Raw genomic sequence first — 55,888 nt, 5'->3', positions numbered from 1 at the left:
CCTGTGTCATCGAACTGTGCGAGGGCCAGCACGCGGACACGGCCATGGAGCAACGGGCCTGCGCCGAGGTCCGCCTCGACGAGGCGCTCGCCATGGCCGAGGCCAAGACCGGAGCCCTGCTGGGCTGCGCCTGCGCCCTCGGCGCGCTGTACGCCGGCGCGACGGCGGAGGAGGTGGCGGCGATGGACGCCTTCGGCCGCGAGGCCGGGCTCGCCTTCCAGCTCATCGACGACGTCATCGGCATATGGGGAGATCCGATGCGCACCGGAAAGCCGGCCGGCGCGGACCTCGCCGCCCGCAAGAAGTCGCTGCCGGTCGTCGCCGCCCTCACCTCCGGCACCCCGGCGGCGGCCGAGCTGGCCCGGCTGTACGAGGTGCCGTACGGCCGGAGCGGTCTGGCGGCGGAGGAGGAGACCGCGCGCACCGCGCTGGCCGTGGAACAGGCGGGCGGCCGTGACTGGGCGCAGGTCCAGGCCGCCGACCGGATGGCCCGCGCGATGCAGGAGCTGGCCCGGGTGGTGCCCGAACCGGAGTCGGCGGGCGGCCTGCTGGCGCTCGCCGAGTTCGTCACCCGGCGCAGCACCTGAAGACCCCGGACCGGTGGCCGTGCGGCTCCTGACCCCGCACGGCCACCGGATCCGGCCTCATGGGTCCCGCACATCCCCACGGTGTGCGGGGCCCGTGCCTCACCCCCCGGCGCGGTGCGCAATCCCGTCAATCTTCCGCGGCCCCCACCGCGGTGCCGTCAACCCCCCTACGATCAAGGCCGGTTGAGGCGAAGGGGCGGGGACATGGGCGTGGCGATCCGGACGGCGACCGAGGCGGACCGCGAGACGGTGGTGCGGTTGCTGGACGAGGCGTTCCAGGACGACCCGGTCAGCGGCTGGGTCTTCCCCGGCGCCGAGTACCGGCGGGCCACCCACCACCGGCTGATGGCCGCCTTCACCGACATCGTCCTCGCCGCCGGGCGGATCGACCTCGCGGAGGACGGCTCGGGCTGCGCGCTGTGGATGCCCACGCCCGCCGGAGAGCACGACGCCGACGACGACGGGCCCGCCCAGGTGCGGGAGGCGGTCGACCCGGCGAACGAGCGGGTGGAGCTGATCGGCCGGCTCACCGCCCGGATCCACCCCGCCGACCGGGCCCACGAATACCTCTGGATGATCGGCGTCTCACCCGGCCGGCAGGGGGAGGGCGTCGGCACCGCCCTCATCGGCACCGTGCTCGACCGCTGCGACGGCCAGGGTGTCCCCGCCTACCTGGAGGCCAGCAGCGCCCGCAGCCGCGCCCTGTACGAGCGGCTCGGTTTCGAGCTCCTCGGCAGCCCCCTCGACCTGCCGGAGGGCCCGCAGATGTTCCCGATGTGGCGCGAACCCCGCGGCGACGGCCGGGGCCGGTCCTAGACAGGGCCCACGGCGAGGGCGCGCCCGCGTCCGGTGACGGAGCGCTGGTCCGCCCCTACGCACGGAAGCGCCGACCGGCCTACCCTGAGTTCATGGACAGCGAAGGACACGCCTGTCCCGCCTGCGGACAGTCCGTCGAAACGGTCGTCCGGCGTCATAAGACGCTGGGCGCGTGGGTACCGCGCTGGGTGGCCGGTCCCTGCCGCAACGCCACCTGCGAGGCGTTCGTCGTGCAGGGCACCGACGAAGTCCCCCAGGAGCGGCACAAGACCCACAAGCACCTTCACCACCACCAGCGGCTCAGCGAGATCGGAGGGGCCCACGAGGCCCCGCCGCAGCCGGACCGCCCGGAGGAGCCGGAGGAACCCGCCGCGAGCGGCACCTGAGCGCGCGGAAACTCCTCCGGGAACCGCGGCCCCGCCGTGTCGAGAACCCGGGACCGGCTCCGACGTCCCCGGTGAGAGCCGCCCCGACGGGCGGCGCGAACGGGGCGCGGGCCGCCTACGAGTCGGCGGCCGCGCTCACCATGAGCCTGCCCGAGCAGCGGTATCTGCGGGGGCGCGCGGCGCGGCTGACGCCGTAACGTGCACCCATGAGCGAGCCGATCCTGCACCTCACCGAACGCGCCCTGTGGGAAGACGCCCGGGCCAAGGGCACGTACGAGATGTCGACCCGCGGCCGGACCCTCCGCCAGGAGGGGTTCGTCCACTGCTCGACACGGGCCCAGCTCCCGCGCACGGCCGCCGCCTTCTACGCGGACCTGGACGACCTCGTGGTCCTGGTCGTGGACCCCGCCCGCCTCGACGTACCGGTCCGCCACGAGGCCGCGGAGCCCGGCGGCGAGGAGTTCCCGCATGTGTACGGGCCGATCCCGCTGGACGCGGTCGTCGCGGTGGAGCCGTGGGCGGCACCCTAGGCGGCCACCCTAGGAGCCTGGGGTCGGCAGTCCGCCCGTGACGGGGTCGCGGCCCGTCAGGCAGTACAGGCCGCCGGCCGGGTCGCGCAGGACCCGCCAGTGCGCCCCGCGGTGCACGAGGGTGGCGCCGAGCCGCTCGTGCTCGGCCAGGCTCGCGTCGAGGTCCGCGCAGGCCAGGTCGAGGTGGGCGGAGACGGGACGCTCCTCGCCGAGCCGCTGGAGCAGTACGCGCACCGGCAGCCCGGCCGGCGGCCTGACCACGTGGAACTCCGGGAGCGAACCCGGCAGCGCCTCCCACTCGGGCAACAGGGCCGTCCAGAAGGCGACTTCGGCGTCGTAGCGCGAGGGAGGGACGTCGAGGCAGATCTGGTCGAGGCGGGTGCCGCGCACCACGGGCGGCCGCCGGGCCTCTCCCCGCCAGGGCACCGCGCAGAACAACTGCCCGGCCGGAGAACGCAGTACGGCCCAGCCGTCGTGCTCGGCGACCGGGTCCGCCCCGGCCCGCAGCGCGTCCTTCACGAAGCCCGTGACGTCCTCGACCGCGAAGTCCGGATGGGCGCCGCCCGCCCCCTCCGCGACCCCCTGGACCTTGACGCAGGGGTCGCCGGACTCCGGCAGCAGCGTCACGAACTCGCCCTGGTCGCCCCGGGTTTCGGAGAGCCCGGTCCCGGTCGCGGCGGTCCAGAAGTCGCAGGCCGGCCCGAAGCGCGCGGCGGGCCGGTCGACGAAGACGTAGGTCCAGCGGATGGTCATGGACGCGATCCTAATCAGCCCCGCTTCGACGGCTCCATGAAGCGCAGCATGTTCCCGGCCGGGTCCCGGAACGCGCAGTCGCGCACCCCGTACGCCTGGTCCGTCGGCTCCTGGATCACATCGGCGCCGTACTCCCGCACCCGCTCGAACAGCTCGTCGCAGTCGGAGGTGGTGAAGTTGACCCCGCGCAGCACGCCCTTGGCGAGCAGTTGCGCCATCACCTCCTTGTCGGCGGGGGAGGTGTCCGGGTCCGCGGCCGGCGGCTCCAGCACGATCTCCACGTCCGGCTGGAGCGGCGAGCCCACGGTCACCCAGCGCATCCCCTCGTAGCCGACGTCGCCGCGGACCTCCAGGCCCAGGACGTCGCGGTAGAAGGCGATGGCCTTGTCGTGGTCGTCGACGGCGAGGAAGCACTGCTTCAGCTTGATGTCCATGACGGCAGGTTAGGCCGCTACCTCCGCCGGGGCCGGGTGAAGCGGCGGGCCACGCAGGCCGGGACGGCGTCGGTGTCCTCGTGCGAGCGGGCCCGGTAGGCGCTCGGGGTCTCGCCGACCAGCTCGGTGAAGCGCGCGCTGAAGGAGCCGAGGGAGGTGCAGCCGACCGCCATGCAGACCTCCGTCACGCTGAGGTCGCCGCGGCGCAGCAGCGCCTTGGCCCGCTCGATGCGGCGGGTCATGAGATAGCCGTAGGGGGTCTCGCCGTAGGCGGCGCGGAAGCTGCGCTGGAAGTGGCCCGGGGACATCAGCGCGGTCCGGGCGAGCGCCGTGACGTCGAGGGGCTCGGTGTACTCGCGGTCCATGCGGTCGCGGGCCCGCCGCAGCCGGACCAGATCCTCGGTGTTCACCCCGCCAGCATCGCACGGGTGAACGGACGCAGGGGCCCTGCCGCCTCATGCGGCAGGGCCCCTGCGAGGATGCCCGTCGACCCGCGATGGTGCACCGACCGCCGGTCTCGGAGCGATCCGAAAAGGTCCTGGATCAGGCCTTCTTGGTCTCCCAGAAGATCTTGTCGATCTGGGCGATGTAGTCCAGCGCCTTCTGGCCCGTGGCCGGGTCGGTGGACGCCTTCGCGGCCGACAGCGCCTTCAGGGCGTCGTTGACCAGCTGGTGCAGCTCCGGGTACTTCTCGAAGTGCGGGGGCTTGAAGTAGTCGCTCCACAGGACCGACACGTGGTGCTTGGCGAGCTCGGCGCGCTGCTCCTTGATGACGGTCGCACGGGCCTGGAAGTGCGGGTCGTCATTGGCGGCCATCTTGTCCTGCACGGCCTTGACCGACTCCGCCTCGATGCGGGCCTGGGCCGGGTCGTACACGCCGCAGGGCAGGTCGCAGTGGGCGCTGACCTTCACCTTGGGGGCAAACAGGCGGGAAAGCATGGAGCATTCCTTCCTCGTGATCGTCTTCTCAGGTGGGACATTACTCCCTGGGGGACGGCTTTTCGCGGGGGCCCCCACGGGCTTAGGACAAAAGTCCGGGGTCAGACTGAGACTGGTGGAGGAAAGGACCGGGGAGGTGCCGGTGATGCCGGAACTGTCGCAGGAGACCGAACGCGGGCGGCCGTTGCTGCCCTTCGGGCCGGCCGAGGTGACCGGGCCGTCGATGGTGCCCACGCTGGTCCACGGGGACCGGCTGCTGGTGCACTACGGGGCCCGGATCCGGCCCGGTGACGTGGTGGTCCTGCGCCATCCGTTCCAGCAGGACCTGCTGGTCGTCAAGCGGGCCGCCGAGCGCCGCGAGGGCGGCTGGTGGGTGCTCGGGGACAACACGTACGCGGGCGGGGACAGCACGGACTACGGGACGGTCCCGGCGGAGCTGGTGCTGGGCCGGGTGCGGGCCCGGTTCCGGCCGCGCCGGGACGGTCAGCGTTCGCCGTGGGCGGTGGCGCTCTGGGCGCTGTCCGCGGTCCGGCCGGTGCTCTCGGGGCGGGTCGCCTCCAGGCGTTTGCGGGCCCGGTAGGCGGCCACGTTCGCGCGGGTGGCGCAGCGGTCGGAGCAGTAGCGCCGGGAGCGGTTGGTCGAGGTGTCGAGGTAGGCGTTGCGGCACGGCGCCGCCTCGCACAGGCCCAGCCGGTCCACGCCGTACTCGGTCAGGTGGAAGGCGAGGCCCATCGCCGCGATCGCCGCGTACCCCGTGGTCGCGTTCGAGGGGTGGTCGGCGAGGTGCATGTGCCACAGCGGGCGGCCGTCGTCGTCGCGGAAGTCGTGCCCGGAGATCTGCGGGCTGACCGGGAACTCCAGCAGCAGGGAGTTCAGCAGGTCCACCGCGAGGGTCTCGTCGCCGTCGTCCGCCGCCTCGAAGACCGCGCGCAGCCGGGCCCGCACCGAGCGGAAGCGGGTGACGTCCGACTCCGTGGCGCGGCGGGCCGCCGACTGGTTCGCGCCGAACAGGTCGCGGACGGCCTCCACCGACGTCAGCGTGTCCTTGCCCCGGGCGGGGTCCTCGCTGTTGACGAGACGCACCGCGTAGTCCGAGTAATAGGCCAGTTCCACTTGTAGTCCTTACGGAGGCGTTCTATGGTCGTGGTGCGGTCGGGGTAACAGCTGGTCGTGCTTCCAGGGTATTACGCATGCGTCCGAGGAGAGGGCTTCCATGACGATCGGTACCGGAACCGACTGGCCGGCCTGGCAGGAGAGCTGGGACCGGCAGCAGGAGTGGTACATGCCGGACCGGGAGGAACGCTTCCGGATCATGCTGGACATGGTCGAGGCGCTCGTCGGACCGGAGCCCCGGGTGCTCGACCTGGCCTGCGGCACCGGCTCCATCACGGCCCGGCTGCTCGCCCGGCTGCCCGGCGCCACCAGCACCGGGGTCGACCTCGACCCGGCGCTGCTCGCCATCGCCGAGGGCACCTTCGCCGGCGACGGACGGACCGCCTTCGTCACCGCCGACCTCAAGGACCCCGACTGGACGGCGAAGCTGCCGCACGACTCGTACGACGCCGTGCTGACCGCCACCGCACTGCACTGGCTGCACAGCGAACCCCTCGCGGACCTGTACGGCCGGGTCGCAGGGCTGGTCCGGGACGGCGGTGTCTTCATGAACGCCGACCACATGATCGACGACACCACGCCCCGGATCAACGCGGCCGAGCGGACCCTGCGGCACACGCGCATGGACGAGGCCAAGCGGGACGGCGCCCTGGACTGGGCCGACTGGTGGCGGCTGGCCGGTGAGGACCCCGTCCTCGCCGGGCCCACCGCCCGCCGCTTCGAGATCTACGGCGAGCACGCCGACGGCGACATGCCGTCCCCCGCCTGGCACGCGCGCGTCCTGCGCGAGAAGGGCTTCGCCGAGGCCCGCCCGGTGTGGTGCTCGCCCTCGGACACGCTGCTGCTGGCCCTGAAGTAGCGGCCGCCGCGAACGGCCGAGGGGCGGTACGGGAATCCCGTACCGCCCCTCGGCGCATCTGCGTCAGAGGACCTTCACCCGTGTCAGAGGACCTTCGACAGGAACGCCTTCGTCCGCTCGTGCTGCGGGTCCGTCAGGACGTCGCGCGGGTTGCCGGACTCGACGACCACACCGCCGTCCATGAAGACCAGGTTGTCGCCCACCTCGCGGGCGAAGCCCATCTCGTGGGTCACGACGACCATCGTCATACCGGACTCGGCGAGGTCGCGCATGACGTCGAGGACGTCACCGACCAGCTCCGGGTCCAGGGCCGAGGTCGGCTCGTCGAACAGCATCAGCTTGGGGTCCATCGCCAGCGCACGGGCGATGGCCACACGCTGCTGCTGACCGCCGGAGAGCTGCGAGGGGTAGTTGCCGGCCTTGTCGCCGAGGCCGACCTTCTCCAGCAGATCCCGCGCCCGCTCCCTGGCCTGCGCCTTCTTCGCGCCCTTGACCTGGATGGGCGCTTCCATGACGTTCTCGACGGCCGTCATGTGCGGGAACAGGTTGAACCGCTGGAACACCATGCCGATGTCCCGGCGCTGGCGCGCGACCTCGCTGTCCTTCAGCTCGTAGAGCTTGTCACCCTTCTGGCGGTACCCGACCAGCGAACCGTCGACGTACAGCCGACCGGCGTTGATCTTCTCCAGGTGGTTGATGCACCGCAGGAAGGTGGACTTGCCCGAACCGGAGGGCCCGATGAGGCAGAACACCTCGCCGGTCCTGACCTCCAGGTCGATGCCCTTGAGGACATCGACGTGGCCGAACGACTTGTGCACGCCCTCGGCCTTCACCATGGCCTGGGTGGACACCGCGTCCGCAGAGGGCTGCTTCGTCACGTCGGTCATGCCGTGACTCCCTTCGGGCGGCGGTAGGGCAGCACGGCTGCCTTGAAACGCTGGAGCGGCGTCGGGGGCAGGGTGCGCGAGGAACCGCGCGCGTAGTGCCGCTCGATGTAGTACTGGCCGACGCTGAGGATCGAGGTCATGATCAGGTACCAGGCGGCGGCGAGGAAGTACATCTCCACCGTGGAGCCCGCGTTCTGGCCGATGTCCTGCGCCTCCTTGAACAGGTCGGCGAACTGCACCGCCGAGACGAGCGAGGTCGTCTTCAGCATGTTGATGACTTCGTTGCCCGTCGGCGGGACGATCACGCGCATCGCCTGCGGGATGACGATCCGGCGCAGCGTCTTGGTGTGGCTCATGCCGAGGGCGTGGGACGCCTCGGTCTGGCCCTCGTCGACCGAGAGCAGACCGGCACGGCAGATCTCCGCCATGTACGCGGCCTCGTTGAGGCCGAGTCCGAGCAGCGCCGTCAGCAACGGCGTCATGAAGGACGACCAGTAGTCCTTGTAGACCGGGCCGAGGTTGATGTACTCGAAGACCAGGCCGAGGTTGAACCAGACGAAGAGCTGGACCAGGACCGGGGTGCCCCGGAAGAACCAGATGTAGAACCATGCGATCGACGAGGTCACCGGGTTCGTCGACAGGCGCATGACGGCGAGCAGGATGCCGCCCGCGATGCCGATCACCATGGAGAGAACGGTGAGCAGCAGCGTGTTCCAGACGCCGTGCATGATGCGGTCGTCGAAGAAGTACTCGGGGATCGCGTCCCAGTTGATGTTGCCTTGCGCGAAGGCGTAGACGATCGAGCCGAGGATGACGATCGCCAGGGCCGCGGACACATAACGTCCCGGGTGCCGGACCGGGATGGCCTTGATGGCCTCCGGGCCGGCGGACGGCGTGGGGTCCGCGGGACCGTCCGTCTTATTGACGTCAACAGTCACGGGTGGAGCCTTTCAGAACGGTGGTGCGAGACGGGGTCAGGAGCCGCCGTTGATCTTGGCCTCGGTGATCGCGCCGTCCTCGACGCCCCACTTGGAGATGATCTTCTCGTACTCGCCGTTGTCGATGATGGCCTGGACGGCGGCCTGGAGCGCGTCGCGCAGCTCGGCGTCGTCCTTGGACACGGCGATGCCGTAGGGGCCCGCCTCGACCTGGTCACCGACGATCTCGAAGTAGTCGCCGCCGCCCGAGGTCTTGACCGAGTACGCGGCGACCGGGAAGTCGGCGGAGACCACGTCGGCGCCCTTGGAGCGCATCCGGGTCTCGGCCTCCGGGTTGGTCGCGAAGTCCTCGATCTTGAGTTCCTGCTTGCCGTCCTCCTTGCACTTCTTCGCCTGGTCCTTGGCGAGGTCGTGGGAGAAGGTGTTGCGCTGCACGGCCATCGTCTTGCCGCACAGGTCGTCCCAGGTCTTGATGCCCTGGCTGTCGCCCTTGTTGGTGTACAGCGAGACACCGGCGGTGAAGTAGTCGACGAAGTCGACGCCCTCGCCGACCTTCTTGCCGGTGTCGCCGTCGATGCCCTCCTGGCGGTCCTTCGTGTCCGTCATCGCCGACATGGCGATGTCGTACCGGTTGGAGGCCAGACCACCGATCAGCGTGTCGAAGGTGGCGTTCTGGAACTCGAACTTCACGCCGAGCTGCTCGCCCATCGCCGCGGCGATGTCGGGGTCGATACCGACCGTCTTGCCGGAGTCGTCCTTGAACTCCACGGGCGCGTAGGCGATGTCCGAGCCGACCTTGATGACGCCCTTGTCGGCGATGGCCGCGGGCAGCTTGTCGGCGAGCGGCGCCGAGCTCTTGGTCCCGCTGTCGCTGTCGCTGCCGCTGTCCTTGGTCTGGTCGCCGCAGCCGGTGAGAATCAGGGCGCCTGCGACCGCGATCGAGCCGACCGCGGCCAGGCGGGAGCGCGTGGCGGTCGTACGACGGGTGGTGCGTGCGGTCATGGTGGGTTCCTCCGGCGGATGGGTGGAGTTGCCGATGGGGCCGGCCCCTGCCGATGGGTTCGGCAGGTGCCCTGGGTCTTGGGTCGACGAGAGCACACGTCTTCGAGTGTCGCGACCTCGTGTGATTACGGCATCTTGCCATTCGGACGGAGCTATCCAGGGGGCCCGCCATGTCAAAATCGGATAACAGGTGAACCGCGAACCAGAGCAGGTCGGTACATCGCGGCCGGACCTTCTACGGGAATCTCCCCTTCCGGCAGGAAGATCTTCGGTGCATCGGACGCTGCGGACGATCGGGGCGTGCTGCCCGCTCCGCACTTGAGTACAAGCCGAGTGCACGTCAAGCGTAGTCGGTCATTTGTCCTGATGACGTCGCATGATTCATGTCACCGCTATGCGGTGATCGATGATCGTTCTTCGCTCCGGCATGTGAGCTTGCACCATTTGGACTCGTCCTCGACGCCGTCCGTCCGGTAAGAAGGTGCTTTACACCCCTCATCCGGGGCTCAGGGCGCGTGTGCGGCGCGCCCGTCGCGTATACGCCCGCGGCTGACCGTACGTATCGGTAGCCGGGCCGTGCGCGGTGCCCGCCCACCCCTCACCTGGGAGTGGTCACCCTCAAACCATGAATACTTAAGGGGTCAGACAAAGTGGCAGCGGAGATCGTCAATCCTCGCAGCGACAGCGATACGGGTCAGGACGGAGGGGCGGAGCCCCTCGATTCCTTCGATCCCGCGTTCGCGCTGCACCGCGGCGGCAAGATGGCAGTGCAAGCCACCGTGCCGGTCCGCGACAAGGACGACCTGTCCCTCGCGTACACGCCCGGCGTGGCGAAGGTGTGCAGCGCCATCGCCGAGCAGCCCGAGCTCGTCCATGACTACACCTGGAAGTCGTCGGTCGTCGCCGTCGTCACGGACGGTACGGCCGTGCTGGGCCTCGGGGACATCGGTCCCGAGGCATCCCTCCCGGTGATGGAGGGCAAGGCGATTCTGTTCAAGCAGTTCGGCGGCGTGGACGCGGTGCCGATCGCGCTGGACTGCACCGGGGTCGACGAGATCGTCGAGACCGTGGTCCGTCTCGCGCCCTCCTTCGGCGGCGTGAACCTGGAGGACATCTCGGCACCGCGGTGCTTCGAGATCGAGCGCCGGCTCCAGGAGCGGCTGGACATCCCGATCTTCCACGACGACCAGCACGGCACGGCCGTCGTGACGCTGGCCGCGCTGCGGAACGCCGCGCGGCTGAGCCGGCGGGAGATCGGGCAGCTCCGGGCGGTCATCTCGGGCGCCGGGGCGGCCGGTGTCGCCATCGCGAAGATGCTGGTCGAGGCCGGCATCGGCGATGTGGCGCTCGCCGACCGCAAGGGCATCATCTCGGCGGACCGTGCGGATCTGACCGATGTGAAGCGCGAGGTCGCCGGGTTCACCAACAAGGCGGGGCTCACGGGCTCCCTGGAGGACGCGCTGGCCGGCGCCGACGTCTTCATCGGCGTCTCCGGCGGCACCGTCGCGGAGTCCGCGGTGGCCTCCATGGCTCAGGGCGCCTTCGTCTTCGCCATGGCCAACCCGAACCCCGAGGTCCACCCCGAGGTCGCGCACAAGTACGCGGCCGTCGTGGCGACCGGCCGGTCGGACTTCCCGAACCAGATCAACAACGTCCTCGCGTTCCCCGGCATCTTCGCGGGCGCCCTCCAGGTCCGGGCCTCCCGGATCACCGAGGGCATGAAGATCGCGGCGGCCGAGGCGCTGGCGTCGGTGGTCGGCGACGACCTCGCCGCGGACTACGTCATCCCGTCCCCGTTCGACGAGCGGGTGGCCCCGGCCGTCACGGCGGCCGTCGCCGCGGCGGCCCGTGCGGAGGGTGTCGCCCGACGCTAGGACCTGCGGTGCTTCAGCGGGGCACCTCGGTCACCCGGTGACTCCGCGACGCGTAGCGATCGAACCGACCCCGGCCGGACTTCCGGCCGGGGTCGGTTCGTCTTCCCGGCGGGGTGTTGGGGAGACGGAGCAGTCCGGGTGCCGGGCCGCGGTGAGTTTTTACCCGGGGGTTGGACCGGGTGGGTGGTTGCGGCCCCTGTTCCGGTGGAGCAGGGGCTGGGCGGGTGGTTGCGGGCCCTGTTCCGGTCGAGCACAAGAGGGTGTGTCTCACAGTCGCGGCTGGTTCCGCAGTCGTGGGCGCGGGCCTATCGTCAAGGTCATGTTCGCCGTCTACGCCGCCCGAATCGACCGCGACCAGCCGCTCACCGGCCTTGAGTTGGGGGAGCGACCCGCCCCCCAGGCCCGCCCCGGCTGGAGCGTCGTCAACGTCAAGGCCGCCTCCCTCAACCACCACGACCTGTGGTCCCTGCGTGGCGTGGGCCTCGCGGAGGACAAGCTGCCGATGATCCTCGGCTGCGACGCCGCCGGCGTCGACGAGGACGGCAACGAGGTCGTCCTGCACTCCGTCATCGGCCAGAGCGGCCATGGCGTGGGCCCGCGGGAGCCCCGCTCGATCCTCACCGAGCACTACCAGGGGACCTTCGCCGAGCAGGTCGCCGTGCCGTCCTGGAACATCCTGCCCAAGCCCAAGGAGCTGTCCTTCGCCGAGGCGGCCTGTCTGCCCACGGCCTGGCTGACGGCGTACCGGATGCTCTTCACCAACGCCGGGGTACGTCCCGGTGACTCCGTCCTGGTGCAGGGCGCCGGCGGCGGTGTCGCCACGGCCGCCATCGTGCTCGGGAAGGCCGCGGGGCTGCGTGTCTTCGCCACCAGCCGCGACGAGGCCAAGCGCAAGCGGGCGCTGGAACTCGGCGCCGTGGAGGCCGTGGAGCCCGGGGCGCGGCTGCCGCAGCGGGTGGACGCCGTCATCGAGACCGTCGGCGCCGCCACCTGGTCGCACTCGGTCAAGTCCCTCCGGCCCGGCGGCACGGTCGTCATCTCCGGCGCCACCAGCGGTGACCGGCCCTCGCACGCCGAGCTGACCCGGATCTTCTTCCTGGAGCTGAAGGTCGTCGGCTCCACGATGGGCACCAAGGACGAGTTGGAGGACCTCCTCTCCTTCTGTGCCGCCACCGGTGTGCGCCCCGTCATCGACGAGGTGCTGCCGATGGACCGTGCGCGTGAGGGCTTCGAACGGATTGCCTCGGGTGACCAGTTCGGCAAGATCGTGCTCGCCAACTCCTGAGCGTCATAGCTGGTTCTTGTCAGGCGGGTCCGGGTGGTTCCGGGCCCGCCTTCTTCGTGTTTTTCGCGTTCTTCGCGTTCTTTCGCGTCCGGCATGTCAACCGGGGTTGACATGCCTTCGGTTGTCAATCTAGGTTGACGGTATGAGTGAGGCAACCGATCTCGCCGAGCGGGCGGGTGACCGTGATCCGAGGGTCGGCCTTCGTGCCGTGGCCGCGTTGCGCCGGCTGCTGGAGCAACTGGAGGCGGTTCAGGTGCGCAGTGCGCGCAATCAGGGGTGGTCGTGGCAGGAGATCGCCGCGGAACTCGGGGTCAGCAGGCAGGCCGTGCACAAGAAGTACGGGAGGCATTGATGTTCGAGCGGTTCACGAAGGATGCCCGGGCTGTGGTGACGGGCGCGATCGAGCATGCGGAACGGTCGGGGGCCGGGACGGTGGATGCCGAGCACATGTTGCTCGCGCTGCTGGACAGGGAGGGGAGCCGGGCCTCCTTCGCGCTTGCCGCGCTGGGACTTGCGGAGCGGGGGGACGAGGTACGGGAGGGGCTTGCGGAGGCGCGGCGTCGGGCTGGGCTCTCCCAGGCGGAGGCCGACGCTCTCGCGGGGCTCGGTATCGATGTCGCCGAGATCGTCGCTCGGGTGGAGGAGGTGCACGGCGTCGGTGCGATGTCCGGTGAGCGCACGGGTGGGGGGCGGTGGTTCGGGCGGCGGTTCTTCGGCAAGGAGGCTCGCGATGTGCTGGAGCGGTCGTTGCGGATTGCTGTCGCGCGTCGGGATCGGCATATCGGTGACGAGCACATTTTGCTGGCGCTGACTGCTCGGCCGGGGGTGTCGGGGGAGGTTCTGGCGGGTCATGGTGTGACCAACGCGGGGGTGACGCGGGTGCTGTATGGGGTGGGGGAGGCGAAGGCGGGGTGACGGTGTTGGGTGCGGGGCCGTTGTGGCTCGTCGCGCAGTTCCCCGCGCCCCTTTAGGGAGTGATGGCCGGGGGCTGGCTGGTCAGGTGCGGCGGCGTCGTGGCTGGTCGCGCAGTTCCCCGCGCCCCTGGGTGTGTGGGTGTGTTGGTGGGTTGTTGGGTGTGGGGGCGTTGCGGCTGGGCGCGGGGTTCCTCGCGCTGCTGAGGGGGTGGTGGGTGGGGGTTTGAGGAGGGCCCTCGCGCCCCCTTCGTTGGGGGGCGCGAGGGGGTGGGTCAGGGGGTGGGGGTGTGTAGGAGTGCTGCTATGCGGGCTGCTGTTGTGGAGAGGTGGTGGCGGGCTTCCTGGAGTTGGGCCTGGGTGATGCCGTGGTCGCGGGCCGCGTCTCGGATGTCGTCGCGGAAGCGGTCCAGGAGGCGGTCCAGGTCGCGGGTGGGGTCCCCGGTGGAGGGCTCGTGGGACCAGGACGGTTCGTAGTCGGCGGGGAAGTCCTCCGGGGTGCCGGAGACGTCCGGGCTGCCGGAGCGGTCCGCCCGGGTGGCGGTGGGGCGGCCGAAGCCGAAGTCCTTGCCGTACTCCTTGCCGAACTCGCCGAACTCCTTGGCCAGTTCCGACAGGCCCTCGCGCACCCCGGTCGGCCAGTCGCCCCGCGTGAAGTGGTCCTGCACATGGTCCTGGACCCGCTTGGCGATGCGCTGCATCTCCTCCTGGGCCTGGTCGCGGGCCCGGTCCTGGGCCTCCTTGGCCTGGCGCCGGGCGCGCTGGGCCTCCTCGCGGGCGCGCCGGCTCTCGTCCTTGGCCCGCCGCGCCTGCTCCTTCCACTCCTGCTTGGCGCGCCGCATCTCCTCCTTGGCCGCGCGCCACGCCTCCTTGTCGGCGAAGTCCGAGAAGTCGCCGAAGGGGGAGTCGCCCTTGGCGCCCTCGCCCCGGCGGGCCTCGGAGGCCGCCGCCCGCATCTCACGCCGCAGATCCCCGGCCGCGCCCCGCACATCGGCCTGGATCTCGGCGGCGAGCTCCGCGACCGACTCCCGGATCTCCAGTTCCAGATCGGCCAGTTCACCACTGCGGTCGGCCAGCTCGGCCCGCCCCGCGTCGGTGATGGCGTACACCTTGCGGCCGCCCTCGGTGGTGTGGGTGACCAGGCCCTCGCTCTCCAGCTTCGCCAGGCGGGGGTAGACGGTGCCCGCCGACGGCGCGTACAGGCCCTGGAAGCGCTCCTCCAGCAGGCGGATCACCTCGTAGCCGTGGCGCGGGGCCTCGTCCAGCAGCTTCAGCAGATACAGGCGCAGGCGGCCGTGGGCGAAGACGGGAGGCATGTCAGAGCACCTTCTTGTCGGTCGTGCCGTCGGCCGGGTCGGCTGCGGTGGGGGGCTGGTTGTCCCGGCCGGAGTCGGAATTCTCCCCCGGCTCGGCCGGTCCGCTCTCCGCCGGGGCGTCCTCCCAGGCCTCCGCGTCCCAGGGTTCCTCCTCCCGGGGTGGCCGCCGCAGCAGGGCGATGGAGCCGGAGACCGTGGTGGCCCGCAGTTTGCCGTTGCCCGCGCCCAGCCGGCCGGTGACCTTGTGGGCGCCCCACTGGCCGTGCACGCGGAGCCCGTCGAAGGCGTTGGAGATGGTGCCGCTGGCGGTGTTGGCCTCGACGTCGGCGTCCGCCGGCTGGGGGAGCCGGATGGCGATCTCGCCGGAGACGCTGGTCAGTCTGACGTCCGTCGGCCCGTCCGGATCGAGGTCGACGATCATCGAGCCGCTCACCGAGTCCGCGCGCACCGAGGGCCCCGACCCCTCCACCACCGTGAGGTCCCCGGAGACGGAGTTGAAGCGCAGATCGCCGGTGACCGCCTGCGCCTCCAGATTCCCGGAGACCGTGTCGGCGCGCACCGCCCCCGAGACCCCGACCAGCGTGGTGTCCCCGGTGACGCCCTTCACCACCGAGGTCCCGCTCAGCCCGGAGACCACGGCGCCCGCGCCGACCACACCGACCTCCACACGGGTGTCCGCCGGGACCGCCAGGGAGACCACGGCGCTGCGCCGCCAGCCCTTGCGGTCCAGCCACTTCAGGAAGCCCTTCCAGGGCAGGTCGTCGTAGGCGACGGTGAGGGTGCCGTCCTCCTGGCTCACCACCAGGGGCGGGCCCTCGATCTCCGAGACCTCCAGGCGGGCGGAACCCTCCTCGGTGCCCACCACGTTCACCGTTCCGTTGACGATCCGGACGTGCAGCACTCGCACCGGATCGTCGAAGGTGAGCTTCGTCGGCTCCGCGACGGACCACTCGGACATGGTGACGACCTCCCCGTAGCAACACGCCATATCGCGTCTTCTCTCATTCACGATATATCGCGCCCGGTGAAAGTCAAGACACCCTTTCGGGGAGCATCCGGACCGTCGAACATGACCAACCGCCGCACATCGACCTAGCGTGTGACCATGTCGTCGGCATCCCCCCGCACCGGTCCACCCTCCGGAGGTCTCGCCACCGGAGCCTTCCTGCTGTGCCGGGCGGATCCGGACCCGGTCGCCCCGGTCGCCCATCTCCTGCGCCGGCCCATGCTGCTCACGCCTGCGGGCGAGGAGTGGAGCCTGCTCGTCCCCGAGGGCGAGCCCTGGACCGAGGACGGCGAACCGGTCGACCGCGTGCTCACCGGCTGGGCCGGCGCCCTGGCGGTGGGCGCGCCCTGGCCCGTGCTCGCCCTGTGGTGGGACGAGGACCGCGCCGGCTTCACCCTCGCGTCCGGCTTCCGCCGTCCCGTCGGATACATCTGGCTCGGCAACGGCACCCCGGCCGGCGAGGACGAGGCCATGCACACCTTCGCCACCCGGCTGGGCCTGGACCCCGTACGGGACATGGAGTCGCTGGAGGCGCTCACCCGGCCGGAACCCGGCACCGACGCCCGGGCCCGGCTCGGCGGTCTGCTGGCCGTCCTCACGCGCGCGGGCGTCGCCCTGCCCGCGGGCCTCGTCCCCGGCGAGTCCGCCGGCCGCCTCCGTGAGTCGGCGCGGGCCGAACCCGGCGTCCGCCCCGTCGAGTGGCCGGGCGGCTGGCGCGAGACGGTCCGCGCGGAACTGGACGCCGTCGACGTGAGCCGGCTCGGCCCCTGGCTCCCCTGGGCGGGCACGCCCAAGGCCCGCGCCCTCGCCCTGACCCAGGTGGCGGCGGGGCTCCCGCTCGCGCTCTGGGGCCTGCGCCACCGCAGCGGCGGCTGGCTCACGGCGGGCGCGCTGCTGCTCGCCCACGGCGCGCTCGGACTGGCGTACGACGTGACCCGCCCGCGCGACTGACTCTCCCGCAGGAGCGGCACGCCCCCGCGAAAGGCCCGCCCCCGCGAGAAGCCCGCCCGCACGCCCGGCCCCCGCGAGTGGCCCGCCCGCACGCCCGGCCCCCGCGAGTGGCCCGCCCGCGAGCCCCGACCCGTCCGACCGCGCGCCTGCTGCCCCGGCCCACCAGGCCCCCGCCGGAAACACCGAAGGGCGCCTCCGCGGAGGCGCCCTCACAAGGACCGCTGACCCCGGCTCGCCGCCGGACCGCTACTCGTCGTCCTCGTCGTCGTCCAGCCGGGCCAGCCACGTCGCCAGCCGCTCCACCGGAACCTCGAAGTCCGGGTTCAGGTCGACGAAGGTGCGCAGCTGCTCCGCGAGCCACTCGAAGGTGACCTCCTCCTCGCCGCGCCGCTTCTCCAGCTCTTCGATGCCACGGTCCGTGAAGTACATGCCGTCAAGGATAAGTGCGCGAAAACGGCCGGGCCGCACCCCCCACGAGAGGGGTGCGGCCCGGCCGCGTACGGCTTGCGAGGGCGGTTACGCCTCGAACACCTCACGCACCAGCTGCTCCTGCTCGGCCTGGTGCCGCTTCGCGGAACCGACCGCCGGGGACGACCCGTGCGGCCGCGAGATGCGGCGCAGGCGCTCGCCGTGCGGGACGTCCGCGCCGACCGCCAGGTCCAGGTGGTCGATGAGGTTCAGGGCGATGAACGGCCACGCGCCCTGGTTCGCCGGCTCCTCCTGGGCCCACAGGTACTTCTCGGCGTTCGGGTACTTGGCGATCTCGGCCTGGAGCTCGGCACCCGGCAGCGGGTACAGGCGCTCGATGCGGATGATCGCCGTGTCCGTGACACCGCGCTTCTGACGCTCGGCCTCCAGGTCGTAGTAGACCTTGCCCGCGCAGAAGACGACCTTCCGCACGGCCGCCGGGTCGACCGAGGCGTCGCCGATGACCGGGCGGAACTGGCCCGTGGTGAACTCCTCCGCCTTCGCCGCCGCGGCCTTCAGGCGCAGCATCGACTTCGGGGTGAAGACGACCAGCGGCTTGTGGTGCGGGTTGTGCACCTGCCAGCGCAGGAGGTGGAAGTAGTTCGACGGCGACGTCGGCATCGCGACCGTCATGTTGTTCTGGGCGCAGAGCTGGAGGAACCGCTCCGGGCGGGCCGAGGAGTGGTCCGGGCCCTGGCCCTCGTAGCCGTGCGGGAGGAGCAGGGTGACGCCGGACGTCTGGCCCCACTTCTGCTCCGCCGACGAGATGAACTCGTCCACGACCGTCTGGGCGCCGTTGACGAAGTCGCCGAACTGCGCCTCCCACATCACCAGCGACTCGGGGCGGGCCAGCGAGTAGCCGTACTCGAAGCCCATCGCCGCGTACTCGGAGAGCAGGGAGTTGTAGACGTTCAGCCGCGCCTGCTCCTCGGAGAGGTACATCAGCGGGGTGAACTCGTCGCCCGTCTCACGGTCGATGATCACCGCGTGCCGCTGGCCGAAGGTACCGCGCTGGGAGTCCTGGCCGGCGAGCCGGACCGGGACGCCCTCCAGGAGCAGCGAACCGATGGCCAGGGTCTCGCCCATGCCCCAGTCGATCGTGCCGTCCTCGACCATCGACGCCCGGCGCTGGAGCTGCGGCAGCAGACGCGGGTGGACGGTGATGCTGTCCGGGATGTTGACCTGGGACTCGGCGATCCGCTTGACGACCTCCGCGGAGACCGCGGTGTTCACCGCGACCGGGAACTCGGCCTGCGGGTCCGAGGGCTCCACGGAGGCCGGCTGCGCGGTGGCCTCGCGGACCTCCGTGAAGACCTTCTCCAGCTGGCCCTGGTAGTCCTGGAGCGCCTGCTCGGCCTCTTCCAGGGTGATGTCGCCGCGACCGATGAGGGACTCGGTGTAGAGCTTGCGCACCGAGCGCTTCTTGTCGATCAGGTCGTACATCAGCGGCTGGGTGAAGGCCGGGTTGTCCGACTCGTTGTGACCGCGGCGGCGGTAGCAGATGAGGTCGATCACCACGTCCTTGTTGAACGCCTGGCGGAACTCGAAGGCGAGCCGCGCGACGCGGACCACGGCCTCCGGGTCGTCGCCGTTCACGTGGAAGATCGGGGCCTCGATCATGCGGGCCACGTCCGTCGCGTACATCGAGGAACGCGAGGACTCGGGGGCCGCGGTGAAGCCGACCTGGTTGTTGATGACGATGTGGACCGTGCCGCCGGTGCGGTAGCCGCGCAGCTGCGACATGTTCAGGGTCTCGGCCACCACGCCCTGGCCCGCGAAGGCCGCGTCGCCGTGGATCGCCACCGGCAGGACGGTGAAGTCCGTGCCGCCCTTGTTGATGATGTCCTGCTTGGCACGCGCGATGCCCTCCAGGACCGGGTCCACCGCCTCCAGGTGGGAGGGGTTGGCGGCCAGCGAGACCGTGATCTGCTCGCCGTCCAGGCCGGTGAAGGTGCCCTCGGCGCCCAGGTGGTACTTCACGTCGCCGGAGCCGTGCATCGACTTCGGGTCGAGGTTGCCCTCGAACTCGCGGAAGATCTGCGCGTACGACTTGCCGACGATGTTCGCCAGCACGTTCAGCCGGCCGCGGTGGGCCATGCCGATGACGACCTCGTCCAGGCGCGACTCGGCGGCGGAGTCGATGACCGCGTCGAGCAGCGGGATGACGGACTCGCCGCCCTCCAGCGAGAACCGCTTCTGGCCGACGTACTTGGTCTGCAGGAAGGTCTCGAAGGCTTCCGCCGCGTTCAGCCGGCGCAGGATGCGCAGCTGCTCCTCGCGCTCCGGCTTGGTGTGCGGACGCTCGATGCGGTCCTGGATCCACTTGCGCTGCTTGGGGTCCTGGATGTGCATGAACTCGACGCCGGTGGTGCGGCAGTACGAGTCGCGCAGCACGCCGAGGATGTCGCGCAGCTTCATCAGGGACTTGCCGGCGAAGCCGCCGACCGCGAACTCCCGCTCCAGGTCCCACAGGGTGAGGCCGTGCTCGGTGATGTCCAGGTCGGGGTGCTTGCGCTGGCGGTACTCCAGCGGGTCGGTGTCGGCCATGACGTGGCCGCGGACCCGGTAGGAGTGGATCAGCTCGAAGACGCGCGCGGCCTTGGTGACGTCGTCGTCGTGCGACGCGTCGATGTCCTTGAGCCAGCGGACCGGCTCGTAGGGGATGCGCAGGGCCTCGAAGATGTCGTCGTAGAAGCCGCTCTCGCCGAGCAGCAGGTTGGCGACGATGCGCAGGAACTCGCCGGAGGCGGCGCCCTGGATGACCCGGTGGTCGTAGGTCGACGTGAGCGTCATGACCTTCGAGATGCCGAGCTTGTTCAGGGTGTCCTGGGAGGTGCCCTGGAACTCCGCGGGGTAGTCCATGGAGCCGACGCCCATGATGACCGACTGGCCGGGCATCAGACGCGGGACCGAGTGGACGGTGCCGAGGCCGCCGGGGTTGGTCAGGGAGACCGTCACACCGGTGAAGTCGTCCATGCCCAGCTTGCCGTCGCGGGCGCGGCGGACGATGTCCTCGTAGGCCTGCCAGAACTCGAAGAAGTTCAGGGTCTCGGCCTTCTTGATGCCCGCGACCACGAGCTGGCGGTCGCCGTTGGGCTTGACCAGGTCGATGGCGAGGCCGAAGTTGACGTGCTCCGGCTTGACCAGGGTCGGCTTGCCGTCCTTCTCCGCGAAGGAGTAGTTCATCGACGGCATGGCCTTGATGGCCTGCACCATCGCGTAGCCGATCAGGTGCGTGAAGGAGATCTTCCCGCCCCGGGCCCGCTTGAGGTGGTTGTTGATGACGATGCGGTTGTCGAAGAGCAGCTTCACCGGGACCGCGCGCACGGACGTGGCCGTGGGCACCTCCAGCGAGGCGTTCATGTTCTTCGCGACCGCGGCGGCGGGGCCGCGCAGCGTCAGCAGCTCGGGGCCGCCCGCGGCGGGGGCGGCGGGCGCGGCCTTCGCGGCCGGCTTGGCCGCGGCGGGCTTGGCCGGAGCCGGAGCGGCCGAGGCCGGTGCGGCCGGAGCCGGGGCCGCGGCGGGTGCCGGCTGCGGGGCGGCGGGCGCCGGGGCGGGGACCACGGCCGGGGCGGGCGCGGCGGGCGCCGCCGGGGCCGTGGCGGCCGGGGCTCCCGGCTTGTAGTCGGCGAAGAAGTCCCACCAGGCTCGGTCTACCGAGTTCGGGTCCTGGAGGTACTGCTGATAGATCTCGTCGACGAGCCACTCATTGGGACCGAACGCGGCAGCGGGATTCTTGCCCGCTTGGTCGGTGTCGGTCGAGATGCTCGAGTTACTGGGGGACTGTGGCGACACGGCGGCAACCGCCCTCTTCCGCTTCACAAGGTGATGGACAGCGGGAATAAAGGCTACGCCCCCATGGCCGGGAAGGTCAGTCCGGGCCCGTTCATCGTCGCGTAAGTCACATCGGAAACCGTGTTTCGGGCTTGGAAATGGCGGGAAACAAGCGAGGTTCCAGTGTTCCGGGATACGGGTAGCACCAGGCCAGGCGCATGAGAAGCGCGGGCCTTCGCCTGATCACACGTGTCCGTCAGCACCGACGCCCGTGGATCTTGTGGCTCCGAATCGAACCTTACGTCAATTGGACGCGGAAGACAGTCCCGGAAGAGTGACAAGAATCCGGCAGCCCCGCTCGGATTCGGCCACTCCGATCCGGCCCCCGTGCAGATCGACCGCCCAGCGGGCGATGGCGAGCCCCAGACCCGTGCCGCCGTCACTGCCCGGACCGTGCGGCGCGGACACGGCACCCCGGTTGAACCGCTCGAAGACCCGGTGCCACTGCGACCTCGGGATACCGGGCCCCTCGTCCAGCACCTCCAGCTCCAGCGACTCCGGCCGGTCCCCGCGCCGGGCCTTCACGGTGACCCGGCCGTGCGGCGGGCTGTGCTTGACCGCGTTGTCGATGAGATTCGCCACGACCTGGTGGATGCGCTCGGGGTCCGCGTGCGCGGTCAGCTCCGGCGGCGAGACGTCGAGGTGCAGGTGGACGTCGGTGCGGGTGTGCCCGCCGGAGCCGGAGGCGATGCCCGCCCGCGTGGAGGCCACCATGTTGGCCTCCTTCAGCACGCCGGACAGATACGGCCACACCTCGAAACGGCGCTTGCGCAGCGGTACGACGCCGTTGTCGAGGCGGGACAGGTCCATCAGGGTGTCCACCAGCCGGCCGAGGCGCTCCGTCTGTTTGAGCGCGGTGCGCATGGTCTCCGGGTCGGCCTCGGTGACGCCGTCGACGATGTTCTCCAGCACCGCGCGCAGCCCCGCGATGGGGGTGCGCAGCTCGTGCGAGACGTTCGCGACCAGCTCCTTGCGCTGCTGGTCCTGCGCCTCCAGCTCGTCGGCCATGACGTTGATCGCCTCGGCCAGGCCGCCCAGCTCGTCCCGGCGGTTCTCGCGCACCCGGCGCGAGTAGTCGCCGTGCGAGATGGAGCGGGCCACCGCGTTCATCTCGTCCACCGGCGCGGTGAGCGAGTGCGCCACGAACTGCGTGATCAGCAGGGTGGCGATCATCGAGAAGACCGTGATGAAGCGCAGCTCGGTCTTGGTCTGCACGGCGATCACCGACAGACCCGTGGTGATCAGGACCGAGATGACGACCAGCGCGCCCAGCTTGGTCTTGATCGAGAACGGACGTACGCCGCCCCAGGGCTCCCCGGGGTCTCTTCGCGCCGGCCCGTCGCTCATGGCGTCGGTGTCTCCAGCGCGTAGCCCACGCCGTGCACCGTGCGGATCCGCTCGGCGCCGATCTTCCGGCGCAGCGCCTTGATGTGGCTGTCGACGGTCCGGGTGCCGGAGGCGTCAGCCCAGTCCCAGACCTCCGCCAGCAGCTGCTCCCGGGAGAGCACCGCGCGCGGGGTGTTGGCCAGGCACACCAGGAGATCGAACTCGGTGGGCGTCAGGTGGACGTCCTCGCTGCGCACCCGGACCCGGCGCTGGGCGTGGTCGATCTCCAGCTCGCCCAGGCGCAGGATGCCGCTGCGCGGGGTCGAGGCCGCGATCGCGGCCCGCTCCACCCGCCGCAGCAGCACATGCACGCGGGCCGCCAGCTCCCGCATCGAGAACGGCTTGGTCATGTAGTCGTCGGCGCCCACGCCGAGGCCGACCAGCATGTCGGTCTCGTCGTCCCGCGCCGTCAGCATCAGCACCGGCACCGGCCGCGCCGCCTGCACCCGGCGGCAGACCTCCAGGCCGTCGAAGCCCGGCAGCATGATGTCGAGGATCAGCAGGTCGGGCTGCCATGCCTCCGCCGTGTCCACGGCCGACGGTCCGTCGCCCGCGGTCTGCACGAGGAATCCCTCGGCGCGCAGACGGGCCGCGATGGCGTCCACGATGGTCGGGTCGTCCTCGACCACCAGGACCCGGCGCTGTGCGCCCGGGGTCGCCGCCGCCGCGCCGTTGTGGGAGGTGTGTGTCTGCTCCATCGCCCGCCCCTGAAGTTGCTTTCCGGAATCCGTGGGGTGATCCGTCTTGTGCCGCATGCCCGCCCTCGTCCCGCGCAGGCCTGCGATTGACGCTTGAATGATCCGCGCCAAGGCAGCAGCGTACGGGGAGTCACCGCAGCTCGGCTATCCAGGTCGGACGGCGAGGTGGACGACGTCCGGAACGCCCCGGGCAACGGGGATCTCTTCGGTACGCACCTGTTGGAAACCGGCATTCCGCAAGGTTTCTTCGAATTCCGGGGAGGGCTGCGCGGACCACACGGCCAGCACCCCGCCGGGCCGCAACACCCTTGCGCAGCTTGCCAGTCCACCGGCCGAGTACAGGCCGTCGTTGCCCTCCGTGACGGTCCAGTCGGGGCCGTTGTCGATGTCCAGGCAGAGCGCGTCGAACGTGTCGGAAGTCTCATTGACGTACTCGACGAGATCCGCTTCCAGGATCTGCGCGCGCGGGTCCGCCAGGGCCTGTTCCGTGAGGTCGCGCAGGGGCCCCGCGCGGTGCCAGTCGATGATGGCCCGCTCCCGTTCGACGACCGCGATCCGGCCCCAGACGGGGTCGGCCGCGGCGTGTGCGAGCGAGAACCCCACGCCGAGACCGCCGATCAGCAGGTCCGGCCGGCGGCGCCCGTCGAGGGTGTCGCGGGCCGCGTCGACCAGGAGGCGCTCGGAGCGGCCGTCGGAGGTGTCCATCAGGAAGCACCCGTTGGCGATGATCTGGAGCAGCTCCCCGTGCCGCCGCAGCACGACCTCGCCGTGCGGGCCTTCGCGACGGTCCAGGACTTCGGGGATGTCGTACGCAGTGGGCATCCGCTCATCCTGGCAGGTCCGGTGATCGAGGACCGGCGGGTTTCCCAGGGGCCCCGCCGCTTCGGCCCCCGCCCGCGCCCGGGGGCCGGTCGGCGCGCCGCCCGCGCCCCAGGACCGCTCAGGTCACCGCCGCCGTCAGCCGCTTCGCCAGCCCGGGGATGCCGAGCCGCCGTTCCTCCGCGGGGCTCGCCCCGTGCAGCCGGTTGTCGAGCTGGTGCGGGTCGGCGCGCAGGTCGTAGTACTCCCGGAACAGCACCTTCCCGTCGCCCCGGGTCGGGCGGCCGGCGTGGTCGAGGCGGACGCGGTGGTACTCCGTGTACTGCTCCGTCCTGCCGATGAGCGAGCGCCAGCTGTGGATCGGCCGCGGGTCCTGCTGGTTCCACCACCACTGGGCGAGCAGGTGGTCGCGGTCGTTGTCCCGGTCCAGCAGGGAGTGGCCGTCGTGACCGGGATCGGGCGGCAGGCCGGCCGCGTCCAGGAAGGTCGGGGCGATGTCGACCAGGCCGGTGAGCCGGTCGTCGTCGCGGAACGCGCCGAGTCCGCCGGCCGGCCAGGACAGCCGGAACGGCACCTCCAGGGCGGGCCGGTACGGCACCGACTTGCGCAGCCAGCCGTGGTCGCCCCAGCACAGGCCGTGGTCGCTGGTGAACAGCACCAGCGTGTTCTCCAGCTGGCCGAGCGCGCGCAGCTTCGCGCGGAAGTCGTGCATCGCGTCGTCCACCGAGAGCAGAGTGCGCAACTGGCCGGCGCGCAGGTCCCGGCCCTCGGCGAAGGTGTGCCGGGCGGCCCGCAGGAACGGCGGCTTGTCGTCCTTGCCCGTCTCGAAGACCGACGGCCTGCCCTCCCACTCGGGCACCGGGGTGCGGGCGTAGCGCGGCTCGGGGACGTTCACCTCGTGGGCCGAGCGCGTGGCCACGTACGCGAACCAGGGGCGGTCGTCCTGGCGGGAGGCGTCGATGAAGGCCAGCGCGCGGTCCTTGATGACGGTGGTGTTGTAGCCGGGGATGTTCCGGACGGTGCCGTTGTCGTTGTAGTGGCCGTCGACATAGCGCACCGGCTCCTGGAGCAGCCACTCGTCGAAGTGGGGCGGCGGGTCGCCGGTGCGCCAGAAGTTGAGGTACTTGCCGAACAGGCCGGTGCGGTAGCCCGCCTCGCGCAGCCGGCGCTGCACCGTCGTGCGCTGGTCCAGGTAAGAGGGGTGACGGGTGTCCAGGACGCCGTGCCGGTGGGCGTGCCGGCCGGTCATCACCGAGGCCCTCGACGGCGCGCACAGCGGGGTGTTGGCGTGCGCCCGCCCGAACGTGGTGCCGTTGCCGCCGAGCCAGTCCGTCGTACGGTCCAGCGCCCAGTCGGTCTCCTTGGGCTGGTCGTCGGTGAGCACCAGGAGGATGTTGGGCCGGTCGTCGGAGCGTGGGCGCCGGCTCGCGGGCGGGCGCCGGCTCGCCACGGGGGCGGCGGTCCGTGGGTGCCGGCCGGCCGCCGGGGACGCGGTCCGCGTGGGCCCGCCCGCCGGTGCGGACGGCTCGCCGCCGCCGTCCGCCGCGTTGACGGCCAGGGGCACCGCGGCCCCCGCCGCGGCCACCGCCCCGCCCGCGATCAGCGCGCGCCGGGCGGGCCCTCGTGCCTGTGCCTGGCTCATCCTGCCCCCGAGTCCCCGTGGAAGCCCGCGCGTCCGCCCTGGCCGGGGCTCGCAAGCTGTGAGTGAGCTTGCAGTCTGGGGCCGGTTCCTGTGAACCGTGTTGCGGGAGGCGCACGGGAACCCTGCGATCGGTGGATCAAGAGGTCCGCCCGGGAAATGCCGGTTCAGCGGGCCCGGCGAGGTTGATCGCTCACAGCGAACGAGCACCGGGGAACATTCGGCCCCCGCCATGCATTGAGTCGGCATAGCTCAACTTGACTGCCGAAGGGGAGATCATGGCTTCGACGTCCACACCGCTCACCCTGCCTGTGCTGCCGCTCGACGACGAGGTCGTGCTGCCCGGAATGGTGGTCCCGCTGGACCTGAACGACGCCGACGTACGGGCCGCCGTGGAGGCCGCCCAGGTCGCCGCCCGGTCCCAGCCGGGAAAGCCACGGGTGCTGCTGGTCCCGCGCATCGACGGCGCGTACGCGAGCACCGGAGTGCTCGGCACGGTCGAGCAGGTGGGCCGGCTCGCCGACGGCGACCCGGGCGCCCTGATCCGGGCCCGCGACCGGGTGCGGATCGGCGCCGGGACGACCGGGCCCGGCGCGGCCCTGTGGGTCGAGGGCACCCGGATCGAGGACACCGCGCCCGACCCGCTGCCCGGACAGGTCGCCGACCTGGTGAAGGAGTACAAGGCGCTCGCCACCGCCTGGCTGCGCAAGCGCGGCGCCTGGCAGGTCGTGGACCGCGTCCAGGCCATCGACGACGTCTCCGCGCTCGCCGACAACTCCGGCTACTCGCCCTTCCTCACCACCGAACAGAAGGTGGAGCTGCTGGAGACCGCCGACCCGGTCGCCCGGCTGAAGCTCGCCACCCAGCAGCTCCGCGACCACCTCGCCGAGCAGGACGTCGCCGAGACCATCGCCAAGGACGTCCAGGAAGGCGTCGACAAGCAGCAGCGCGAGTTCCTGCTCCGCCGCCAGCTGGAGGCCGTGCGCAAGGAGCTGCGCGAGCTGAACGGCGAGGCGGAGGGCGAGGAGTCCGACGACTACCGCGCCCGCGTCGAGGCCGCCGACCTGCCCGAGAAGGTCCGCGAGGCGGCCCTGAAGGAGGTCGAGAAGCTGGAGCGCTCCAGCGACCAGTCGCCCGAGGGCTCCTGGATCCGCACCTGGCTCGACACCGTCCTCGAACTCCCGTGGAACGAGCGGACCGAGGACCGGTACGACATCCAGGGCGCCAAGGCGGTCCTGGACGCCGAGCACGCCGGACTGCAGGACGTGAAGGAGCGCATCACCGAGTACCTGGCCGTCCGCAAGCGGCGCGGCGAGCGCGGGCTCGGCGTCGTCGGCGGCCGGCGCGGCGGTGCCGTCCTGGCCCTGGTCGGCCCGCCCGGCGTCGGCAAGACCTCGCTGGGGGAGTCCGTCGCCCACGCGATGGGCCGCAAGTTCGTCCGCGTCGCCCTCGGCGGCGTCCGCGACGAGGCGGAGATCCGCGGCCACCGGCGCACCTACGTCGGCGCGCTGCCCGGCCGGATCGTACGGGCCGTCAAGGAGGCCGGTTCGATGAACCCGGTCGTCCTGCTCGACGAGATCGACAAGGTCGGCTCCGACTTCCGCGGCGACCCCGCCGCCGCCCTGCTGGAGGTCCTCGACCCGGCGCAGAACCACACCTTCCGCGACCACTACCTGGAGGTGGAGCTGGACCTGTCGGACGTGGTCTTCCTCGCCACCGCCAACGTCCTGGAAGCCATCCCGGAGGCCCTGCTCGACCGGATGGAGCTGGTCCGCCTGGACGGCTACACCGAGGACGAGAAGGTCGTCATCGCCCGCGACCACCTGCTCCCGCGCCAGCTGGAGCGGGCCGGCCTCAACCCGGACGAGGTCGTCATCGACGAGGGCGCGCTGCGCAGGCTCGCCGGTGAGTACACCCGCGAGGCCGGCGTACGCACCCTGGAGCGCTCCATCGCGCGCCTGCTGCGCAAGGTCGCGGCCCAGCACGAACTGGGGGAGCGGCAGCTGCCGTTCACGGTGACCGACGCGGAACTGCGCGGTCTCATCGGGCGCCCGCACCATGTGCCCGAGTCCGCCCAGGACCCGGCGGAGCGCCGCACCGCGGTACCGGGCGTGGCGACCGGCCTCGCGGTCACCGGAGCCGGCGGGGACGTGCTCTTCGTGGAGGCGTCCCTGGCCGACCCGGAGACGGGCGCGGCGGGCCTGACCCTGACCGGCCAGCTCGGTGACGTGATGAAGGAGAGCGCGCAGATCGCCCTGTCCTTCCTGCGCTCGCACGGCGCCGAACTGGAACTGCCCGTCGCCGACCTGAAGGACCGGGGTGTGCACATCCACTTCCCGGCGGGCGCGGTGCCCAAGGACGGGCCGAGCGCGGGCGTCACGATGACGACCGCCCTCGCCTCGCTCCTGAGCGGACGTCAGGTCCGTACGGACGTGGCGATGACTGGCGAGGTGTCGCTGACCGGACGGGTGCTGCCGATCGGCGGGGTGAAGCAGAAGCTGCTCGCCGCGCACCGGGCGGGGATCACGACCGTCGTCATCCCCAAGCGGAACGAGGCCGACCTGGACGACGTCCCGGCGGAGGTCCTGGAGAAGCTGGACGTGCACCCGGTGACGGACGTCCGCCAGGTGCTCGAACTCGCCCTGGCACCCGCCGGAGTGGAGGTCCCGGTCGCGGCGTGACGGACGCGGCCGGACCACGAGGGCCCGGATCCCCGGTGTGGGGTCCGGGCCCTCGCGCGTGCCCGGGGCGCGGCCCGTTGGTCCGCTGTTGGTCGGCCGTCCGAGAATGTCCGCGTGCCCATGCCGGTCGGACCCGGTGGTGACGTCGAGGACGGGGCCGGGGGTGGCGGAGGGCCGGGAGGCTGCCGTTGGTCTACTCCTGCGAAATACTGACGGCACCGCGGCGATGACGGCATGTGACGGAAACGTTCGGAACTGGAACCGAGGCAGGGGCTGACGTGCGCGAAGAGGGAAACGGCGACGGACGTCGGGTCGGATCGGGGGTGTCCGCCGGGCCGCCCGGACGGGACCTGGAGCAGCCCGAGTTCCTCTCCCTGGAGCGCGAGCTGACCGTGCTGCTGCGCCGGGCCCGGGCCAGCCAGGGCGAGATGGCCCGCGAGGTCCACCCCGACCTGGAGTCCGCCGCGTACGGCCTGCTGATCCGCCTCGACGAGTGCGGACGGCAGCGGGCCACCGAGCTGGCCGCCTACATCGGCGTCGGCAAGGCCACCATGTCCCGCCAGCTGCGCGCCCTGGAGGACCTCGGCCTGGTCGCCCGCGAACCCGACCCCGCCGACGGACGGGCCTGGCTGGTCCACCTCACCGAGGAGGGCCACGGGCGGGTGCGCAGGGTGCGCGAGGCACGGCGGGCGCGGTACGCGCGCCGGCTCTCCGGCTGGGACCCGCGCGAGGTCTCGGAACTGGCCCGACTGCTCAACCAGCTGAACCAGGAGATGGAGGGCTAGGGCCGGGCTGCCCTCAGCCTGCCGTCTCCGCCGTCGGCGGGAACCGGACGAACACCACGGTCGCGTCGTCGTGCGCCTTGCCCCGCAGGGGCAGCGGCCGGGCGGCGTCGGCCACTTCAGGCGTCCGCCCGGGGTCGGCCGCTCCCGAGGTCCGCCCGGGGGCTGCCGCTCCCGGCGTCCGGTCGGCGACGGTCGCTTCCGACGCCCGCCCGGCGTCGGTCGCCTCCCGCCCCCGCCCCGCCTCCCCCCGCTCCAGGTCCCGTACCCGGCTCACGAGGGCCTCGGCGCCCTCCTCGCGTACGACGGCCAGCAGCCCCGCCCAGTCGCCGGCGCCGAACCGCTCCACCCAGCGCGTCGCGCCGTCCGTCAGGGCGGCCAGGGAGCGCACCCCGGAACGGGGCAGGGTCCCGGTCACCGCCCGCCCGGCCACCGCGGGGTCGGCGGCTGCCGTGAAGAAGCCGCCCTCCTTGTTGCGCAGCTCCGCGTCGACGCTCGCCGCCGAGGCGAGGGCGGAGCGGGGCAGACGGGCGAGCCGGTCGTCCAGGTGTGCCGTGACCGTGCCGTCGGGCGACTCCACCAGCAGGGCCGAGTCCGAGAGGACCAGGTACTCGACGGCCGCGGCCGACCAGCGGGCGAGGACCACCGTCGCCTGCGGCGTGCGCGGGTGAGAAAGGTCACAGGTGTCCCGGTGCGCGTCGGCGGTACGCGCCACCGCGGCGGACAGGACCTCGGAGAGAGGAACATCCGGGAGTGAAACGGTCAGTTCGGTCAGCGCGCCCCCGAGCCGCGCGGTGAACCAGGGCACGGAGTGCACACACCCGGTCCCGCCCCGCGGCGGCGTCACCCCGTCCAGCACCACCACCGCGCCGCCCTGTCCGGAGGCGGGCAGGACGACACCGGCGAAGTCCTCGTTGGGGTACGCGGGATCACCGGGCTCCGAGACAAGTTCCGTGCGCATCCGGCCAGTCTGCACGAGCCTTTCACAACGTCCGCCAAAGCCTGCCAACCGTCCCGCAATTGACGCACACCCGCAGGTCAGCCGTCGGATTTGGGCAAGAATGATGCGCTCCGGGCAGGCGTGGCGGCGAATCCTGCCACCGCCCGCCCCGGACGTCCAACCGGCCCGCCGGACCCGCCCGGTGCGAGGGCCACGGAAACTTGCCCGGCAACTCCCCTCCGGGGTTCACTCCTTCGGGTGGCGGGTCTTGTGATGCGAGACCACCGCCCACCGGCACTGGGAGGGTCGGGAAGCGTACCGGGGTGTATGCGCCGATTGACGGAGCGTCACCCGGGTCTCTTGGGTATCACGAGTTCAGGAATGCGAGCACCGGTGCAGAAGACGCGGCCTCGTCGCTCAGGCAAGCGGACCGCCAACGCAGGGGGTCCGGACCACATGCCCGGCAGCACGGAAGGGACCGGCGCCACCTCGGCCGGCAAGGGTCGGCCCACCCATGTGCGCAACAGGCTCATCATCGCGGTGGCCGTCGTGGCCGCCGCCATCGCCGCGGCCGGCGCCCCCTCGATCGTCACCGCCTCCGCGCAGGTGCACGACACCCAGGAGCTGGTGACCCTCTCCGAACAGACCGAGGACGCGCTCACGCTCGCCCACTCGCTCGCCGACGAACGCGACGAGGTCACCTCCTACGTCGCCGCCGGCCGCCCCAAGGCCAAGGCGCCCTCGGAGCAGCGCGGCGCCCGGGTCGACCGGCTGGTCGAGGAACTGCGCGCCAACCCCGACATCCCGGCCTCCCTGCGCACGGATTTGGACGACATCGCGGCCCTGCGCAGAGCGGCGCTCACCGGGAAGAGCACCGCTCTCGAAACGCACAAGGCGTACTCCGCCGCCCTCACCGAACTGCACGGCCTCGCCGAGCGGCTCGCCGAGGACACGCCCCCGCGCGCCGGTGCCGGCGCCCACGCGCTCACCGAGCTGGACACCGCCGTGCAGCAGGCGGCGTCCACCCGCGGTCTGCTGCTCGCCGCGCTCAGCGTCCCGAGCACCACCCAGACCGTCATCGACCCCGTCACGGGGCTGCCGTCCGAGGTCACCACCTCCTCCGACGCCAAGCAGCGCGACGCGCTCACCGCCGCCGCCCAGGAGGCCCGCCTCCGCTCCGACGCGGCCCTCGCCGACTTCCGCGAGACCGCGCCGAAGGAGTCGGTGACCTCCTACGACTCCACCGTGACCGGCCCGGAGGCCGAGGCCGCCGAGAAGTACCTCGCCGCCCTCACCGACCAGCCGACCCTCTCCGCCGGCGAACTCGCCACCGGCGCGAAGAAGCTCGACGACGCGCTCTCCGCCCGCGTCGAGATGATGCGCGGCGCCGAGTCCGCCCTGCACGACCGCCGGACCAAGAACCTGGCCCTGCTGCGGGACGACGACGTCACCGAGCTGGAGATCCGGATCGCGGTCCTCGGCTTCCTGGTGCTGCTCGCCATCGGCGTCGCCACCGGCATGGCCCGCGGCCTCACCCGCCCCCTCGCCGTCCTGCGCCTGGGCTCGGCCCGGCTGGCCGGCGCCGCGGACCCGGCGGCGGAGGAACCGGTCCGGTTCACCGGCCGCAAGGACGAGTTCGCCAAGGTCGTCGACTCGGTCAACGCCCTGCACGCCCAGGCCGTGACCCTCCACGAGCGCGTGGTCACCCTGGAGTCCGACCGCAAGCACCTGGTCGGCCAGCGGCAGAAGATGGCCGACGCCCGCGAGGAACTGCGCACCGAACTGGCCGGCTCGGCCGCCCAGCTGGAGCGCCTGCGCACCAGCATCGGCTCCACCTTCGTCAGCCTCGCCCTGCGCACCCTGGGACTGGTCGAGCGCCAACTGACCGTGATCGAGGGCCTGGAGGAGCGGGAGCAGGACCCGGAGCGGCTGGCCACCCTGTTCAAGCTGGACCACTTCGCCACCGTGATGCGCCGCCACAGCGAGAACCTGCTGGTGCTGGCGGGCACCGAACACGTCCAGCACAGCACGGGCCCGGTCCCGCTGGTGGACGTGGTCCGCGCGGCGGTCAGCGAGATCGAGCGCTACGAGCGGGTCCGTATCGCCGCGCTCCCGCCGCACGCCCACATCGCGGGCTTCGCGGCCGACGACCTCTCCCACCTGCTGGCCGAACTGATGGAGAACGCCACCTCGTTCTCCCCGCCGGACCTTCCGGTGGAGGTCTCCGGCTGGCTCCTGGAGAGCGGCGAGGTGATGCTCTCCGTCCAGGACGAGGGCATCGGCATGACCGAGGACCGGCTCGCCGTCCTCAACACCCGCCTGACCGAACTCGACCCCGACGCCGCCTACGACCACGAGGGCGAACAGGGCCTGGGCCTCGGCCTCTACGTCGTCGCCCGCCTCGCCCACCGCCACGGCATCCGGGTGCAGCTCCGCGAGCAGAAGAAGCAGGGCGGGGTGACGGCGGTGGTGGTCCTGCCCAAGCCGCTGCTCACCGCGGCCCCCTCCGCCGCGGTCCCGGCCACCGGCCCGGTCCCCGGTGGCACCGCCGCCTTCTCCCTGCCGGGCGCCGACGCGGAGGCCAACTCCAACGTCCTGCGCGGCGGCCGGGGCCACGACGACGACCGTCTGGTGGCGCTGGCCGAGCGGGCCGTGCACCGGGCCCAGGAGCGGACCGAGCCCGAGGAGACCCGGCCGCGGCCGACGGAGCCCGAGGCGCGGGCGGCAGCCGGGGCGCCCGAGGCCGCGGTGAATCCCGAGGCCCCGGTGAGTCCCGACGCCGGGACGCCCACGAAGGCGCCCGCGAAAGCCCCCGTCGAGACGCCCGCCGAGACCACCATGGAACTGCTGGTCCCGCTCGCGCAGACACCGGAACCGGCCCCGGAACCGGCTCAGGAGCAGGAGCGGTCCGAGCCGGCCCCCACCGCGGGCCCGGTCTCCATACCCGCCCCCGCCGCCGCTCCGGAAGCCGCCGCTCCGGAAGCCGCCGTGCGCGAGGCCGACGCCCCGCCCGCGACCGGCACCCAGCCCGCGACCGACGCCCGCACGAAGCACCCGCGCGCCGAACCGCGAACCCAGACGCGCCCCGAACCGCCCGCCGAAGAGACACAGCACGAGCGGGCCGAGGACGAACAGCTCACCGACAAGGGCCTGCCCAAGCGGACCCCGAAGATCAGCGCACCCGCGCAGGCACCGAGCCGGCGGACCGGCTCGGTGGACGCCGACGCGCTGCGCCGTCGCCTGGGAGGCTTCCGCCGGGGGGCGGCAGCCGGATACCGCGACGTGGCGGCCGAGATCGCAGAAGAGACGGGTCGCACGACCACGCCCGTCAGTGAACCCGAGGAAGCCATGGGGGGCACCGTCGAGGAGGCAAGCAGTTGACCGCGCCCAGTACCTTCGGACTGAGCAGTGAAGCCCGCAACCTGCACTGGCTGCTGACGAACCTGGTCGAGGAGGTGCCGGGCATCGAGTCGGTCGCCGTGGTCTCCTCCGACGGCCTGCTCCTGCTCTCCTCCGACCAGGGCCGCAACGACGAGGCCCGGGAGAACCGGGCCGCCCGTCCCCGCGGCCCCCGGGGTTCCGCGGCGGACCTCGCCACCGTCGTCTCCGGCATCGGCAGCCTCACCATCGGCGCCGCCCGTCTGATGGACTCCGGCGCGGTGCGCCACACCATGGTCGCCATGGACGAGGGCAGCCTGTTCGTGATGTCCATCAGCGACGGCTCACTGCTCGGCGTCCACGGCTCCGCGGACTGCGACATGAGCGTCGTCGCGTACCACATGGCCCTGTTCGTGGGCCGCGCCGGCCATGTGCTCACCCCCGAACTCCGCAGCGAACTGCGCCAGTCCCTGGAAGCCGAGTCGACCGGGAGCACCCGATGAGCAGCCGCACACCGAAGAAGCTCCCCGTCCGCGGCGGCGACCGCAAACCCGCCCGCGTGCGCCCCTACTCGCTCACCGGCGGCCGTACCCGCTTCGGCCACGTCCTCCTCGTGGAGACGTTCGTCGCGGCGCTGGAGGCCCCCAAGGAGCGCAAGGAGCTGACGAACGGCGGCCTCGCCACCCGGGTGATGCCGGAGATGCGGGCCATCGTCGAACTCTGCCGCCGTATGCGCACGGTGGCCGAGATCGCCGCGCTGCTGAGGATGCCGCTCGGCGTGGTCCGCGTGCTCCTGAGCGACCTCGCGGACCAGGGAAAGATTCGTGTATACGGCACCGGAACCGGCCACGGCACGGGCCGTCCGGACCGGGCGCTGCTGGAAAGGGTGCTGAGTGGACTCCGCCGTCTCTGACGCCGCTCGCGGTGTCTCCCCGCTCCTCGACGACGAGGGGCCCGAACAGCCTTGGCAGACGGAGCGCACCCGCGCCCCCATCGCCACGAAGATAGTCGTGGCGGGCGGGTTCGGCGTCGGCAAGACCACCCTGGTCACCGCCGTCTCGGAGATCACGCCGCTGCAGACCGAGGCGCTGATGACCGAGGCGAGCGAGGAGACCGACGACCTCACCGCCACGCCGCAGAAGCTGACCACCACCGTGGCCATGGACTTCGGCCGCATCACGCTCGACGACGACCTGGTGCTCTACCTGTTCGGCACGCCGGGCCAGCAGCGGTTCTGGTTCATGTGGGACGACCTGGTGCGCGGCGCGATCGGCGCGGTCGTCCTCGCCGACACCCGCCGGCTGAAGGACTGCTTCCCGGCGCTGGACTACTTCGAGAGCTGCGGGCTGCCGTACGTCGTGGCGGTCAACCACTTCGACGGCAGCGAGCGGTTCGAGCCGGCGGACGTGCGGGAGGCGCTCACGATCCCGCCGCACATACCTGTCATGATCATGGACGCGCGGCGCAAGATCTCGGCGATCGAGACCCTCCTGGCCCTCGTGGGCCACGCGCTCGACGAAACCCCCGAGTAGTCCCGACCAAGGAGCCACACCCCGTATGCGGAAGATACTCGTCGTCGGGGCCGGCCAGTCCGGCCTCCAGCTCGCCCTCGGACTCCAGTCGAACGGGTACGAGGTCACCCTCATGTCCAACCGGACCGCGGACGAGATCCGCACCGGCCGGGTCATGTCGACGCAGTGCATGTTCCACACCGCCCTCCAGCACGAGCGCGATCTCCAGCTGAACTTCTGGGAGTCCCAGGCCCCGAAGATCGAAGGACTCGGCGTCTCGGTGGCGGCACCGGGTTCCTGGGCCGAGGGCCCGGCGGCCCGCGCGATCGACTGGGTGGGGCACCTCGACGGGTTCGCGCAGTCCGTGGACCAGCGGGTGAAGATGGCCGGCTGGATGGAGACCTTCGCCCAGCGGGGCGGCCAGCTCGTCATCCACGGCGCCGCGGTCGGCGACCTCGACTACTTCTCCCGCACCTACGACCTGGTCCTGGTGTCGGCGGGCAAGGGCGAGCTGGTCTCGATGTTCGGCCGGGACGCCGAGCGCTCCCCGTACAGCGAGCCCCAGCGGGCCCTCGCGGTCGCCTACGTCCACGGCCTCGGCCCGCGCCCCGAGCACCCCGACTTCGACGCCGTCCGCTGCAACCTGGTCCCCGGCGTCGGCGAGCTGTTCGTGATGCCGACGCTGACCACCTCCGGCCGCGCCGACATCCTGTTCTGGGAGGGCATACCCGGCGGCCCGCTCGACGTCTTCAAGGGCGTCAAGGACCCCGCGGAGCACCTCTCCCTGACCCTGGGACTCATGGAGACGTACACCCCGTGGGAGTACGCGCGGGCCACGAAGGTCGAACTCACCGACGCCGGCGCCACCCTGGCCGGCCGCTACGCGCCGACCGTCCGCAACCCGATCGGCCGGCTCCCCGGCGGCGGCCTGGTCCTCGGCGTCGCCGACGTCGTCGTCGCGAACGACCCGATCACCGGCCAGGGCTCCAACTCGGCGTCCAAGTGCGCCGCCGCCTACCTGGCGTCCATCCTCGAACACGGCGACAAGCCGTTCGACGAGGAGTGGATGCGGGCGACCTTCGACCGCTACTGGGACACCGCCCGGCACGTCACCAAGTGGACCAACGCCATGCTGGCCCCGCCGCCGGAGCACATCCTCAACCTGATCGGCGCAGCCGGCCAACTCCAGCCCGCCGCCGACCGCTTCGCCAACGCCTTCGACGACCCGGCCGACTTCGAGAACTTCTTCTACGACCCGGAGAAGACGGGCGCCTACCTCGCTTCCCTGTCCTAGGGAGCTTCCCCCTGGGGGCCGTCCGGGCGGACGGCTCCCAGGATCGGGTGGGAGGCGATCGGTGAGATCGTGACCCGCTCGCCCGTGCGCGGTGCCTCGACCACCTCGCCCTCGCCCAGGTAGAGCGCCACATGGGTGGCGTCGTCGTGGTAGACGACCAGATCCCCCGGGCGCAGTTCGGTCAGCGGGACGCGCGGCAGCCGCGCCCACTGCTCCTGGCTGGTGCGGGGCAGCGGCGTACCCGCGTGGTTCCACGCCATCGACGTGAGCCCCGAGCAGTCGTACGTCTCCGGGCCCTCGGCGCCCCACTCGTAGGGCTTGCCGAGCTGTCGCAGCGCGTACTCCACCGCCCGTTCACCCGCCTCGGACGCCTCCCGCTGAGCACTGCCCAGCGCCCCCGAGGTCACCAGGTCCTGCTGCGCCCTGCTGATGTCCCGCTTCTCCAACTCGGCGATGCCGGCCAGCTGTTCGGTGCTGAGGGAGGCGAGCATCCCCTCCACGTCCGCGAGCCGGGCCTTCACCTCGTCCCGGTCCTCGCGCTGCCGCTCGGCGAGGGTGAGCTCCTTGTCCAGGGCCGCGCGCGCCTTGCGGGCCAGCTCCCCGGCCCGGCGCTCGCTGCCGGTCAGCCGCCCCACCGTCTCGGCCCGCTCCCGCGCCAACTGCCCGATCACATGCCCCTGTTCGAGCGCGCGCTGCGGATCGCGGGCGAGCAGCAGCCGTACGTAACCGGAGATCTCGGTGCTGCTCTGGTACTGCTGCCGGGCCAGCCGTCCGGCCGCGCCGCGGCTGTGGTGCAGGGAGAGCCGGACCCGGGCGAGCTCACGGTCCAGCCGCCCGGACTCGCCGCGCTGGACCTTGAGCTTCTCCTCGGTGGCGTTGTACGTCTCGGTGGCCCGCTCGGCCTCCCGGTACAGCCGCTGAAGATCCGTCAGCAGCCGTGACACGGACCGCTCACCGGGTTCCGGTACGGCCGCGGCGGGCACCGGCGCGAGGACGGCGCCGGCCGTCGCCGCCGCGCACACCAGACGCAGAAGCCTTCCTGACACGCCATCACCTCCGGCGCGGGTCAGCCCCTCTGCCCCGCACCGCGAGCATCCGGCGGGCGCCCGTCCGCCGCGCGCCGGGTGTGCGCGGTTCGGCGCAACGGCGTCACCCGTCCGCGTCGTCCGGCTTGCCGCCCGGCGTGGCGTCTGGCTTCGTCCACGGCCACCTCGGCCGGCGCTCCGCCCGCCCCTCGGGTTCGTAGGTGTACTTCCAGCGCCGGCTCAGCCCGACGTGCCGGCCCTCGACGCGGGGCACGCGCCGGTAGACGAGCACGGTCGGCGGACCGCCGTCGGGGGCCGGGACGGGCACGCGGTACGTCTTGGGCGGATGCCCGGTGATCCCCAGCAGCACGGGCAGGACCCGGCCGTCCAGGGGCCCGCCCACGAAGGGGGTGTCTTCGCTCTTCACGGCACCAGTGTCAGGCATCCCCGGCGAGGGCCTCGACCAGCGCCGCGGTCTGCGGGTCGCGGGCGCCGGTCACCGAGAGCACGGCGACGAACTGGTCCACCAGCCAGTCGCGCAGTTCCCCGACGGGCGGCTGCTTGTCCTCGTCGAGCCAGATCAGGGACGCCGCCTCCACCGCGGTGATCCACACCTTGACCGTCATCCGCAGCCGCAGTCCGGGCTCGGTGACGCCGAGATGGCTGAGAATGTGCTCGGCCGCGGTCCGCCGCACCCCGTCGACGATGGCGGTGGTCCGGGAGGTCTCCACCACGCTGCCGCCCTGGAGCAGGGCGGTGAACCCGGCGTCGTGCCCGTCGACGAAGGCGAGGTACCGGTCGAGCGCCCGCCCGAGCCGGGCGAGCCGGGGCCCCTCGCGCGGCTCGTCGAAGCACTGCTGGAGCTCCTCGGCCGCGGAGCGCAGCGCGGCCTCGTAGAGCTGCTGCTTGCCGCCGGGGAAGTACCGGTACACCAGCGGCCGGGAGACTCCGGCGGCCTCCGCCACGTCGTCGAGCGACACCTCCTCCGGCGCCCGGTGCGCGAAGAGCGACAGGGCGGAGGCGAGCAACTGGCTTCGCCGCTCCTCGACGCTGAGACGGCGATAGGCGGGTGTGGAGGCCGGGGGGCTCATGACGTGCAGCGTAACCGCTGCCGCCGGAGCCGGGACCGCCCCATCTCCGCGACCGTCCGGTTCCCGGCGCCCGCGGAGATCAAATCAGAAGGGGCCTAGGCCAGCAGCCCCGACGACTTCCACAGCCGGCGGCCCACGCCGCGCAGCACGCCGATGTCGTCCAGGAAGTCCGTCAGCCGCCGGGCGCCGGTCTGCATGACCTCGCGCCGGTGCCCGCTGGCCCGCACCTGCGCCACCGCCTCCCGGCGGTCCAGCCCCAGGTTCGTGTAGACCTCCGGGTTCACGAACGCCACCGAGAACACCCGCGCGAACTCGCCGGACGTCACCCTGGTGAACTCCCGCGACCACCGCGGCGCCGTCAGCATCTGCCGCCGCAGCTCCTCGCGGGCGTAGCGGACGTGCCGCGCCTCCTCCACGACATGGATCCGCGTCACGCCCCGGACCAGGGGCTGCACCCGCTCGTCGGGGAAGGTCAGCCGCTGCATCCAGTCCAGGACCTCCTCGCCGAGCAGTGTCGCCGTGAAGGAACCCGGGGTCGTGGAGACGGTCTTGAACAGGCGGCCCAGGTTCTGGTGCGCCCGGCTCACCGGGTACCACGGGGTCTCACCGCGGGAGATCAGCCGGGCGAACATCTTCGAGTGCCGGCACTCGTCCTCGATCTCGGTCAGCGCGTACCGGACGTGGGCGCTCGTGGCCGCCTTGTCGTAGATGTGCCGGACCAGCAGCTGCATCAGGATCAGCTCGAACCAGATGCCCAGGGAGGCCAGCGCCGCCGCCTCGTGCTGGGACAGCAGGATCCGCTGCTCCTCGCCCATCCTCTTCCACAGGGGGGTGTCGTACAGCGAGACCAGCTCCGGCGGCCAGAACCACTTGCCCTCCTCGAAGGGCGCGTCCCAGTCCAGCTCCGTGTCGGGGTCGAAGGAGTGCTTCGCGGAGGAGTCGAGGAGCCGTTCGGCCACCTGCTCCCGGTCCTTGAGCAGGCCCAGCGCGTCGCGCAGGCCCGCGACCGCGTCGGCATCCGTGAGCGTCGTCATGGCTCTCCCAACTCGTTACCCCGGGGTCACATCCTCCGTAGTCTTATGAGACTGCTCGTCAGCAAGGTCGTCAATCCCCTGTGCGGCACTCGTTCGTGCTGCACTCGTCGCGGACCTACACCGAACACCCGAGACCGTCCGGGACCTCCGGGGCCGCCCCCTGCGCCGGGAACGGCGTCCGCAGCGTGAAGGCGTACGGCGTCGGACCGTGGGCGCGCAGATGCAGCAGCCGCTCCTCCGCCTCGGCGACCGTCGGACGGTGGCCCGCCGGGACCCACCACAGGGTCACCATCGCCTCCCGCACATGCTCGAACCACTCCCGCCGACGCGCGAGCATCTCCCGGTGCCGGCCCTGGTACATGTACGTCGTCAGCGCCTGCGCGTCCCGCCACACCGACATGTTGATGATCAGCCACTCGTCCCCGAGCACGGGCACGTCCGTGGCGTCACCGGTGTCGCCCTGCAGCCGCCAGACGAACCCGTCGGCCGAGTCGGCGTCCGCGTTGACCGGGTCGAGCGCGTCGACGAAGTCCTTCAACAGGGGAGTGTCCAGAGGGGCTTTGAGGCGGCCGATGTTCACCTGGGCGAGTTCGAATCCGGCGGTCATGGACCGAACGGTAGGTCGGCCCGCCGAGCGCGTGGAACCCCCGTCTCACCCACCGAGCACCGCCCGCATCACCTCCCGCGCGATGGGCGCCGCGTCCCCGCCCCCGCTGATCTCCCCGCGGTCCGCCTCCGCGTCCTCCACCACCACCGCGACCGCCACCTTCGGCTCCACGTCCCGCGCGCCCTGCGCCCACGAGACGAACCAGGCGTACGGCGTACCGGAGTTGCCGATGCCGTGCTGCGCGGTACCGGTCTTCCCGCCGACCACCGCCCCGGGGATCGCCGCGTTGGTGCCGGTCCCCTCGCGCACCACGTCCGTCATCAGCTCCCGCAGCCGCCACGCGGTCGCCGGATGCATCGCCTGCCGCACCGGCCGCGGCCCGGCCGCGGCCAGCGTCGCGCCACCGCCGCGGACGGTCCGCTCCACCAGGTACGGCTCCCGCAGCTGCCCCCCGCTCGCCACCGCCGCCGAGACCATCGCCATCTGCAACGGCGTCGCCCGCGTGTTGTACTGCCCGATCGCCGACAGCGCGAGCTGCGCCCGGTCCACCGTCGTGTCGAAGGTGCTCGGCGCCACCGAGTAGGGGATCCGCACCCCCGCGTCGTTGAACCCGAACGCCTGCGCGGTCGCGGCGAGGTCCTCGACCCCCACCCGCACCCCCAGCTTCGCGAACACCGTGTTGCACGACCACATGAACGCCGCCCGCAGCGACACGTCCGTGCACCCCCGCGCCTCGTTGGTCAGCCTCGTCGAGGTGCCCGGCAGGGTGTACGGGGCGGGGGAGTCGGTGGGCTCGTCCACATCGGTCACCACCCCCGCGTCCAGCGCCGCCGCCGCCGTCACCACCTTGAACGTCGAACCCGGCGGATAGGTCTGCCGCACCGCCCGGTTGAGCATCGGCTTGTCCGGGTCCTCGTTCAGCCCGATCCAGGACCGCTCCACCGTCGGCCCGTTCCCCGACAGCGCCTCCGGGTTGTACGACGGCGTCGACACCAGCGCCAGGATCCGCCCCGTCGACGGATCCACCGCCGCCACCGCCCCCTTGCGCCCGCCGAGCCCGTCGTACGCCGCCCGCTGCGCGCCCGCGTCCAGGGTCGTCACCACGTCGCCGCCCGCGCTCCTCGCCCGGGTCAGCCCGTTCAGCAGCGGGAACGTCGCCAGCATCGGATCCGCGCCGGACAGCACCCCGTCCTCGGCGTGCTCCAGGAACGTCGTCCCGTACACCTGCGAGGCGAACCCGGTCACCGGCGCGTACAACGGGCCGTAGGGGTAGGTGCGTTCGTAGCGCAGCTGCTCGCCGGTGTCCTTGGAGCCGGTGACCGGCCGCCCCTCCACCAGGATGTCCCCGCGCGGCTGCCCGTACCGGGCGATGACCGGCCGCCGGTTGGCTGGGCTGCTGTCGTAGGTGTCGGCCTCGATCACCTGCAACCGGGTGGCGTTCACCAGCAGCGCGGCCAGCAGCAGGGCGCACAGGACGGCCGCGAACCTGATGTGCCGCCTCACGCCTTCTCCTCCGCCGCGACCGGCCGCCGCGCCGAGTCGCTCACCCGCACCAGCAGCGCCACGATCGCCCAGTTGGTGACCACCGACGAACCGCCCTGCGCCAGGAACGGCATCGCCATGCCGGTCAGCGGGATCAGCCCGGTCACCCCGCCCGCGATCACGAACACCTGGAGCGCCACGATCGAGGCGAGCCCCACCGCGAGCAGCTGGCCGAAGGGGTCGCGCAGCGCGAGCCCGGCCCGGTAGCCGCGCTCCACCAGCAGGCCGTAGAGCAGGAAGATCGCGGCCAGGCCGGCCAGGCCCAGCTCCTCGCCCGCGGTGGCCAGGATGAAGTCCGACTTGGCGGCGAAGCCGATGAGCACGGAGTGGCCGAGCCCGAGGCCGGTGCCGAGGATGCCGCCCGCCGCGAACGCGAACAGCGACTGGGAGAGCTGGTTGGGCCCCTGCCCCGCCTCGATCGAGGCGAACGGATGCAGCCAGTCCTCGACCCTGCTGTGCACGTGCGGCTCCAGCCAGCCCACCGCCACCGCGCCCAGCGAGGCCAGCAGCAGCCCCACCGCGATCCACCCGGTGCGCCCGGTGGCGACGTACAGCAGGATCACGAACAGCCCGAAGAACAGCAGCGAGGTCCCCAGGTCCCGTTCCAGGACCAGTACGCCGACGCTCAGCAGCCAGATGGAGACGATCGGCCCGAGCACCCGCCCGGTCGGCAGCTGCACCCCCCAGACCCTGCGGCCCGCGTACGCCAGCGCGCCCCGGTTCGCGGCCAGGTAGGCGGCGAAGAACACCGCGAGCAGCACCTTCGCGAACTCGCCCGGCTGGATGGAGAACCCGGCGATCCGGATCCAGATGCGGGCGCCGTTCACGGCGGGGAACAGGATCGGCAGGACCAGCAGCCCGAGGGCGCCGGCCACGCACACGTACGCGTACCGCTGCAGGACGCGGTGGTCGCGCAGCAGCAGGACGGTCACGATGAAGAACGCCACCCCCAGGGTGGACCAGACGAGTTGGGCGGGCGCCGCCCGGTCGCCCGGTGTCTCCAGGTCGAGCCGGTAGATCAGCACCAGGCCGAGGCCGTTGAGCAGCACGCCGATCGGCAGCAGCAGCGGGTCCGCGCACGGCGCCCGGAACCGCACCGCCAGATGGGCGACGAGCGCCAGCACGCCGAGCCCGGCGCCGTAACCAGCGGCGCCGGGCGGCACGGTGCCGGTGCGGGCGAGGCCCACAGCGCAGTAGCCGTACACGGAGAGCAGGACGGCTACGACGATGAGGGCCAGTTCGATGCCACGGCGCCGGGGGAGGAGGACGGGGGGAGCGGGTGCGTCCGCTCTGGCCACGGTGATTCCGGCCTTGCTCATGTCCGGAACTTACCCAAATCGGCAGACTTGTGTGCCTTCTGGTTCAGCACCAGCGTGGCGCGGCCCCGATGTTGTCGATGTACCGGGCCGATCCCCAGGCCCAGGTGCCGTCCGGGAGGAGGTACCACAGCGGGTTGCCCTGGATGTTCTGGCCGACCGTCTTGCAGTAGATCTGCACGATCTGCCCGCGGCGCACGGTCCTGATGACCTGGCTGCCCCGGTTGGGGGCGCTGCGCAGGAGCAGGGTGTCGGCGGTCACGACGCCCTTGTACAGACGGGGGTTCTGGCTCTGCGGCCGGCTCTGGCCCTGGCTCTGGCCCTGGCTCTGCGACCAGTTCTGCCCCTGCCCTTGCCCCTGGCTCTGGTTCTGACTCTGGTTCTGGTTGTTCCCGTTCCCGCCGGACGACTGCCAGTCCTCGCCCGCGACGGCGGGTGTGGCGGCGGCCGCGGCGGCGAGGGCGCCGGCAACGACGGATATGACGAGACGGGAGCGCAGCGACATGGGACACCTCCACGAACGGGCGGAATCTGACTACCCGCCACGCTATGAGCGCCCGGTGCGGCCCGCCTCTTCGCTTGGGCCATCCGGAAGAACCAACGTGGCCACGGCCCCGCCGTCCGCCGCGTTCGCGAACGTCAGCCGCGCCCCGAGCACCTCCGCCTGCCCCAGCGCGATGGTCAGCCCCAGCCCGTGCCCGCGCGCCCCGCCCTCGGTCCGGAACCGCTGCGGACCGTGCTCCAGGAGGTACGCCGGATACCCGTCCCCGTGGTCGCGGACCGTCACCCGGGGCCCGTCGACCCGCACCGCGACCGGCCCCCGCCCGTGCCGGTGCGCGTTCGCCACCAGGTTCCCCAGCACCCTTTCCAGCCGCCGCCGGTCCGTCTCCACCGCGGTGTCGCGCACCACGACGACCTCCGTCGGCCGCCCGGCGCCGCGCACCACCCGCTCGGCCAGCGCGCCCAGTTGCTCGGTGTCCACGTCGAGCCGTTCCCGCCCGGCGTCCAGCCGGGAGATCTCCAGCAGGTCCTCGGTGAGCGTGCGCAGCGCGGCCACCCGGTCCCGCACCAGCTCCGTCGGCCGGCCCGGCGGCAGCAGTTCCGCCGCCGCGTGCAGCCCGGTCAGCGGGGTGCGCAGTTCGTGGGCCACGTCCGCCGTGAACCGCTGCTCGGCCTGGAGCTTGCCCTGCAGGGAGGACGCCATGGAGTCCAGCGCGGCGGCCACCGCCGCCACCTCGTCCTGGGGGCGCGTCGGATCCTTCGTACGGGGATCGTCGACGCGCGCGTCCAGGTCGCCGCCGCTGATCCGGCGGGCCACCCGGGCCGTCGCGTGCAGCCGCCGCGTCACCCGGGTCACCGCGAGCGCCCCCACCAGCAGCGTGGCCCCGATGGCCAGCGCCGAGGACCACAGGATCGCCCGGTCCAGGCCCTCGATCGTGCGGGCCTGCTGCGAGTAGTCGACCCGCACCGCCAGCGCCCGGGCCCCGTCCGCGGGACCCGCCGCCCACATCGTCGGCCTGCCCTCGTGCTCGGCGACCATCGTGCCGCGGTCACCGGACACGGCCAGCTCCCGCAGCTCCCCGGGCAGCCCCGGGGGATCCACCCCGGCCCCCGGCATCAGCCGGTCCCCGGTCTCGAACGCGGTCGTGGCGTCGGTCAGCCGGGAGAGCGCCTCGGTGCGGGCCCGGCCGACGGTCTGGTTGGTCACCGAGACGTGCACCAGCACCCCGAGCAGCGCCGTGAGCGCGCAGCACATCACGGTGATGAACAGCGCGGTCTTCATGCCGAGCGTCCCGGCCCAGCGGGGCAGCGCGAGCCTCATCGGCCACTCGCCGAGGCGGAGGCGGACGGCTCCGAGGGCGCCGTCGACGTCGGCCCGGGCGAGTGCCCGTCCTCCCCCGTGCGCAGCATCTCGTCGTGGGTGAGCAGCATGGCGTTGGCCCCGCCGTCCCAGGTCCACTGGAGCCGGTACTCGTACCCCGAGACCTCCGACGGCGCGCGGACGATCACCGACCGCCCGGCCAGCTCGACCGCGCTGACCGCGTCGTCGTACGCCATCACCCGGACCAGCCGGTGCTTCTGGACGGTGTAGACGCGGATGCCGGTCAGCCGGTCCGGCAGCAGCCGGAAGCCGAGCGTCAGGTCCTCGTGCCCGTCGCCGCTGAGGTCCCGGTAGTAGGGCGTGAGCACGGGGCAGCGCGCCCGGTCGCCGCCCGGCCCGCAGTCCGCCATCCGCCGCGCGGTCTCCCGGTACGGCGCCTTCGCGGCCGTGTACGTGCCGGGGTTCGCGGCGATCTCCGCCCGGACCACCGCCACCGGGTCCACCCGGCGGATGTCGTCGCCCGGCACCTCGACGCCCTTGACGACCGCGGTGGTCACCTCGCCGATCTCGAAGGCCGGACTGGAGGCGGGCGTCAGCTCCGGCCACAGCCGGGCCGGACTGACCGCGGTGGGCGTGGCGCCCGCGCCCTCCAGCCCGCCCGCGTCACCGCAGCCCGCGGCGGTCGCCAGCACCAGGGCGACGGCGGCGGCCGTACGCAGGACGCTGAGGGGCACGGTGCTCCTGTGGTTCAGAGGTGAGCGGTGGCCCCGTACACCTTATTCTTGGGTAAGTCCGTTTTGCCTGCTCACTCGGTGAGCTCCTCCAGGAGGCGCGCGGTGGAGAGCCCGGCGCGCAGATACTCGACGAAGAGGTCGTTGTGCAGGGCCCAGGGTGAGCGCCGGGACCGTATCAGCCGGATCGCCTCCTCCGCCGAGTGGCCCCGCCGTACCAGCGTCTGGGCCACGACCAGACCCGAGCGGTTGTACCCGTGAAAGCAGCGCACCAGTACCGAGCGGCCCGCGTCCAGCGCCTCGCAGGCGGCCTGCGCCAGCCGGATCACGCCCGCGAGCTGGGTGCCGTCCAGGGGCCCGTCCGGGATGGGCCACACATGGTGCTCCACCTGGCGGTCGGGCCCGTGCCCCGGCAGCCGCAACAGCGTCTGCACGAGGTCGAACTCGTCCCGCACGACGGCGAGCTCCAGCCGCCCCGACGCCGTCCGGAACTCGTGACCGCCCATCCACAGGCCGGGCGTGATCTCGTCCCACGGGGTGTCCGGGGCGGGAACGTCGGGTTGCTTCACACGGTCACGCAATGGGCGCCTCCCCCAACTTCCCGGCCAACTCCACTCAAAGGTAACCAACTTCTTGCCCCTGGAGCACCCCGCCTGTTCCCATGGTCAAAGGGGTGATGGCCCATGAGCGCACTACGTGTCGTGCCGACCTGGCGCCATGGACAGGAGCGGCTGTACGTCTGCCTCACCGACGGCAGGAACATCGCCTGGTACGACCGTGACACCGCCAGGGTCAACCTGCTCAGCGACGAGCGCAGAGAGGACGTGCTGAAGGCCCTGAAGCCGTTCCTGACGGGCGAGGTGACCATCGGCCCGCCACCGGTGCCGACCCCGGCCGAGCTGGCCCGGCTGAGCCTCCACCCGGACGACGACCTCGCGCCGAACCGCCCCGGCGAGGCCCTGCTGATCGCCCTGGACCGGGACCCGTCCCCGCCCCGTCGGCTGCGCGCGGACCCCAGGCGCCGGGCGCTCCTCGCCGAACAGGCCGTCGGTGAGGTACTGGACCGGCTGGACGGCGCCGGCTGGCACATCCTGCACTCCGTGCCGCTGCCCGGCGGCGCCCGTATCCACCATCTGGCGATCGGCCCGGCGGGCCTGTTCGCCGTCCACTCCCTCTACGCCCGCAAGCAGCGGATCCGGGTCGCGGACCCGCTGGTCACGGTGGCCCGGCAGGCGCCGCAACCGCTGCTGCGCCGGGTCCGCGCCGACGCCGACCGCGCGTCCTACGCCCTGACCGCCGAGGTCCACCCCGTACTGGCCGTGGCCGGCCCCGCCGACATCTCCATCACCGCGCCCCTGCGCGAGGTCCGGGTCCTCCCGCACACGGACCTGCCGACCCTGACCCACCAGGACCCCGTCCTGAAACCAGCAGACATAGAGTCCCTGCACACCCAAGCCCGAACCCGCCAAACCTGGCACCACCTGTAGCCACCCCACCCCACCCACCCCTCCTCAGCCATGGGCAGCCACCCAGCCCGCCTCCTGCCCAGCTGCGAGCAGCCGCCCGCGCCCGCCCACCTACCCACTCAGCTACGGGCAGTCGCCCGGCCAGGCCCACCTACCCACTCAGCTGCGGTCAGTCGCCCGGCCAGGCCCGGCCCACTCAGCTGCGGGCGTTCGCCCAGCCAGCCCGCCTACCTAGCTGCCGGCAGTCGCCCGGCCCGCCCACCTACCCACTTAGCTGCGGGCAGTCGTGCCGCTGGGGCGGCACGGGTGGGCGCAGCGGCACCCCGGCAGCGCCGGGCCACCGAGACTCCCCGCCCCCACGCCAACTGCCACACCCACGGCACCTGCCACACCGGCCCCGAACCCACGGCACCCAACCGAACCCAGGCCCCCTGGTCGGCGGTCAGCGCACCGGCAGCACGCCCGCCCGGTCCGGATCCAGAAGAGGCGCCAACAGATCCCCGTACTCCCGGATACGGCCGGCCAGATCCCCCGCCGTGAAGGCCAACTCGGCAGGCCCCCGGCACCCCTCCACCTCCCCCCAAGTCACCGGCGCAGAAACCCACGGCGCGGCCCGGGCCCGCAGCGTGTACGGCGCCGCCGTCGTCTTACGCGCAGCGTTCTGACTCCAGTCCACGAACACCTTCCCGCCCCGCAACCGCCGAGTCATCCGATGCAGGGCAAGCCCCGGCATGGCCCGCTCGGCCGCCGCGGCCAACCCCTTGGCGTACTCGGACACCTCCGCCGACGACGCCCCCCGAACCCCGGCCACCAGATGCAGCCCCTTCGACCCGGACGTCTTCACCAACGCCTCGACCCCGTCCGCCGCAAGCCGCTCCCGCAACCACAGCGCGACCTCACAACACTCCACAACGGTCGCGGGCGAACCGGGATCCAGATCCAGGACCAGCCGATCGGCGGCCCCCGGCGCCTGCGCGACCCACTGGTGGGTGTGGAACTCCGCGACCAGGTTCGCGGCCCACATCAGACTCGGCAGATCCTGCACGAGCACCATCCGGGCCGGCCCCACCGACCGGGCCACCTCGGCGGTGGCGACCCAGCCGGGAGTACCCGGCGGCACGTTCTTGGTGAAGAACACCTCGCCGCCCGGCCCGTCGGGATAACGGAGGAAGGACACCGGCCGGTCCCGCAGATGCGGCAGCAGGACATCGGCGGTCGTGGCGTAGTAGTGCAGCACCTCGCCCTTGGTGAATCCGGTCGCCGGATACAGCACCTTTTCCAGGTTGCTGAGCGAGAGCCGTCGCCCCTCCACCTCTGTGATCGGCGTCATACGATGAGAATCCCACGAAACCGGTACGAAAATATCGATACCAGCGCAGACCGGATGAAAGGGTGCTGCACGTGCGATCCATCTGGAACGGCGCCATCTCGTTCGGTCTGGTCAGCATCCCCATCAAGGTGGTGAACGCCACCGAGAGCCACGCGATCTCCTTCCGGCAGATCCACGCGGAGGACGGCGGCCGGATCCGGTACCGGAAGTTCTGCGAGCTGGAGGACCGCGAGGTCACCCAGTCCGAGATCGGCAAGGGGTACGAGGACGCGGACGGCACGATCATCGAGATCACCGACGAGGACCTGGCCCAGCTGCCCCTCCCGACGGCGAAGACGATCGAGATCATGGCCTTCGTGCCGGCCGACCGGATCGACCCGCTCCAGATGGACGCGGCCTACTACCTGGCCGCGAGCGGCGCCCCGGCCGCGAAGCCGTACACCCTCCTGCGGGAGGCGCTCAAGCGCAGCAACAAGGTCGCGATAGCCAAGTTCGCCCTCCGCGGCCGGGAACGCCTCGGCATGCTCCGGGTCGTCGGCGACGCCATCGCCATGCACGGCCTGCTCTGGCCGGACGAGGTCAGGGCGCCCGAGGGCGTGGCACCGGAAACGGACGTGACGGTCCGCGACAAGGAACTGGACCTGGCGGACGCCCTGATGGCCACCCTGGGCGAGGTCGACCTGGAGGACCTCCACGACGAGTACCGGGAGGCGGTGGAGGAGGTCATCGCGGCCAAGGCGGCCGGCGAGACTCCGCCGGAACTCCCCGAACCGGCGACGGGCGGCAAGGTCCTGGACCTGATGGCCGCCCTGGAGAACAGCGTCCGGGCCGCGAAGGAGTCCCGGGGCGAGGGGCCCGCCGAGGTGACCACCCTCCGCCGACGCTCGGCGCCGAAGGAGCCACAGGGCAAGAAGTCCACCTCCACGGCCGGAAGGGCGGCCGCGAAGAAGACGGCGAAGACCACCGCGAAGACCACCGCGAAGAAGTCGACGACGAAGAAGACGTCGAAGAGCACCGCTACGGCGACCAAGAGCACCGCGAAGAAGACGGCGGCCAAGAAGACGACGACAGCCAAGACGACGGCCAAGGCAACGGCCCGCAAGCGGACGGCGTGAACCGGCGCCGCCCGTGCGTTCAGCGCGGCAGCACCCACTCCGGGGTCCAGACGGTCTCGGGCGTGCCATGGCCGGCCGACGCGGCGGCGAGATGGTCACGGAGGGTGGCCAACGCGGGATGCGGATTGTCCCGGCGCCAGAGGAGCGAATGCGGGTAGACGGGCGTCGGCCCGGTCACCGGGATACGCCTCAGCCCGTGGTTGGCGGGCCAGACGAGCCGGGTCAGTTCACCCATGAAGGTCGCCAGGGCGGGTGTGTCGGCCACCGTGTCCAGGAGCGCGTCGGAGCCGAAGTTGGGGCCGGTCGCCTCGATGGCCAGGCCGAACTCGTAGGCCAGGGCGTCGTAGTAGGCCGCCCATTCGGTACCGGGCACGATGCCGGGCATCCAGATCCGGTGCCCGGCGAGCCTGCCGAGCGGCACCGACCTGGCCGCCGCCAGCACATGGGCGGGCCCGGTGAGCAGTTGGAGCGGTTCGTCGAGGACCCGGACGGACTCGATGTCCTGGGGGAGCGGCAGCCCGGGCGCGCCCACCGCCCGGAAGGAGGCGTCGATGGCGCCGGACCGCAGCGCGGAGACGGCCGTGTCGAAGCCGTGCAGCATGACCACGTCGAGGTCGACCCCGGGATACGCGCGATGGAAGTCGCGCATCAGCCCCGACGCCGCCACGCGTGAGGCGATCACGTCGACGCGCAGCGGACGGCTGCCGGGGCGGACGGAGTCGACCGCGCGCTCGGCGACACTCAACAACTCTCGGGCGTGAGGCAGGAACGCCTGACCGTCGATGGTGAGTCCGGCACCGCGCGGAGTACGCGCGAACAGCCGTACGCCGAGATCTCGCTCCAGAGCGGCAATGCGCTTGGAAACGGCCTGCTGAGTGACTCCGAGCTCGTCCGCGGCCTCCTGGAACCGGCCCGCGTCGGCGACGGCGACAAAGGTCCGTACGGCATCAAGGTCCATCCAAAAATTCTAGGGCCACAACCAACGGTTGTATCAGATGCCACGACCGGTTGTTTGATCCAACCCGTCGGCACTCGCTTTGATGCTTCTTCGGAGCGACGGGAGGAGTTCGGCTGTGAGCGACGACGACCGCCTCGGACAACGACTGGGCGGCACGCTGGGACCCCGGTTCGGCAGACTCTGGGCCGCGTACGCGACGAGCGCGCTCGGCACATGGCTGGCCTTCGGAGCCTTCCCGCTGATCGCCGTCCAGGTCCTGAACGCCGGACCGGCCGAGGTCGCCGCACTGGCGTCGGCCGGGGCCGCGGTGGGCGCGGCCGTGGCGGTGCCACTCGGCCCATGGGTGGAGTTCCGCCGCAAACGCCGCGTACTGATCACGACGGACCTGACCCGAGCCGCGGCACTCCTGACGATCCCGGCGGCCTACGCCCTGGGAGCACTCACCTTCGTCCAACTCCTACTGGTCTCGATCACCATGGCGGCGTCCGACATCACCTTCCGGGCGGCGTCCGGCGCGTACCTGAAATCCCTCCTGCCACCGGAAGACCTCCTCAAGGCGAACACCCGCCTCGAATCGGCGACTTGGACAACCACACTCCTCGGCCCACCCCTGGGCGGCGCGGCGATGGTCCTGCTGGGCCCGGTGGCAACGGTCACGACAGACGCCCTGAGCCACATCCTGTCGGCGATGTTCCTCCGATCCCCCGACAACCGGAAGCCACCCCCAAACCCAAAAAAACCCGACCCCCCCGCCTCGCAATCCTGTTGGACGGCTGGCACCACATCCTCCAGAACGCACCACTACGCGCCCTGCTCCTCAACACCGCACTCTTCAACGGCCTGGTGATGGCCACCCAACCCCTGCTCGCTGTCCTGATGCTCGGCCAACTCGGCTTCACCCCATGGCAGTACGGCCTGGCCTTCGCCGTACCCGCCCTGGGAGGCCTACTGGGAGCCCGCCTGGCCAACCCCCTGGCAACCCGCTTCGGACGTGACGAAACCCTGGTAGCCGCAGGCACGTTGAGAACCATCTGGCCCCTGGGCCTGGCTTTCATCACTCCCGGCCCCGCAGGCCTGACCCTGACCATCGCCGTCGAACTGGCGCTGATCACGTCCTGCGCCCTCTTCAACCCCTTCTGCGCCACCTACCGCCTGGAACACACCCACCCAGACCGGACAACCCGCACCCTCACCGCGTGGGCGGTGACCACAAAGGCCACAACAGCCCTGCTCACAGCGGCCTGGGGCATCCTGGCAACCCTGCTGACCCCCCGCACGGCGATAGCCCTGGCCGGCCTCCTACTCCTGACAACCCCCCTGCTCCTGCCCCGCCCCGGACCACAAAAGGTCCGACGCCGCCCGTCATGACGCACACCCTGCACCAAACAGAAGCCGGACGGACGCACCACCGACTCGTCCCACTGGCGGACGGCTGCACCAGAGGTCCCGTCCGGTTTGCGCTCTACGCCTGGCCAGGCAGGCTGGCGACGCTCGAACAGGACTGGGTACTGCTGGTGCCCGACATGAATCCGCTCGCCCACACGGTGCCGGCGGAGTACCGCTGGATCGAACTGTTGCCCGGCACAGCCTCTGGCGGACCTGTGGCCGTGGCTGAACCCTGCGAGACGAGAACGCCCGGCAGACGGAGCGCCCGAGCGAGCCCGACCAGCCCCCGCTCCCCAAGGAGTGGCCGGACGCCGGCTGACGGTGTCGCGGAAACGCCCGGGCTGACCAGGGCGGACGCCGCAAGATTCTGTCCACGAACAGTCCACGGACCTCGTCCTAGGGCCGCTCGGCGCTGCATACGGCTGCACATACGCGAAGACCCCGGCCTCAGCGTTTCCGCTGTTGACGGGGTCTTCGGGCACCTACTACAAGGTGCCCCCGGCAGGATTCGAACCTGCGCACACGGCTCCGGAGGCCAGGGAAGAGTGAGAGACGAATGGGGCTCTGACCTGCAGGGAAGCGGCGTCATAGTGCAGAGCTGACGTAGATCATCACGCCCCTATTACGTGGACGCCCTGTCCGGCGTCGGGGCCGCGCCGTATGGTCGAAGACATGATCTCGGGCAGCGGCGGGGCAGCGCACGGCGGCGGTACGGAGTTCACAGCGGAGGGGATGGAAGTAGTCCTCCGTGAGGCGTGCGAGGCGGCCGGACTGGACCCGACCGGTGCAGAGCTCCTGCGCTTGGGATCGAACGCGGTGTACCGGCTGGCGTCCTTACCGCTCATCGTCCGTATCGCCCGTGACCCGGCTGTCCTCGCCGACATGGAACGGTCCGTGGCGGTGGCCCGATGGCTGGAGACGGTCGACTTCCCGGCAACGCGCGTGCTGGCTGGCGTCGCTCAACCTCTGGTCGTACACGAGCGGGTGGTGACCTTTTGGGAGAGCGTCCAGGAGTGCGAGGAGTACGCGACGATCGGAGAGCTGGCCGACCTGCTCCGCCGGTTCCACTGGCTGGAGGAACCCGAGTCGCTGCGCCTGCCGTACTTCGACCCCTTGGCCAAGCTGTCGGCCTCGCTGGACGGCTTGGCCGCCGTTTCCACGGAGGACCGGTCCTTCCTGGAGGAACGGGCGGCCACGCTCGCCAAGGATTACGACCGACTGGACTTCGTGCTTCCCTTCGGCCTGATCCACGGGGACGCCAACATCGGAAACGTCCTCCGACACAGGGACGGTCATGCGGTCCTGATCGACCTCGACGGGCTCACCCTCGCCCCGCGTGAGTGGGACCTGATCCTGACCGCGATCTACTACGACCGGTACGGCTGGCACAGCAAGGCGGAGTACGCAGAGTTCGTCCACCGGTACGGCTTCGACCTCATGAACTGGCCGGGGTACGAGACGCTGGCCGACCTGCGGGAGCTGATGATGGTGGCGTGGATTGGCCACCAGGCGGGCACGAGCGAGCGCTTCGCCGCAGAGTTCGCGCGACGCATGCGGTCGCTGCGGACTGGCGAAGGCCGTGACTCCTGGGGCGCTTTCTGAACCCGGCGCTCTGGTGCGGACCGCTGATCCGTGAGCGGGCGCTACAGTCCTGCGGCGATCCACAGCCTGTGCGTGCTCGCCTCTTCCCCAAGCCCACGGGCCGCGGCACTGTCGCCGGCCGCACTGAGGTTCTTGCGGAACTCGGCGAGATAGCTGACACACCGCGCAGACTTCAACTGCTCCCCTAGATCCATGGCGTCCAGAGCGACACGGCACGCCTCCTCGACGTCCCCCGCGCGCAAGTGAGCGTCGGCGAGAACCATGGTCGCGAAGAAGTCGCTTCGTACGTGGTTGCCGCTCATGGCGTTCTCGGCGTGGGCCACCGCTTGGCGGGCCCTGTTGACGTCACGGAAGCAGTGGGCGGCTTCTGCGGCCAACTCCGCTTCGTCGAAGTAGCTGATCCACTCCGGCTCGTCCGCGTTGTTTCGACTCTCAAGGGCGCTGGTCGCCGCGCTCAGAGCGGCCTCGCAGGCGGCTGCGTCTCCGGTGCGGGCTAAGGCGCGGGCCTCCATCGCGTGGAACTGGGCCCGCAACGTCGGCGTGGCCACCGGGGAGATACCCATGAGCGCTGCACGAGCGAGAGTGGCGGCCTGGGCGTACCGCCCCAAGAAGGTTGCCTGGTGACTCATTGCTGACAGGATGCTGCCCGCCAATCGGCGGTCGTTGGCGTCTTGGGCAAGCCGGAGGGCCTGGAGGAAATACCGCTGCGCGAGCCCATGGTGACAGGCGTCGTACGACATCCAACCGGCAAGGAGCGTGGCCTCCGCGACAGTGGAGAACAGGGCGCGGCCTACCTGTTCGGTGTACTGGCCGCGAAGCAGTGGGGCCACGTCGTTGTTGAGGTACTGGATGACCGAGTGGCGCGCGTGCTCCCCGCCGAACTGATCGTCGAGCTGGGCGAACATGTCCGCCGTGGTCTTGACGGCCGCCACGTCGCCGAGACCGACGCGCACTCCCTCGGTGCGGGGGCGAGGAATGCTCGGCTCCGGAGCGACTAGCCACCGAAGGGACGCTTCGTTCCACGCCGGCTCGGACGGCTCTGCCTGAAGCAGCGGGTCGAAGTGGTTGAGATCGGCGCGCCACAACTGGCTGACAGTTTGGATCGCATCGTCTGGACTGGCCGGATACGCGGCATCGAGCACGGGGGCGGCGTCCCTCGACTCTCCCTGACTGAGGCCGAGTTCCGCCGGACTTGCGGCGAAGGCATCGCAAAGCAGCGGGCCGTAGAAGCCGTCGGGTGAGCTGTGGCCGTTCTCCCAACTGGCGATGCGACGCTTCACGCTGGCTTCCGACGGAAGCTGATGCCCACGCCGAGCGGCTGCCTCGCGCAACTCCCTCACCAGCCGCGGCTGGCTCCAGCCTCTGCTGGTGCGAGTCTCACGTAATCGGACGCTGGTCGGTTTCATGGCGACGTGACCCTTCACTCCCGTGCGCATGCGACGGCGTGGCAACTCGGCCTGCTCGATCGAATGTACGCGCTGGTGATCCGTTCTTGCAGGCAGTAACCGGAGATCGTCCGCGTGGATCGGCTGACGGGGGATGACGTGACTTGGGTCGACACGTCATCCCCCGTCACCCCTCGTCATCTGCCCAGGCCAGATGGTGTGCCGCGAGTCTGGAGTCACGGCGGCACTGGGGGCCGCGCGGTACTCCGACTGAGGGCGGGACGACGTGCAGAGGATGACAAGGCGCGGCATCGAATGGCTGTCCGCGGCGGCGGACAACCCGTCCGAATGCCGCCAGGTATGGGCGGACGACCCACGGAGGCCCACCCTGCTGCCGACCGGACGGTTCTTCGACGTCGTGAGCGTGGAACAGCGCCTCGGGCTGGAGATGTTCGACCGCCTCCAGCGCAGCGGGATGCCGTTCGGGCCGGCGGTCGCCGACCGCCAGGCGCAGCGAGTCGGCTTCTTCCTCGGCTCTGAGAGCCGCGAGACCTTCATGTTCCACCTCGGACGCGAGACCTCTTCCCCGCTGCCGCATCGGTACCTCGGCAGCGGCTGCGTAGTTGTCGTACCCGGCCCCATCCCCATGTCCGACGACCGCTATCACTGGCTTCGTGCCCCGACACGTCGACCGGAGGCCAACCCGCTGCGCCCGGTCGCTCTCGCCACGGCGCTGGTCGCCTCCGCGGAACTCCTGGCCAGGATCGACCGCTTCGACGAGCAGTACCCAACCCCATACGCGGCGGTTCCCGCGCTCCCAGAAGAGAGCGACGGCTGATGCGGAACGACCCGACGGACGGCCGCGACGCTGCCGCGTGGTCGCCCCTCGACAGCGAAGGCTGGTACGCGGCCCGAAACGCGACTACCGCCCTGCGGGACGCACTTGTACGCGCTGGCTTGGAGAAGGACTTCCCTTACCTCCGGGCCGAGTTGAACGCCTTCGGTCACGGTTTGGTCGAACTGGGCCGCGTGTCCCCCGAAACGGCCGAGCGACTCGCGGAACTCCTCCGGCTGGCCCTGGCGAGCGGGTTCGGCCGAGGGCGTGACGGCGTCGACCCTGCACCGACCAATGCTGATGAGCACAAGGGAAGGATCTGAGGCCATGACCGACCGGCGAGGAGTGGTGGCCAAACGAGCGGAAGACCTGGCCCCCGGCCTGCCCTACGTACGCGGCTGGAACCGGGCACGACGTAGCGCCGGAGCCCTAGCGGACCAACTCGTACTGCTCGGCCTGGACTCCGACTTCCCCGGCCTCGTGGCTGACGTGAACGTCGCCGGCGACGGCGTAGTGCAGCTTGGGACCGTTCACCCGGCGGCGGCCGAGCTGCTGGCCGCGCTGATCACGGCGGGGCTACGAGCGGAGCGAGACGCGCGGCCTGAATCACCTGCGACCGCTCGGCG

The 55,888-nt window shown here is 71.5% G+C and carries 54 protein-coding genes and 2 pseudogenes (1 of these 56 only partly in view); 25 read left to right on the top strand and 31 right to left on the bottom strand.

The window, feature by feature from the left end; all coding sequences use genetic code 11:
- The 5 genes from ABT296_RS04805 to ABT296_RS04785 form a co-directional block, all read left to right on the top strand.
- A protein-coding gene (locus tag ABT296_RS04805; protein WP_351923567.1) for a family 2 encapsulin nanocompartment cargo protein polyprenyl transferase crosses the window boundary here: on the top strand, positions 1-587 show its 3' portion. It extends 490 nt beyond the left edge of the window; 587 of the gene's 1,077 nt are visible here — the last part of the coding sequence; its start codon lies off the left edge, out of view; it ends in the stop codon at positions 585-587.
- A 204-nt stretch (positions 588-791) separates the two neighbouring features.
- Entirely contained in the window at positions 792-1,403 is a 612-nt protein-coding gene (locus tag ABT296_RS04800) for a GNAT family N-acetyltransferase (RefSeq protein ID WP_351923220.1), read from the top strand.
- A 92-nt stretch (positions 1,404-1,495) separates the two neighbouring features.
- Positions 1,496-1,789 (top strand): hypothetical protein, encoded by a 294-nt coding sequence (locus ABT296_RS04795; protein ID WP_351923218.1) that lies wholly within the window; start codon positions 1,496-1,498, stop codon positions 1,787-1,789.
- Between the two features lie 71 nt (positions 1,790-1,860).
- Complete coding sequence (locus ABT296_RS04790) at positions 1,861-1,986, top strand: hypothetical protein (RefSeq protein WP_351923216.1); 126 nt, start codon at positions 1,861-1,863, stop codon at positions 1,984-1,986.
- Between the two features lie 9 nt (positions 1,987-1,995).
- Positions 1,996-2,319 (top strand): DUF952 domain-containing protein, encoded by a 324-nt coding sequence (locus tag ABT296_RS04785; RefSeq protein WP_351923214.1) that lies wholly within the window; start codon positions 1,996-1,998, stop codon positions 2,317-2,319.
- A gap of 9 nt (positions 2,320-2,328) precedes the next feature.
- On the opposite strand, the gene ABT296_RS04780 is transcribed toward ABT296_RS04785, so the two are convergent.
- The 4 genes from ABT296_RS04780 to sodN form a co-directional block, all read right to left on the bottom strand.
- Positions 2,329-3,072, bottom strand: a complete 744-nt coding sequence (locus ABT296_RS04780) for a VOC family protein (RefSeq protein WP_351923212.1) — start codon at positions 3,070-3,072, stop codon at positions 2,329-2,331.
- 14 nt (positions 3,073-3,086) lie between these two features.
- Entirely contained in the window at positions 3,087-3,506 is a 420-nt protein-coding gene (locus ABT296_RS04775) for a VOC family protein (protein WP_351923210.1), read from the bottom strand.
- Between the two features lie 17 nt (positions 3,507-3,523).
- The gene (locus tag ABT296_RS04770; protein ID WP_351923208.1) at positions 3,524-3,916 is read right to left on the bottom strand and encodes a helix-turn-helix transcriptional regulator; all 393 of its coding nucleotides are present in this window, start codon (positions 3,914-3,916) and stop codon (positions 3,524-3,526) included.
- A 133-nt stretch (positions 3,917-4,049) separates the two neighbouring features.
- A complete protein-coding gene (gene sodN, locus ABT296_RS04765; protein WP_005480378.1) occupies positions 4,050-4,445 on the bottom strand; it encodes a superoxide dismutase, Ni in 396 nt (131 codons plus the stop codon).
- A 145-nt stretch (positions 4,446-4,590) separates the two neighbouring features.
- Between sodN and sodX the strand changes: the two genes are divergently transcribed.
- Positions 4,591-5,025, top strand: coding sequence for a nickel-type superoxide dismutase maturation protease (sodX, locus tag ABT296_RS04760; RefSeq protein ID WP_351923565.1), 435 nt, complete (start codon positions 4,591-4,593; stop codon positions 5,023-5,025).
- On the opposite strand, the gene ABT296_RS04755 is transcribed toward sodX, so the two are convergent.
- Positions 4,929-5,558: a CGNR zinc finger domain-containing protein gene (locus ABT296_RS04755; protein WP_351923205.1), complete on the bottom strand. Its 630-nt coding sequence runs from the start codon at positions 5,556-5,558 to the stop codon at positions 4,929-4,931. The genes sodX and ABT296_RS04755 overlap by 97 nt on opposite strands.
- A 100-nt stretch (positions 5,559-5,658) precedes the next feature.
- Here ABT296_RS04755 and ABT296_RS04750 point away from each other — a divergent pair, with 100 nt between their 5' ends.
- Positions 5,659-6,417: a class I SAM-dependent methyltransferase gene (locus ABT296_RS04750; protein WP_351923203.1), complete on the top strand. Its 759-nt coding sequence runs from the start codon at positions 5,659-5,661 to the stop codon at positions 6,415-6,417.
- An 83-nt stretch (positions 6,418-6,500) separates the two neighbouring features.
- Here the strand turns inward: ABT296_RS04750 and ABT296_RS04745 are convergent, their stop codons facing one another.
- Genes ABT296_RS04745 through ABT296_RS04735 form a run of 3 tightly spaced genes read right to left on the bottom strand, consistent with a single transcriptional unit; the run spans position 6,501 to position 9,244 of the window.
- Complete coding sequence (locus ABT296_RS04745; RefSeq protein ID WP_351923201.1) at positions 6,501-7,304, bottom strand: amino acid ABC transporter ATP-binding protein; 804 nt, start codon at positions 7,302-7,304, stop codon at positions 6,501-6,503.
- Entirely contained in the window at positions 7,301-8,242 is a 942-nt protein-coding gene (locus ABT296_RS04740) for an amino acid ABC transporter permease (protein WP_351923199.1), read from the bottom strand. Before ABT296_RS04740 ends, ABT296_RS04745 begins: the two co-directional genes overlap by 4 nt.
- Before the next feature lie 36 nt (positions 8,243-8,278).
- Positions 8,279-9,244, bottom strand: coding sequence for an ABC transporter substrate-binding protein (locus ABT296_RS04735; RefSeq protein ID WP_351923196.1), 966 nt, complete (start codon positions 9,242-9,244; stop codon positions 8,279-8,281).
- 650 nt (positions 9,245-9,894) lie between these two features.
- Between ABT296_RS04735 and ABT296_RS04730 the strand changes: the two genes are divergently transcribed.
- From ABT296_RS04730 to ABT296_RS04715, 4 genes are all read left to right on the top strand, one after another.
- Positions 9,895-11,118 carry an NAD(P)-dependent malic enzyme gene (locus tag ABT296_RS04730; protein WP_351923194.1) on the top strand — a complete coding sequence of 408 codons (1,224 nt, stop codon included), beginning with the start codon at positions 9,895-9,897 and terminating at the stop codon, positions 11,116-11,118.
- 319 nt (positions 11,119-11,437) lie between these two features.
- Positions 11,438-12,403: a zinc-binding dehydrogenase gene (locus ABT296_RS04725; protein WP_351923192.1), complete on the top strand. Its 966-nt coding sequence runs from the start codon at positions 11,438-11,440 to the stop codon at positions 12,401-12,403.
- Between the two features lie 142 nt (positions 12,404-12,545).
- Positions 12,546-12,755 carry a helix-turn-helix domain-containing protein gene (locus tag ABT296_RS04720; RefSeq protein ID WP_014674937.1) on the top strand — a complete coding sequence of 70 codons (210 nt, stop codon included), beginning with the start codon at positions 12,546-12,548 and terminating at the stop codon, positions 12,753-12,755.
- Positions 12,755-13,318 (top strand): Clp protease N-terminal domain-containing protein, encoded by a 564-nt coding sequence (locus ABT296_RS04715; protein WP_351923190.1) that lies wholly within the window; start codon positions 12,755-12,757, stop codon positions 13,316-13,318. The genes ABT296_RS04720 and ABT296_RS04715 overlap by 1 nt, the downstream gene beginning before the upstream one ends.
- Before the next feature lie 271 nt (positions 13,319-13,589).
- Here ABT296_RS04715 and ABT296_RS04710 read toward each other — a convergent pair whose 3' ends face one another.
- Both ABT296_RS04710 and ABT296_RS04705 read right to left on the bottom strand, forming a co-directional pair.
- Entirely contained in the window at positions 13,590-14,630 is a 1,041-nt protein-coding gene (locus ABT296_RS04710) for a PadR family transcriptional regulator (RefSeq protein ID WP_351923188.1), read from the bottom strand.
- Position 14,631: 1 nt separating this feature from the next.
- On the bottom strand, positions 14,632-15,588 hold the full coding sequence (locus tag ABT296_RS04705; RefSeq protein WP_351923186.1) for a DUF4097 family beta strand repeat-containing protein: 957 nt from the start codon (positions 15,586-15,588) through the stop codon (positions 14,632-14,634).
- 147 nt (positions 15,589-15,735) lie between these two features.
- Between ABT296_RS04705 and ABT296_RS04700 the strand changes: the two genes are divergently transcribed.
- Complete coding sequence (locus ABT296_RS04700; RefSeq protein WP_351923184.1) at positions 15,736-16,587, top strand: hypothetical protein; 852 nt, start codon at positions 15,736-15,738, stop codon at positions 16,585-16,587.
- Positions 16,588-16,833: 246 nt separating this feature from the next.
- On the opposite strand, the gene ABT296_RS04695 is transcribed toward ABT296_RS04700, so the two are convergent.
- The 6 genes from ABT296_RS04695 to ABT296_RS04670 form a co-directional block, all read right to left on the bottom strand.
- The gene (locus tag ABT296_RS04695) at positions 16,834-17,016 is read right to left on the bottom strand and encodes a DUF6104 family protein (RefSeq protein WP_019058231.1); all 183 of its coding nucleotides are present in this window, start codon (positions 17,014-17,016) and stop codon (positions 16,834-16,836) included.
- Between the two features lie 87 nt (positions 17,017-17,103).
- On the bottom strand, positions 17,104-20,850 hold the full coding sequence (locus tag ABT296_RS04690; protein WP_351923182.1) for a multifunctional oxoglutarate decarboxylase/oxoglutarate dehydrogenase thiamine pyrophosphate-binding subunit/dihydrolipoyllysine-residue succinyltransferase subunit: 3,747 nt from the start codon (positions 20,848-20,850) through the stop codon (positions 17,104-17,106).
- Between the two features lie 282 nt (positions 20,851-21,132).
- Complete coding sequence (locus tag ABT296_RS04685; protein ID WP_351923180.1) at positions 21,133-22,236, bottom strand: sensor histidine kinase; 1,104 nt, start codon at positions 22,234-22,236, stop codon at positions 21,133-21,135.
- Positions 22,233-22,973: a response regulator transcription factor gene (locus tag ABT296_RS04680; protein ID WP_351923178.1), complete on the bottom strand. Its 741-nt coding sequence runs from the start codon at positions 22,971-22,973 to the stop codon at positions 22,233-22,235. The genes ABT296_RS04685 and ABT296_RS04680 overlap by 4 nt, the downstream gene beginning before the upstream one ends.
- Positions 22,974-23,117: 144 nt before the next feature.
- Positions 23,118-23,795 carry a spermine/spermidine synthase domain-containing protein gene (locus ABT296_RS04675; protein ID WP_351923176.1) on the bottom strand — a complete coding sequence of 226 codons (678 nt, stop codon included), beginning with the start codon at positions 23,793-23,795 and terminating at the stop codon, positions 23,118-23,120.
- A 118-nt stretch (positions 23,796-23,913) separates the two neighbouring features.
- Positions 23,914-25,434 carry a sulfatase family protein gene (locus tag ABT296_RS04670; protein WP_351923174.1) on the bottom strand — a complete coding sequence of 507 codons (1,521 nt, stop codon included), beginning with the start codon at positions 25,432-25,434 and terminating at the stop codon, positions 23,914-23,916.
- Positions 25,435-25,709: 275 nt separating this feature from the next.
- Between ABT296_RS04670 and lon the strand changes: the two genes are divergently transcribed.
- Together lon and ABT296_RS04660 are read left to right on the top strand one after the other, a co-directional pair.
- Positions 25,710-28,112 (top strand): endopeptidase La, encoded by a 2,403-nt coding sequence (lon, locus tag ABT296_RS04665; RefSeq protein ID WP_351923172.1) that lies wholly within the window; start codon positions 25,710-25,712, stop codon positions 28,110-28,112.
- 278 nt (positions 28,113-28,390) lie between these two features.
- Positions 28,391-28,897 carry a MarR family winged helix-turn-helix transcriptional regulator gene (locus ABT296_RS04660; protein WP_351923170.1) on the top strand — a complete coding sequence of 169 codons (507 nt, stop codon included), beginning with the start codon at positions 28,391-28,393 and terminating at the stop codon, positions 28,895-28,897.
- A gap of 226 nt (positions 28,898-29,123) precedes the next feature.
- Here ABT296_RS04660 and ABT296_RS04655 read toward each other — a convergent pair.
- Positions 29,124-29,855 (bottom strand): annotated as a pseudogene (locus ABT296_RS04655) (hypothetical protein); the annotation flags it as partial.
- 372 nt (positions 29,856-30,227) lie between these two features.
- Between ABT296_RS04655 and ABT296_RS04650 the strand changes: the two are divergent.
- Genes ABT296_RS04650 through ABT296_RS04630 form a run of 5 tightly spaced genes read left to right on the top strand, consistent with a single transcriptional unit; the run spans position 30,228 to position 36,017 of the window.
- Entirely contained in the window at positions 30,228-33,215 is a 2,988-nt protein-coding gene (locus ABT296_RS04650) for a sensor histidine kinase (protein WP_502977175.1), read from the top strand.
- Positions 33,212-33,715, top strand: coding sequence for a roadblock/LC7 domain-containing protein (locus ABT296_RS04645; protein ID WP_351923166.1), 504 nt, complete (start codon positions 33,212-33,214; stop codon positions 33,713-33,715). The genes ABT296_RS04650 and ABT296_RS04645 overlap by 4 nt, the downstream gene beginning before the upstream one ends.
- Complete coding sequence (locus tag ABT296_RS04640) at positions 33,712-34,125, top strand: DUF742 domain-containing protein (RefSeq protein ID WP_351923164.1); 414 nt, start codon at positions 33,712-33,714, stop codon at positions 34,123-34,125. The genes ABT296_RS04645 and ABT296_RS04640 overlap by 4 nt, the downstream gene beginning before the upstream one ends.
- Positions 34,106-34,744, top strand: a complete 639-nt coding sequence (locus ABT296_RS04635) for a GTP-binding protein (protein ID WP_351923162.1) — start codon at positions 34,106-34,108, stop codon at positions 34,742-34,744. Before ABT296_RS04640 ends, ABT296_RS04635 begins: the two co-directional genes overlap by 20 nt.
- A 25-nt stretch (positions 34,745-34,769) precedes the next feature.
- Positions 34,770-36,017, top strand: coding sequence for a styrene monooxygenase/indole monooxygenase family protein (locus ABT296_RS04630; protein ID WP_351923160.1), 1,248 nt, complete (start codon positions 34,770-34,772; stop codon positions 36,015-36,017).
- On the opposite strand, the gene ABT296_RS04625 is transcribed toward ABT296_RS04630, so the two are convergent.
- The 11 genes from ABT296_RS04625 to ABT296_RS04575 all read right to left on the bottom strand — a co-directional run bounded on the left by ABT296_RS04625 (position 36,014) and on the right by ABT296_RS04575 (position 45,766).
- Entirely contained in the window at positions 36,014-37,063 is a 1,050-nt protein-coding gene (locus tag ABT296_RS04625) for a C40 family peptidase (RefSeq protein WP_351923158.1), read from the bottom strand. The two genes, ABT296_RS04630 and ABT296_RS04625, sit on opposite strands and share 4 nt — an antisense overlap.
- A 103-nt stretch (positions 37,064-37,166) precedes the next feature.
- Positions 37,167-37,469, bottom strand: a complete 303-nt coding sequence (locus tag ABT296_RS04620; protein WP_351923156.1) for a DUF8847 domain-containing protein — start codon at positions 37,467-37,469, stop codon at positions 37,167-37,169.
- Positions 37,470-37,479: 10 nt separating this feature from the next.
- Positions 37,480-38,133: a TetR/AcrR family transcriptional regulator gene (locus ABT296_RS04615; protein WP_351923154.1), complete on the bottom strand. Its 654-nt coding sequence runs from the start codon at positions 38,131-38,133 to the stop codon at positions 37,480-37,482.
- A 95-nt stretch (positions 38,134-38,228) separates the two neighbouring features.
- On the bottom strand, positions 38,229-39,167 hold the full coding sequence (locus tag ABT296_RS04610) for an AurF N-oxygenase family protein (protein WP_351923152.1): 939 nt from the start codon (positions 39,165-39,167) through the stop codon (positions 38,229-38,231).
- A 115-nt stretch (positions 39,168-39,282) separates the two neighbouring features.
- The gene (locus tag ABT296_RS04605) at positions 39,283-39,774 is read right to left on the bottom strand and encodes a DUF3291 domain-containing protein (protein WP_351923150.1); all 492 of its coding nucleotides are present in this window, start codon (positions 39,772-39,774) and stop codon (positions 39,283-39,285) included.
- Between the two features lie 45 nt (positions 39,775-39,819).
- Positions 39,820-41,277 carry a penicillin-binding transpeptidase domain-containing protein gene (locus tag ABT296_RS04600; protein WP_351923148.1) on the bottom strand — a complete coding sequence of 486 codons (1,458 nt, stop codon included), beginning with the start codon at positions 41,275-41,277 and terminating at the stop codon, positions 39,820-39,822.
- Positions 41,274-42,635, bottom strand: coding sequence for an FtsW/RodA/SpoVE family cell cycle protein (locus ABT296_RS04595; protein ID WP_351923146.1), 1,362 nt, complete (start codon positions 42,633-42,635; stop codon positions 41,274-41,276). The genes ABT296_RS04600 and ABT296_RS04595 overlap by 4 nt, the downstream gene beginning before the upstream one ends.
- A gap of 43 nt (positions 42,636-42,678) precedes the next feature.
- Positions 42,679-43,137: an SH3 domain-containing protein gene (locus ABT296_RS04590; protein ID WP_351923144.1), complete on the bottom strand. Its 459-nt coding sequence runs from the start codon at positions 43,135-43,137 to the stop codon at positions 42,679-42,681.
- A 42-nt stretch (positions 43,138-43,179) separates the two neighbouring features.
- Positions 43,180-44,454 carry an ATP-binding protein gene (locus ABT296_RS04585; RefSeq protein ID WP_351923142.1) on the bottom strand — a complete coding sequence of 425 codons (1,275 nt, stop codon included), beginning with the start codon at positions 44,452-44,454 and terminating at the stop codon, positions 43,180-43,182.
- Positions 44,451-45,188, bottom strand: a complete 738-nt coding sequence (locus ABT296_RS04580; protein WP_351923140.1) for a hypothetical protein — start codon at positions 45,186-45,188, stop codon at positions 44,451-44,453. Before ABT296_RS04580 ends, ABT296_RS04585 begins: the two co-directional genes overlap by 4 nt.
- A 71-nt stretch (positions 45,189-45,259) precedes the next feature.
- Positions 45,260-45,766, bottom strand: a complete 507-nt coding sequence (locus ABT296_RS04575) for a protein-tyrosine phosphatase family protein (protein WP_351923138.1) — start codon at positions 45,764-45,766, stop codon at positions 45,260-45,262.
- A 102-nt stretch (positions 45,767-45,868) separates the two neighbouring features.
- Between ABT296_RS04575 and ABT296_RS04570 the strand changes: the two genes are divergently transcribed.
- Positions 45,869-46,672: a nuclease-related domain-containing protein gene (locus tag ABT296_RS04570; RefSeq protein WP_351923136.1), complete on the top strand. Its 804-nt coding sequence runs from the start codon at positions 45,869-45,871 to the stop codon at positions 46,670-46,672.
- Positions 46,673-47,093: 421 nt separating this feature from the next.
- On the opposite strand, the gene ligD is transcribed toward ABT296_RS04570, so the two are convergent.
- Positions 47,094-47,981, bottom strand: a complete 888-nt coding sequence (gene ligD / locus ABT296_RS04565) for a non-homologous end-joining DNA ligase (RefSeq protein WP_351923134.1) — start codon at positions 47,979-47,981, stop codon at positions 47,094-47,096.
- A 71-nt stretch (positions 47,982-48,052) separates the two neighbouring features.
- Between ligD and ku the strand changes: the two genes are divergently transcribed.
- Positions 48,053-49,096, top strand: coding sequence for a non-homologous end joining protein Ku (gene ku / locus ABT296_RS04560; protein ID WP_502977173.1), 1,044 nt, complete (start codon positions 48,053-48,055; stop codon positions 49,094-49,096).
- A gap of 19 nt (positions 49,097-49,115) precedes the next feature.
- Here the strand turns inward: ku and ABT296_RS04555 are convergent, their stop codons facing one another.
- Positions 49,116-50,054, bottom strand: a complete 939-nt coding sequence (locus tag ABT296_RS04555; protein WP_351923130.1) for a LysR family transcriptional regulator — start codon at positions 50,052-50,054, stop codon at positions 49,116-49,118.
- 82 nt (positions 50,055-50,136) lie between these two features.
- Here ABT296_RS04555 and ABT296_RS04550 point away from each other — a divergent pair.
- A pseudogene (locus tag ABT296_RS04550) lies at positions 50,137-51,422 on the top strand (MFS transporter).
- Between the two features lie 690 nt (positions 51,423-52,112).
- Positions 52,113-53,042, top strand: a complete 930-nt coding sequence (locus ABT296_RS04545; protein WP_351923128.1) for a phosphotransferase enzyme family protein — start codon at positions 52,113-52,115, stop codon at positions 53,040-53,042.
- Between the two features lie 41 nt (positions 53,043-53,083).
- Here ABT296_RS04545 and ABT296_RS04540 read toward each other — a convergent pair whose 3' ends face one another.
- Positions 53,084-54,448, bottom strand: a complete 1,365-nt coding sequence (locus tag ABT296_RS04540) for an NsdA family TPR-like regulatory protein (protein WP_502977172.1) — start codon at positions 54,446-54,448, stop codon at positions 53,084-53,086.
- Between the two features lie 265 nt (positions 54,449-54,713).
- On the opposite strand from ABT296_RS04540, the gene ABT296_RS04535 reads away from it, so the two are divergent.
- Positions 54,714-55,265, top strand: coding sequence for a bifunctional DNA primase/polymerase (locus ABT296_RS04535; protein ID WP_351923123.1), 552 nt, complete (start codon positions 54,714-54,716; stop codon positions 55,263-55,265).
- Positions 55,265-55,585: a hypothetical protein gene (locus ABT296_RS04530; protein ID WP_351923121.1), complete on the top strand. Its 321-nt coding sequence runs from the start codon at positions 55,265-55,267 to the stop codon at positions 55,583-55,585. Before ABT296_RS04535 ends, ABT296_RS04530 begins: the two co-directional genes overlap by 1 nt.
- The last annotated feature ends 303 nt before the right edge of the window (positions 55,586-55,888 follow it).

The sequence above is a fragment of the Streptomyces sp. NPDC000983 genome (assembly GCF_040299205.1).
Classification (GTDB): Bacteria; Actinomycetota; Actinomycetes; order Streptomycetales; family Streptomycetaceae; genus Streptomyces.
This window is presented reverse-complemented; position numbering and strand designations above follow the sequence as displayed.

Bases quoted from the DNA above. Each gene is read 5' to 3' on its own strand.
- ABT296_RS04800 (WP_351923220.1), top strand. From the start codon at position 792: ATGGGCGTGGCGATCCGGACGGCGACCGAGGCGGACCGCGAGACGGTG.
- ABT296_RS04795 (WP_351923218.1), top strand. From the start codon at position 1,496: ATGGACAGCGAAGGACACGCCTGTCCCGCCTGCGGACAGTCCGTCGAA.
- ABT296_RS04785 (WP_351923214.1), top strand. From the start codon at position 1,996: ATGAGCGAGCCGATCCTGCACCTCACCGAACGCGCCCTGTGGGAAGAC.
- ABT296_RS04780 (WP_351923212.1), bottom strand. From the start codon at position 3,072: ATGACCATCCGCTGGACCTACGTCTTCGTCGACCGGCCCGCCGCGCGC.
- ABT296_RS04775 (WP_351923210.1), bottom strand. From the start codon at position 3,506: ATGGACATCAAGCTGAAGCAGTGCTTCCTCGCCGTCGACGACCACGAC.
- sodN (WP_005480378.1), bottom strand. From the start codon at position 4,445: ATGCTTTCCCGCCTGTTTGCCCCCAAGGTGAAGGTCAGCGCCCACTGC.
- sodX (WP_351923565.1), top strand. From the start codon at position 4,591: ATGCCGGAACTGTCGCAGGAGACCGAACGCGGGCGGCCGTTGCTGCCC.
- ABT296_RS04750 (WP_351923203.1), top strand. From the start codon at position 5,659: ATGACGATCGGTACCGGAACCGACTGGCCGGCCTGGCAGGAGAGCTGG.
- ABT296_RS04745 (WP_351923201.1), bottom strand. From the start codon at position 7,304: ATGACCGACGTGACGAAGCAGCCCTCTGCGGACGCGGTGTCCACCCAG.
- ABT296_RS04735 (WP_351923196.1), bottom strand. From the start codon at position 9,244: ATGACCGCACGCACCACCCGTCGTACGACCGCCACGCGCTCCCGCCTG.
- ABT296_RS04725 (WP_351923192.1), top strand. From the start codon at position 11,438: ATGTTCGCCGTCTACGCCGCCCGAATCGACCGCGACCAGCCGCTCACC.
- ABT296_RS04720 (WP_014674937.1), top strand. From the start codon at position 12,546: ATGAGTGAGGCAACCGATCTCGCCGAGCGGGCGGGTGACCGTGATCCG.
- ABT296_RS04715 (WP_351923190.1), top strand. From the start codon at position 12,755: ATGTTCGAGCGGTTCACGAAGGATGCCCGGGCTGTGGTGACGGGCGCG.
- ABT296_RS04710 (WP_351923188.1), bottom strand. From the start codon at position 14,630: ATGCCTCCCGTCTTCGCCCACGGCCGCCTGCGCCTGTATCTGCTGAAG.
- ABT296_RS04705 (WP_351923186.1), bottom strand. From the start codon at position 15,588: ATGTCCGAGTGGTCCGTCGCGGAGCCGACGAAGCTCACCTTCGACGAT.
- ABT296_RS04700 (WP_351923184.1), top strand. From the start codon at position 15,736: ATGTCGTCGGCATCCCCCCGCACCGGTCCACCCTCCGGAGGTCTCGCC.
- ABT296_RS04695 (WP_019058231.1), bottom strand. From the start codon at position 17,016: ATGTACTTCACGGACCGTGGCATCGAAGAGCTGGAGAAGCGGCGCGGC.
- ABT296_RS04685 (WP_351923180.1), bottom strand. From the start codon at position 22,236: ATGAGCGACGGGCCGGCGCGAAGAGACCCCGGGGAGCCCTGGGGCGGC.
- ABT296_RS04680 (WP_351923178.1), bottom strand. From the start codon at position 22,973: ATGGAGCAGACACACACCTCCCACAACGGCGCGGCGGCGGCGACCCCG.
- ABT296_RS04675 (WP_351923176.1), bottom strand. From the start codon at position 23,795: ATGCCCACTGCGTACGACATCCCCGAAGTCCTGGACCGTCGCGAAGGC.
- ABT296_RS04670 (WP_351923174.1), bottom strand. From the start codon at position 25,434: ATGAGCCAGGCACAGGCACGAGGGCCCGCCCGGCGCGCGCTGATCGCG.
- lon (WP_351923172.1), top strand. From the start codon at position 25,710: ATGGCTTCGACGTCCACACCGCTCACCCTGCCTGTGCTGCCGCTCGAC.
- ABT296_RS04640 (WP_351923164.1), top strand. From the start codon at position 33,712: ATGAGCAGCCGCACACCGAAGAAGCTCCCCGTCCGCGGCGGCGACCGC.
- ABT296_RS04630 (WP_351923160.1), top strand. From the start codon at position 34,770: ATGCGGAAGATACTCGTCGTCGGGGCCGGCCAGTCCGGCCTCCAGCTC.
- ABT296_RS04615 (WP_351923154.1), bottom strand. From the start codon at position 38,133: ATGAGCCCCCCGGCCTCCACACCCGCCTATCGCCGTCTCAGCGTCGAG.
- ABT296_RS04610 (WP_351923152.1), bottom strand. From the start codon at position 39,167: ATGACGACGCTCACGGATGCCGACGCGGTCGCGGGCCTGCGCGACGCG.
- ABT296_RS04605 (WP_351923150.1), bottom strand. From the start codon at position 39,774: ATGACCGCCGGATTCGAACTCGCCCAGGTGAACATCGGCCGCCTCAAA.
- ABT296_RS04595 (WP_351923146.1), bottom strand. From the start codon at position 42,635: ATGAGCAAGGCCGGAATCACCGTGGCCAGAGCGGACGCACCCGCTCCC.
- ABT296_RS04590 (WP_351923144.1), bottom strand. From the start codon at position 43,137: ATGTCGCTGCGCTCCCGTCTCGTCATATCCGTCGTTGCCGGCGCCCTC.
- ABT296_RS04585 (WP_351923142.1), bottom strand. From the start codon at position 44,454: ATGAGGCTCGCGCTGCCCCGCTGGGCCGGGACGCTCGGCATGAAGACC.
- ABT296_RS04570 (WP_351923136.1), top strand. From the start codon at position 45,869: ATGAGCGCACTACGTGTCGTGCCGACCTGGCGCCATGGACAGGAGCGG.
- ligD (WP_351923134.1), bottom strand. From the start codon at position 47,981: ATGACGCCGATCACAGAGGTGGAGGGGCGACGGCTCTCGCTCAGCAAC.
- ABT296_RS04555 (WP_351923130.1), bottom strand. From the start codon at position 50,054: ATGGACCTTGATGCCGTACGGACCTTTGTCGCCGTCGCCGACGCGGGC.
- ABT296_RS04545 (WP_351923128.1), top strand. From the start codon at position 52,113: ATGATCTCGGGCAGCGGCGGGGCAGCGCACGGCGGCGGTACGGAGTTC.
- ABT296_RS04540 (WP_502977172.1), bottom strand. From the start codon at position 54,448: ATGAAACCGACCAGCGTCCGATTACGTGAGACTCGCACCAGCAGAGGC.
- ABT296_RS04530 (WP_351923121.1), top strand. From the start codon at position 55,265: ATGCGGAACGACCCGACGGACGGCCGCGACGCTGCCGCGTGGTCGCCC.